Consider the following 55,281-nt stretch of genomic DNA (forward strand, 5'->3'; position numbering starts at 1 on the left):
TTTGCCGGCCCTGGTGCTGGGCGCGGCCGAGGATATGCTGATCTCGCCGCAGGACGTAGTGGTTACTGCCGAGCGGCTGGATGTCAACGCGGAAATCCTACCCCACATGGGCCATATGATGATGCTGGACACGCACTGGGAACGCACGGCAGAGCGTTTGCTACAGTGGCTGGAGCATTTGCCGCCAGAAGTGCTGGTGCCTGTCGCCAGCCACGCTAAAGCCTGAATGCAGCCAAGGCGATAAGAAAAGCCGCTCCTTGGAGCGGCTTTGTTGACTCCAGCCAGGCTAGCATCATTCCCTGCGATGCGGCTGCCACAACACATCGGGCTGCCCCAGCGCCTTGTTCAGATGCCGTGCCAGAATGAACAGGGCGTCCGACAAGCGATTCAGATACTGCCGGGCGGCCTGGGAAACTTCCCCCTCATGCGCGGCCGCTACCAGCGCCCGCTCCGCCCGGCGACATACAGAACGGGCCTGATGCGCCAGCCCGGCCGGCCGAGAACCGCCCGGCAGAATAAACTCCTTGAGCATGGGCAAACCGGCATTCATCTGGCTTACCCACTGCTCTAGCGTCACCACGTGCTCTGGCTTAATCGCCGCATAACCAGGCACCGCCAACTCCGAACCCAGATCAAACAGGTCGTGCTGCACCGCCAGCAAGTGCCGGGAGACGTCCTCAGGCAAATCCTCAGCCAGCAGCACGCCAAGTACCGAGTTGAGTTCGTCCACCTCGCCCAGCGCGTGTACCCGCGTGCAATCCTTGGCCACCCGGCTGCCATCACCCAGGCCGGTCGTACCATCATCCCCGGTACGGGTGACGATGCGGGATAGACGGTGTCCCATCAGTCTTCTCCTCCAGAAGGACCATGCTGGCCCTGCTGCTCGCGCCCGAGGGCCAGAATGGCCTGCCGCAGGCTTTCCTTGAGGGTTTCGCCAAACAGCATGTCGTAGTCTTCCTTCAGCTGCTGCATCACCCCGGACAGCATGTTCTTGGCCTGCAGTTCCAGAGCATCCTGCAACCACAGCGACAGTTCCACCTTCATGCGTGGCAGCAGCTTTTCATACATGGCTTCCACCAGCGCACGCTCGTCCACCACCGCCACGGTTTCGTCCTTGTGACTGGCCGGATTCATCAGCGCCGCCGCTGCCGACGCCGTGGTAACCGCAGCAACGCTAAGCACCTCCACTGCCTTGCCGCTATCGGGCAGTGCAGGTTGAGAACCTGTCTGCGGCATGGCGGCAGCAAAGCTGGCACCGGTCAGTGTCTTCAGTGCGGCAGGGTGGACTGCCTGCGGATTGTCGACAGCCGGTGGCTCCGCCGTGGTGACAGCTGACTCCGGCTCGATGTCGGTCAGTACCGGCAGGTCTGGCACAGCGGCGGGCGCACCATCTGGCACTGCAGGCGACGGTGACGGCAAGGCATGCTCGGCGACAAGCGGCGTGATCTCTGGCTCACGCTCACTGGCAAACGGCGACTCTGCAAACAATGCCGCTACCGGCGTTGTCACCGGCAGGGAAGCAAACGGTGCCGCTTCGCTGGCGCTGGCAATCATCTCTTCTGCATCATCTGCAGGAATGAAGTGTGCTTCCTCATCCAGCACTGGCAAATCCTGCGGCAGCGCATGTGGATGGCTCGCCACAGGCGGGGTGATTTCCGTTTCCTCCGGCAGGCTTAGCTCGGTTTCATTGGCACGATCAACATCGCCCAGGCCCGGCCAGCTCTCTTCCATTTCAACCGACAGTGTGTCATCCGTCGTCTGCACTGGCAGCTCTGCTGCCGGCAGCGTCGCCACCTTGTCGTATTCACCCGCCCATTCATCCTGCAGCAAGGGTGAGGCAGCCAGAACGTCCGCCTCATCCTGCTCTGCCGATACCGCAGCCTCAGGCAGCATGGCTTCGCCCAGTCCCGGCCAGTCCTGCTCCATCAGTCCAGCGGGCTGCATGCTGGGCAAGGTCGCCATGGCTTCCAGCAACTCGGCTTCGCTCAGGGAGGTGAATGACTTTGCCTCCGGTGCCACAGGGGCAACCAGGGGTGGCAGCAATGCATCCTGCTCAGCAACAGTCTGCTCTGCCAGTGTCTGTTCGGCTGCGCGCAAGACTTCATCAAGCGAGCCCGGCGTGGCTGCAACCAGCGCCTGTGCCCGTGCCAGCAACTCGCTGGCCGAAGGCGTTTCCTCCTCCAGCCGTCCGATACCGCCTCCCAGCACTCCGGCCGGCAGGCTATCCAGGGAAATGGACAGGCCGCCAGGCAAGGCCGGCGGAATATCCGCCGGTAAAGACGGCTGCGCTTCGTCAGAACCCGCAGCAGCAGCTTCCTTGATTTCTTCACCCAGGATGGGTTGATGATGCACGCCTTCGGCCTGCGGTACAGATTCCGCGACAACCGCTGGTTCGGCCATGCTGTCCCAGTCAATGTCCAGTTCATCGGACAGATCAGGAATCTGCAGCTCTTCCACCACCGGAACTGCCGCAGACGCTGCCACTGGCTCCGCTACCGCGACAGCCGGCATGGCAAGTGTTTCTGCAGCCGGCAGCGGGAGGGGCTGCAACTCTGGCTCAATGGCTGGTGCTGGTGCTGGTGCTGGTGCTGGTGCTGGTGCTGGTGCTGGTGCTGGTGCTGGTGCTGGTGCTGGTTCATCCAGCATGAATTCAAAACCATCCACTGCCAACAAGGGCGCTTCCGGTCTTGCCATTGCTTGCGACTCCGGCGTAGCGGCTACTGCACGCCCCTGATCACCATGCAGTACCTGTGCAAGATCAAGCTCACCTGCGGGCTCGGTCAGATCCAGCGAAGGCAGGCTGGCCAGATCCAGTGCCGCAGCCCCTGCCGTCGACGGAGCAACATCCAGATCTTCCAGTGTCAGTTCTGGTATTTCCAGTTCCGCCACTCCCTCTGCCGGCATGGGCAAACCGCCCTTTACGGCCTCCATCTCACTGGAAAAATCAAAATCCGGGACGTCCAGCACTTCCTCTGCCAATACAGGAATGGCGGATTCATCCACCACTTCGTCCAGCACTGGCAGGTCCAGCTCGTCCCAAGAGGGCAGATCAGGCGTTGGCGACTGGTTCATGGTCACTTGTGGCTCATGTCATGATGTTGGATGGCGTAACCCAGAGCGCGATAAGCCTTGAAGCGGTGGCGGGCGGTATCCAGCGCGGCCTCATCGGTTCCGACAATCTCCAGAATACGGGAAAACTGCGCCGGCGCGGGCGGTAATTCCGGTCCCAGATTCAACAACACCGGGTGCTGCAAGTCTGCCGGCAGTGTGGCGGTAAGCCAGATCGGAGTTTCCGCCGCCTCGGCAGCATCCAGCCGGCAGTGGGCAATGAACTGGATGTCACTGATGCACCACAGCCGGTTGCTGAAGGTATCGAGCGCCCGCTCGTCCTCCAGCCACACCAGCAGGCGCTCCTGTTTGCGAAATACCGTTGCGGCCAGCTTGCAGGCAAACTCCTGCGGCTGAGCCACATTGGTATAAAAATCAATCCGCGTCATCTTCTACAACTTCTGGCGATTCGCGACGCGGACGGCCACGGCGCACGACATTGCCCAGGGCGATGTCGGCGCGGTCTTGCAGGAATTGCACCAGCAGCGGCACTGGGCGACCGGTTGCGCCCTTGTCCTTGCCGCTCTTCCATGCGGTACCGGCGATGTCCAGATGCGCCCAGTCGTAAGCCTTGGCAAAGCGCGACAGGAAGCAGGCGGCAGTAATGCTGCCACCCGGACGGCCACCAATATTGGCCATGTCGGCAAACGGGCTCTTGAGCTGTTCCTGGTACTCATCCCACAGCGGCATGTGCCAGGCACGGTCGGCCACTTCCTCGCCTGCGGCCAGCAGCTCGCGCGCCAGGCTGTCCTGGTTGCTGTACAGGCCGGTGGCAACATGGCCCAGGGCGATGATGCAGGCACCGGTCAGGGTGGCGACATCAATCACGGTTTCCGGATTGAAGCGCTCGGCAAAGGTCAGCGCATCGCACAGGATCAGGCGGCCTTCGGCATCGGTATTGAGCACTTCGATGGTTTGGCCGGACAGGCTGGTGATGATGTCACCGGGCTTGACAGCATTGCCGGCCGGCATGTTTTCGCAGGCCGGTACAATGGTGACCAGATTGATCGGCAACTTCATTTCCACGGCAGCGCGGAAGGCACCCAGTACCGAGGCTGCGCCGCACATATCGTATTTCATCTCGTCCATGCCTTCACCGGGCTTGAGCGAGATACCGCCGGAATCAAAGGTGATGCCCTTGCCCACCAGTGCCAGCGGGCGGTCGTTCTTGTCCTTGGCACCCTGGTAGTGCAGCACGATCAGCCTGGGTTCCACCACGCTGCCACGGGCGACCGACAGGAAGGAGTTGAGCCCAAGCTCTTCCAGCTGGCTCTGGCCGTAGATTTCCACACCTGTGCCGAATTCGGTGGCAATGCGCTCCGCTTCTTCGGCCAGGTAAGCAGGCGTGCAGACATTGGGCGGCAGGTTGCCCAGATCCTTGGCCAGCTTCATGCCGTTACCAATGGCCAAGCCGCGCAGCAGGCCTTTCTCACCATCGGCCAGATCGCTGCGGCGCGGCACGGCCAGGGTAAGCTTGCGCGGCTCACGCACGCTGTCATCCTGCTTGCTCTTGAAGCGGTCGAAGCGGTAGAGCACGTCCAGCGTCACCACGGTGGCCTGCTCGATCATCCATTCGACATCGTGTTTCTTCACGGTCAGCTCGGTCAGGTAGCTGACGGCTTCAGTCGCGGATGTCTGGGTCAGGCTGCGCACCGAGCTGCGCACGGCCTCGCGGTACTCCTTGGCGCGGAAGTCGCGCTCCTTGCCCAGACCGACCAGCATCACCCGGTCGCACAGGGTATGCGGCACAGAGTGCAGCAACAGCGTGCTGCCCAGCTTGCCTTCCATGTCGCCACGACGAATCACGTCGCTGATAAAGCCGTTGGAGATGCGATCAAGCAAATCGGCGGCAAAGGTTAGCTTGCGCGATTCATAGACACCTACTATCACGCAGGCAACGCGCTGTTTTTCCGGGCTGCCGCTTTTTATGTTAAATTCCATCTTGTACTCCCGTGTAATGCGAGTGTCAGTTATTCCACTTCCTTGCAGGCTGCCAGCAGTGCCTGGCGTGCCGGAAAGCCCTGCCTGTAGCAGGCGAAGACAGAAGCTGCGTCCATCCCGAAATTTGCCGGAAACGGCGTTTCAGAGTTATCAAATCAAATTATCACTACGCAAGTCATAAAAAGTCAAAAAGGCACTGATAAATGGTTTTTCGTAAAAGCCTGACCCGAGAATTGACTTTTACCGCCCTGGGCGTTTTTGTCGTCCTGCTGGCCATCATTCTCTCTACCCAGGCCATCAACCTGCTAGGCCGTGCGGCCGAAGGCCAGATTGCAAACGAAGCGGTTACCGCACTGATCGGTTTCTGGGCGCTGGGCCTGTTTCCCCTGCTGATGATTCTTACCGTATTCGTCACCGTACTGGTGGTGATGACCCGCATCTGGCGTGATCACGAAATGGCGGTATGGTTGTCATCCGGCCTGTCGCTGCGCGACTGGATATGGCCGGTAATGCGTTTTACCATTCCACTGGCCCTGCTGGTGGGCATTGTGTCGCTGTTCATTGCCCCCTGGGCGGAAGAGCGCAGCCAGGTGTATGCCGAAATCCTCAAGCGGCGCGAGGAAATCAGCGCCATCGCTCCCGGCGTATTCAAGGAAACCGGCTCGGGCAGCAAGGTTTATTTCATCGAAAGTTATGGCGGTCAGCATGGTGCCGCCACGCGCATATTCATGCAGGACGTAAGCGAAGGCAAGGTTTCCAGCATCTTCGCCCAACGCGGCTACATCACGGTGAATGCTGACAACGAACGCGTGCTGGTATTGGAGGATGGCCGCCGCTATGTGGGTGAGCCAGGCCAGTCGAATTACGAAGTGGGCAGTTTCAAGCGCTACAGCGTGCTGATCGGAACCAACCAGAAGCTGGCGGCTGCGCCCAACAATCGCCAGGCGCAAAGCACCAGCACGCTGATAGGCAGTAGCGACCCGGCCTTCCGCTCGGAGCTGGTATGGCGGCTGTCCATGCCGCTGAGCTGCCTGGTGCTGGCGCTGCTTGCAATCCCACTGTCGTACTACAACCCGCGCAGCGGCCACGCCTACAACCTGGTAGTAGCCTTGCTGGGCTTCTTCCTGTATCAGAACAGCCTGACCCTGGTACGCAACTGGATCACCCAGGGCAAGGTGGGCATGGCCAGCATTCTGGTGGTACATGTCATTGTGCTGATCATTGCCGTTCTGCTACTGAAATATCGTGATCGCCCAGCGAGTTCCGTGAGCCAGACCCTGAAATACTTCCTGCACAAGCACTGAATCCGATGAAACTGATTTATCGCTACATCATCAGCGCGCTGACCCAGTCCACGCTGTTTACCCTGGCAGCCTTGCTGGGCCTGTATGGTTTCTTCGATATCATTCATGAAGTGCCAGATCTGAACCACGGCAATTACAGCATCACCAAGATGCTGGGCTACATCGCACTGCAGGCGCCGGGCCATGCCTACGAACTGATGCCGCTGGCCGTGCTGATTGGCGGCATGGTGGCAATGACCCAGCTGGCCAGCTCCAGCGAATACACGGTGATACGCACCTGTGGCATCACCCTGGGGCAGATTGCCCGCACGCTGCTGCTGTTCGGACTGGGCTTTGCCATTCTCACCACGGCGCTGGGCGAGTTCATCAGCCCCTATGCCCTGCAGCAGGCCGAGCGCATGAAGCTGTCGGCCATGCGCTCCATGGTGGCGCAGGAGTTCCGCTCCGGTATCTGGGTGAAGGACAACAACAACTTCATCAATGTGCATGAAATGTTGCCTGACACCACCTTGCTGGGCGTGCGCATCTACACCTATGACGACAACTACCAGCTGATGACCACCCGCTATGCCGAACGCGGCAACTACCAGCGCGCTGCCCACGTATGGCAATTGCACAATGTGGTAGAAACCCGTCTGTTCCCGGACCATGTGGAAAGCAAGTCGGTGCCGCTGGCGCAGTGGACCTCGATTGTGGAGCCGGACATCCTGAATGTGCTGCTGGTGGTGCCGGAACAGATGTCGGCGATGAACCTGATCAAGTACATCGAACACCTGAGTGCCAACAAGCAGCAGACGCAGCGTTACGATATTGCGCTGTGGAGCAAGCTGTTCTACCCACTGGCCTGCGTATCCATGGCGCTGGTGGCACTGGCGTTCACCCCGCAGCAGCGCCGTCACGGCCAGTTGGGCGTGCGCTTGTTTTCCGGTATTTGCCTGGGGGTGGGCTTTCACTTCATCAACCGCCTGTTCGGCCACCTGGGCTTGCTGTACAGCTGGAATCCGATCATTTCCGCTACGGTACCGACATTGATGTTCCTGTTTGCCGGCATCGCCATCATCCTGAAACAGGAAAGACGCTGACATGGACCAACACGCTAGCGACCCGACTCAAGACCTACGCAAACAGCTGGCCAGCCAGCGCCAGCAACTGCTTGAACAATATCGGGTCGGGCGTGACCCGCAGCACTACCTGAGCCAGCACAGTCTGTTGGTGGACAACGTACTGCAGCAATTGTGGCAGCAGGCCGGCATGGACGAGACTGCCACCCTGATTGCAGTTGGTGGCTATGGCCGTGGCCAGCTGTTTCCCAGTTCCGACATCGATGTGCTGGTGCTGTTGCCCAGCCCCACTCCGGCAGATTTGCCGGAACGCGTTGCCGCACTCATCGGCCGCATGTGGGATATCGGCCTGGAAGTGGGTCACAGTGTACGTACCACAGACGAGTGCCTGCAGGAGGCGGCAGGTGACATCACCATTGAAACCAACCTGCTGGAAAACCGTCTGGTAGCCGGTGCTGCCGCACCCTACCACCAACTGATCAGCCAGCTGGATTGCCAGCGCGATCCGCTCGCCTTCTTTGAAGGCAAGACGCTGGAACAACAGCAACGCCACAACCGACATTTTGGGGTTACCAACAATCTGGAACCCAATATCAAGGAAAGCCCCGGCGGCCTGCGCGATCTGCACACCATTTTGTGGATCAGCAAGGCCATTGGCCTGGGGGAAAACTGGAGTGATCTGGTACGGCGCGGCATCCTCACCCCGGCGGAAGCCAGGCTGATTCACCACAGCGACCGTCAGTTGCAGCGCCTGCGCATCGACCTGCACATCCTGGCACGCCGCCGCGAAGACCGGCTGATCTTCGATCTGCAGCAAAGCATGGGACTGGCCTTCGGCCTGCAGGACACCCCGGCCAAACGCGCCAGCGAGCAGGTAATGCAGCTGTATTTCCGCGCGGCCAAAACTGTCAGCCAGCTCAATGGCATCCTGCTGCCCAATCTACGCGCCCGGCTGTACTCGCAAGTGCCGCGCATCACGCAAAACCTGAACGAGCGCTTTTACTCGGTCAACGGCATGCTCGGCATTCGCCGCCCCGATGTATTTGAAAAAGAGCCTTCCGCCATTCTGGAAGCCTTCCTGATGCTGCAGCGCAATCCGGAACTCACCGGCTTTGCCCCGCGTATGCTGCGCGCCCTGTGGCATGGCCGCAGCCATATCAACGACCGCTTCCGCAAGAACCCGGAAAACCGCCGCCTGTTCATGCAGATGCTGCGCGAACCCGGCCTCACCCGCTGCCTGCGCCGCATGAACCTGTACGGCGTGCTGGGCCGTTATCTGCCGGGCTTTGGCCGCATCGTCGGCCAGATGCAGCACGACCTGTTCCATGTCTACACCGTGGACGAACACATCCTGATGGTGGTACGCAACCTGCGCCGCTTTGCCATCAGCGCCTTCAATCACGAATACCCCTTCCTGTCCCGCCTGATCAATGATTTCGAACGGCCGGAAGTGCTGTATGTGGCCGGCCTGTTTCATGACATTGCCAAGGGCCGTGGCGGTGACCACTCCACGCTGGGTATGGTGGACGCACGTGAATTCTGCGAACAGCACGAGCTGTCCGCCGAGGACACCGAACTGGTGGTCTGGCTGGTGGGCCAGCATCTCACCATGTCCAGCATCGCGCAGAAGCAGGACATTTACGATCCGGACGTGATCCAGCGCTTTGCCGAGCTGACGCAAACCCCGCGCCGGCTGGCGGCGCTATACCTGCTGTCGGTGGCCGACATTCGCGGCACCAGCCCCAAGGTATGGAATGCCTGGAAAGCCAAGCTACTGGAAGACCTGTACAACGCCACGCTGCGGGTATTGTTGCGCGGCGGCGAGGTGGACCTGAACTCGGAACTGGAAGAACGCAAGACCCAGGCCCTCAGCCTGCTGCGCCTGTATGCCGTACCTGCAGGGGTGGAACAGAAACTGTGGTCGCAGCTGGACATGCTGTACTTCCTGCGCCACGAGGCCAAGGAAATTGCCTGGCACGCCCGCATCCTCAACCGTTTCGTCAATATTGAAACCCCGATGGTGCGCGCCCGCCTGTCGGACGACCACGAGGGCATCCAGGTACTGGTGTACACCCCGGACAAGCCGGAACTGTTTGCCCGCACCTGTGCCTTTTTTGGCCGCACCAATTACAGCATTGCCGACGCCAAGGTCTATACCACGCGCCACGGCTATGCGCTGGATACCTTCCATGTCTTCATTCCCGAGCATCACGACGGGGATTATCGCGACATGATCAATTTCATCGAATTTGAACTGGCTGAATGCCTGCGGCTGGAAACCCCGCCGCCGCCGCCGGCCAATGGCCGCATCAGCCGTCACCTGAAGCACTTCCCGATTGCGCCGCAAGTACTGATCCGTCCGGATGACAAGGAAAACTTCTACGTGCTGTCCATCGTGACCGGTGACCGACCCGGCCTGCTGGCACGCATTGCCAAGGTGCTGGCCGATTACCGCCTGAGCGTGCAATCGGCCAAGATCATGACGCTGGGTAGCCGCGCCGAGGACTCCTTCCTGATCAGCGGCCCCGGCCTGAAGGATGACAAGATGGTACTGGCCCTGGAAAGCGACCTGATCGCCGCCCTGCGCATCTGAGTGCCACCCTTGCCCGACCGGGCAAGGGCTTTGACCTGCCGGGCGGGGCATCGTATGCTGGACAGCCCAACTTACGTTTACGTCAGCCATGCTCTACTACGAAGACCTGACCACCGGCCGCCGCTTTCAAACCGCCAGCCATACCCTGAGCGAAGACGAAATCATTGCCTTTGCCAGCCAGTTTGACCCGCAGCCCTTCCATACCGACCCGCAGGCAGCCAAGACCAGTGTCTTTGACGGTCTGGCGGCTTCCGGCTGGCACACCAGCAGCCTCACCATGCGCCTGATCACAGCCAGCGAGCTGAAGGACGTGGCCAATGGGCTGATCGGCATGGGCATCCGTGACATGCGCTGGCCACGCCCCACCCGTGCTGGCGATACCCTGCGTGCGGAAGTCGAAGTGCTGGGACAAAAGCCTTCCACCAGCCAGCCCGGTTTTGGCGTGGTGCAGTTGCGCTGGACGACCTTGAATCAGCATGACGACATTGCCATGCAACTGGAGACTTCCATCTGGGTAGCCCGTCGCCCGGTGACCACAACAGAGCCAGCATGAAAAAAGCCTGCCCCGAGTGACCGTGGGCAGGCTGTTGCATGGGTAATGCTCAGTACGTCAGCGCTTCTGCCATTTGCTGAAATCTTCGGTCAGCTGTGCCAGATCCACCGAAGTTTCGGCCAGACGACCAGCACTCTCGCCGATGGAATGCGTGGTGTTAAGATCCTGCTCGGACAAGGCATTCAGCTGCTCAAGTGCAGCAGCCATCACATTGATGGAGTCGGATTTGCTGCTCATTTCCCGCGCCAGTTGCTGTGCCTGCTGGCTGGACTGCTCGGCGGCCTCGATCAGCCCCTGCAAATTGCCGGACGACAGGCGAATCTGGCCATTGACCTCACCAACCTCTTCCACCGTAGCATCCATGCTGCTGACAGCGGAGTGAGTGATCTTGCCGATCTCCTCGACAATCTCGCCAATCGAATCCGTGGTTTTGGTGGTGCGCTCGGCCAGCTTGCGTACCTCATCGGCCACTACGGCGAAACCACGCCCCATCTCACCGGCACGCGCGGCTTCGATTGCAGCATTCAGGGCCAGCAGATTGGTCTGGTCGGCAATCTCGCGGATCAGGCTGGTCATGCTGCGGATGCGGATCATCGCCTCATCCAGCTCCACCATGGCGCCTCGCGATTGTGATACCACGCCCACCGCACGCTCGGCGGCAGAGGTAGCTGCGTCCATGGTCTGGCGGCCTTCGCGCGCTACTTGCTGGGTATGACGCGAATCCTGCTGGTTATGCTCGGCCAACCGCACCACATCCTGTACCGCCAGGCTGAGCGACTCCATATTGTGGCTGATCTGGTTCAGGCCCTGGCGCTGCTGTACCGATCGCGCAGCCAGTACATGCATATCATCCAGCAAGCCATGAGCCTGTTCCTTGGTATGAAAACTGGCCCGCATCACATCGGCAATGGTGGCGCGGTAATGAATACGCAAGGCCTCCAGCGAAGATAGCACCTTACCCAGCAGGCCACCTTCATGTGCCATGGTGGCATGATCCAGCCGCCCTTCCTGCAAGTCCTGGAAGCGCCCATCCAGCACCATGAGTGCCGATCTTACCCGCAGCCACGCCCAGGTGCCGGCCCCCAGGGCCAGCAGACAGCCGGCCATGCCGCCGACCACGCGCAGCCATTGCAATGAATCCGGCAAAAAGAACGACACCATGGTCACCAGCAGCCCCAGTACAAACAGGAGGGGTGCCACTTTCAGTACATCGGACTGCCGCGCATAACGCTGCAGGGTGGATGGCAGGCTGGCCTGCTTGTCCATCACTTGCCGGTACAAGGCGGCAGCGGCTTCCACATCCTGCCGCTTGGGTTGGGAACGTACCGACATATAGCCCACAATGCGCCCATGTTCGGTAATAGGGGTAACGTAAGCCTCCACCCAATAGAAATCGCCATTCTTGGCCCGGTTCTTGACAATGCCCCGCCAGGGTTTGCCGGTTTTTACCGTGTCCCACAAGTCGGCAAAGGCAGATGGCGGCATGTCGGGGTGACGCACGACATTGTGGTTCTTGCCCAGCAGTTCGGCCTCACTAAAGCCGCTGATTTCAATGAAAGCGCGATTGGCATAGGTAATGCTGCCTTTCACATCGGTCTTGGTAACGATGGGATTGACAGGGTCGACAATCAACTCGTTGGCGGTAACAGGCAGATTGATCTTCATTTGATGTGAGTTCTTTTGTTAGTTTTAATTATTTAAAACAATTTATTTAATATTAACATTCTAACAATAAAGTCCATGACTCAGAATAAGAAAACTGCACCTCATTACCAGCCTGATACGTAAAAAAACCCGCACAAGGCGGGCTGTTTGCTGTACTGCAGGCGAATGAACCGGTTTCAGCGGGACACCTGGATCATCTCCACCGATTTCAGTGCAGCCAGATCTCGACCACCGGCATAGCTGACCGAGGACTGCAGGTCTTCCTTCAGTTCACGCAGCAGTTTGCCGATGCTGCCCTTGTATTCCACCAGGATTTTCTTGCCTTCCACATTGACATAAGCCCCCTTGTTGAACTGCGAGGCACTGCCAAAGTATTCCTTGTAATGCTTGCCGCTGATCTCGACAATTTCGCCGGCAGATTCGTCATAACCGGCAAACAGCGAACCGGCCATGATCATGCTGGCACCACAGGCCAGCGCCTTGGCCATGTCGCCATGCTCCACGATGCCGCCATCCGCAATCACCGGCACGCTGACTGCCGACACACAATCGCGCACGGTGGAAATCATCGGACGATGAAAACCGGTCTTGTTCTTGGTAATGCACACCCGGCCACCGGCAATACCGGCCTTGATGGCGTCACACCCCCAACTTTCCAGATCACGGGCGGCCTCGGCGGTGGCAATATTGCCGCCAATCAGGAAGCTGCCCGGAAAGGTAGCCTTGATATGTTTGATCATGCGCTCAGCCTTGACACACCAGGCATTGGCCACGTCCAGCGTGATGTACTCTGGCGTCAGCCCGGCAGCTTTCAGCTCGGCCAGCTGTTGCAGGGTGTCGTCATTGACGCCGACACTGATGGAGGCAAACAGACCCTTTTCCTGCATGGCCGCGGTAAAGCGGCAGGCATCCACATTGAAACGATGCATGGTGTAAAACCAGCCCAGACGGGCAAAGGCTTCGCAAGTTTCTTCATCCACCACCGACTTCATATTGGAGGGATAGATGGGCATGTCAAAACAGCGTGGCCCGAATTGAACCGAGGTATCGCATTCCTTGCGGCTGTCGACAATGGTTTTTCTCGGGACGAGGTACACGTCGCCATAGTTCAGTTCGGTAGTCATCATGCAAGTATTCCCTTCAGGCTGTAGACGATAAAAATGCAGGGGCCCCAATAAAAAGCGGGAGCCACATGGGCTCCCGCTTACGGATTCTCCTGCGCCGCCATCCTTTGGCTCGCACGCAATTACCGGTCGAATCTACGCCCGCAATATCTTCACGTCAAGCATTTATTTATTCACATGAAGATTATTTATCAAACCAGCACGCATCATCCGCCTCGCCCAACCAGCGCAAAATGGGCTTCCAGGCAGCTCTGTCTTTCTGGGTGCGGGATTCGGGCAGATCAAACAGCGTCATGCCGGATGCTGCCGCCTGCACGTACAGCTGGGTATCACGCAGCCAGCTGAGCACCGGTACATCGTGATCGGCCAAAAAGCGCTCCAACTCTTTGGCCGAGCGGGTGCGCGGATCGACCCGCATCCCCACCACCGCCATGAACACCTTGTTCTTGCGAATGGCTTTTTCCGCCAGCAACTGCTCGAAAAACTCGCCGCTGGCCCACATATCGAAAGGGGAAGGTTGAATCGGTATCAGAATGCGCTCGACACGGGAAACCAGCGTCGCCATTTTCTTGCCATGCAGGCCAGCACCGCTGTCCAGGATCACCATTTCGGTACCCTTGGGCGGTTTAGCCGGCTCACCGACAGCCACTTCCCATCCCTGGATAGCAGGCAGACTGGAGGAACGCTCTTGCAACCAGCGCAGTGAAGACTGCTGGCGATCCACGTCGCCCAGCATGACCTTGCGGCCGGAACTGGCAAAGTAGCCAGCCAGATTGGTGGCTAGAGTGGATTTTCCACTCCCGCCCTTGGGATTCGCTACCAGCACAGACTGCACACAGACCCCCGATTGCTTGGTGATCGGACCACTATACCAGAGTCATTACCCTTGCAGGCAGCCGCCTGCCGCATTAGGCTGACACGCCGGAGGAAAGCAAACCAATGAAACCAAGCATGCAAGCCATCCTGTTCGACATGGATGGGCTGATGATAGACACCGAGAGCATCAGCGGCCAATCCTGGCTGCGCGCCGCAGCCGAGGTGGGCGTGGAGATTCCCGAAGCGGTGATCCTGGGCATGGTGGGCCTGTCGGTCACCAAAAGCCTGGACTATGTTGCCCAGCACTTTCAGGACCGCACCCTGGCGGAAACACTCAGCCAGCATTGCCGTCGTCATTATCGCGAACTGCTGACCCATGGCGAGCTGAAGCTCAAGGACGGCATTATCGAAGTGCTGGACTGGGTAGAAAGCCGGGAGCTGCCGCGCGCCGTGGCCACCTCCACCCAGCGCCAGATGTGTGACCTGAAACTCAATCGTACCGGCCTTGGACGTTACTTCCAGCACACGGTGGCCGGGGATGAAGTGGCCAATACCAAGCCGGCACCGGACGTCTACCTGGCCGCCGCAGCCCGGCTAGACATCCAGCCTGCAGATTGCATCGTGCTGGAGGATTCGCTGACCGGCATGCAGGCCGGGCTGGCCGCCGGCATGCGGGTGATCCTGGTTCCCGACATGGTGAAACCACAAGCCCATCAGACCACAGAGGCGCTGGCGGTATGTGACGATCTGCACCAAGCACTGCTATTACTCAAGACGCTGTAACACCGGTATTGCCAGCGGGCAGACAGTAAAAAAGCCGCCAGTCTGGCGGCCTTTTTCATGGCATCACCATCACGCCTGTGCCCGTATGCGCGAAATCAGCTCGTCGCGAATGTCTTCGTACTGATCGACGCTTACCTGGCAAGTACCAGCCGCCTCATGGCCACCACCACCGTATTGCAGCATCAGCGCCCCCACATTGGTGCGGCAGCCGCGATCGATAATGGACTTGCCGGTGGCAAACACGATGTTCTGCTTGTTCAGGCCCCACATCATGTGGATAGAGATATTGCACTCCGGGTACATCGCATACACCAGGAAGCGGTTTGCCGGATAGATGGTTTCTTCCAGCAGCAGGTTGAGTAATACCAGATTGCCATGCACCTTGGCACAGCGTTCGATCTGCTCGCGTGCCTGATCCTGATACTGCATGTACAGGTCCACCCGCTCTTTCACATCGGGCAAGGCCAGGATTTCTTCGATGCTGTGATCCCGGCAATAGCCGATCAGGTCCATCATCAACTGGTAATTGCTGACGGTGAAATTGCGGAATCGCCCCAGCCCGGTACGGGCATCCATCAGGTAATTGAGCAGCACCCAGCCACTGGGGTTGAGGATTTCATCGCGGCTGAACTGGGCGGAGTCGGCCTTGTCGACCGCCTCCATCATCTCGTCGCTGATGCGGGGAAAAGCCTGTTTGCCACCAAAGTGGTCATATACCACGCGGGCAGCAGATGGTGCGGCCGGATCGATGATGTGGTTGGCGTGCTGGCCGTTGCGCAGGGTTTCAGACAGATGGTGGTCGAACGCCAGGTAGGCACCCGGCACATACGGCAGGTTGGTGGTGATATCACGCTCGGTAATTTCGATCTTACCGTCCTGCATGTCCTTGGGGTGAACGAACTTGATGTCGTTTACCATGCCAAGCTCGTTCAACAGGACAGCACACACCAGGCCATCAAAATCACTACGCGTCACCAGACGGTATTGCTGCTGCGACATTCATTTCTCCCCGTAAACAAGATTCCGTTCCGCCAGATCCTGCGATTATCCGCCACATCCTGCACCAGGACGGCAGGCTTAATTCTCATGCGTCATGAAATATACCTCACCGGCCAGCAGATCATGCAAGCGCATTTGCAAGGCCTTGCACTCTAAGGCAGGCAGACTCAAGGTCAACTCCACCTGCTCGGCATAACTGGCCTCACTCACCGCAATCTGCAAAGCATCACAGTGTCGACGAAAACGTGACTCGTCGGCAAAGGCAATACGGGCGCGGCACTGCGTCATCACAACCACCGGCACCAACTGCGCCAGCAGCAGTGCCTCGTTCAGCGCCTGGGTGTAGGCCCGCACCAGCCCGCCAGCACCCAGTTTTATCCCGCCAAAATAGCGCACCACCACCGCCAGCACATTGTGCAATTCCTTGTGCATCAGCACGTTATACATGGGGCGGGCGGCTGTACCAGAGGGCTCGCCATCGTCGTCCAGCATGGAGTCGCCGCTAACTAGCAGCACCGCGCAGTAATGGCGGGCGTCCGGGTAGCGGGCGCGCAGATCGGCCAGGTGCTGCATGGCCTGTTCGCGCCGCTCAACGGGGTAGACGTAGGCTAGAAAACGGCTCTTTTTGATGTCGATTTCTGCAGCAACAGGGGCTGCCAATTGAAACATTTATACCTGCCCTGAAGTCTTAGTTAACAGTATTGCCTGCATGGTAACGCGCTTTGCTGCCGGCGTACGCCGTGATCCTGATTTCTGGCCAGGAGACTACATCATGACCCTGTTGCTGATTTCCCTGACATTGCTGGCAGAAGCGCTGTGGCTGGCATTGGACAAGTTCTGGCTTGATCCAGCGCAAGCTGCTGTACTGCTGACTACACTTCCCGACCGGGATCACTGCTAAAAGCAGTTGTCAGCGGTCGGTTTCGGCATGAGAATGCCTAATCTTTCGTCATGAAAGCTGTTTAACCTTGACTCATACCATGTGGTTGATCGCTGCCTTGCTGGCGCTGGTGACTGAATTCATGACCGGCACTTTTTACCTGCTGATGCTGGCATTGGCACTGGCAGTAGGTGGTGTTGCCAGCTTGCTGGGGGCAGACGAAGCCACCAGCTGGTGGCTGGCCAGCCTGAGCGGCATTGCCGGAGTAACCGGTGTTGCCCGCTGGCGTAGCCGCCGGGCCGCCGGCAACGGTGACACCGCCCGCAATGATAACGATCCGGACATCGGCCAGCCGGTGCGCATCATCGCCTTGCAGGACGAGGGCATGGCCCGTGTCCACTATCGCGGTACCGAGTGGCAGGCCCGTCTTGCCGGCCACGGTCCCTGGCATGTCGGGGAAACAGCCCATATCACTGGCCGCGACGGAAACGTGCTACTACTTTCTTCCACCCATACGGAAACAAGATAACCATGGAATTCGTCATCGTCCTGTTCATTGCCGTGATGGTGTTCATCATCAAGGCGGTCAAGGTGGTTCCGCAGCAGCATGCCTACATTGTCGAGCGCTTGGGCCGCTATCACGCCACGCTGACGCCGGGCCTGAACATCCTGATTCCCTTTGTCGACCGCCTCGCATACAAGCACAGCCTGAAGGAAGTACCGCTGGATGTACCCAGCCAGATCTGCATCACCCGCGACAACACCCAGCTGAAGGTGGACGGCATTCTGTACTTCCAGGTAACCGACCCGCAGCGTGCTTCCTATGGCACCAGCGACTACCTGCTGGCCATCACCCAGCTGTCGCAAACCACCCTGCGCTCGGTCATCGGCAAGATGGAGCTGGACAAGACCTTCGAAGAGCGTGATGAAATCAACCAGATCGTGGTGGCCTCGCTGGATGAAGCCGCCATCAACTGGGGCGTGAAGGTGCTGCGCTATGAAATCAAGGACCTGGTTCCACCACAGGACATCTTGCATTCCATGCAGGCGCAGATTACCGCCGAGCGCGAAAAGCGTGCCCGCATCGCCCAGTCCGAAGGGGTGAAGATGGAACAGATCAATCTGGCCAACGGTGCGCGTGAAGCGGCCATCCAGAAATCGCAGGGCGAAATGCAGGCCACCATCAACAACTCGGAAGGTAACAAACAGGCTGCCATCAACAAGGCCCAGGGCGAAGCCGAGGCGCTGCGCCTGGTGGCTGATGCCACCGCCGATGCCGTGCGCCGTGTGGCCGAGGCAGTAAAAGTGGATGGCGGTATCGAGGCAGTTAACCTGAAAGTGGCCGAGCAATACGTCGCTGCCTTTGCCCAGTTAGCCAAGCAGAACAATACCGTCATCCTGCCGGCCAATGTAGCCGATGTCAGTTCCCTGGTTGCCACCGCGCTCAGCGTGGTCAAGCAAAGCAATCGTTAACACTTACGTCATGACAGCAGCCTTGTCCTGTCTTGTATAACAGGCAGGCTGCCCCCATAATCAGCCGCATGAAATTCTTATCCGACTTCCTTCCGGTAGCCCTGTTCTTCGGCAGTTACCTGATCACCCACGACATGTTCCTGGCCACCAAGGTTCTGGTGGCGGCTACTGCCCTGCTGTTTGCCTGGACCTGGTTCAAGCACCGCAAGGTGGACGCCATGCAATGGATCAACCTGGTCCTCAGCGTGGTACTGGGTGCGGCTACCGTGATTTCGCACAATGACCTGTTCATCATCTGGAAATTCACTGTGCTGTACTGGTTGATGGCCATTGCGCTGCTGGTCAGCGACCTGATGGGCAAGAACGGCCTGAAACTGCTGATGGGAGAGCAAATCCAGCTGCCACTCCTCATCTGGCGCAAGCTGGCCTATGCCTGGGCACTGTTCTTTGCCTGCATGGGGGCACTCAACCTGTATGTGGCCTTCAATTTCAGTCGCGAAATCTGGCTGAGCTTCAAACTGTTTGGCAGTCTGGGCCTGATGCTGGTATTCGTGGTGGCACAGAGCCTGTTCCTGTCCAAGTACATCGAGGAAAAGAAATAATGCTGTATATCATCAGTGGCCAGGACCACCCCGGCTCCCTGGACAAACGTCTTGCCGCCCGTCCGGAACATCTGGCCCGCCTTTCTGCCCTGCAGGAGCAGGGCCGTCTGCTGCTGGCCGGCCCCTGCCCGGCCATCGACAGCGTGGACCCGGGTAGTGCCGGTTTTACCGGCAGCCTTATCGTGGCCGAATTTGCCAGCCTGGAAGAAGCCCGCAACTGGGCAGATGCCGACCCCTATGTCGCTGCTGGCGTTTACGCAGCGGTGGAGGTGAAGCCCTTCCGCAAGGTATTCCCGGCATGAGCGATACCGTCGCCCTGCTGCAGGCTGCCCTGCAGGCACTGGCACCGGAGCATCTGGAAATCCATGATGACAGTGACGCACATGCCGGCCATGCCGGTGCGCGTTCTGGTGGCGGCCATTTCGATGTCCTGATTGTCTCCAGCCGCTTTGCCGGCCTGAACAGCGTGGCGCGCCACCGTCTGGTGTATGCCACGTTGGGCGATCTGATGAAAACCAGGGTGCATGCGCTGGCCATCCGCGCACTGACACCCGAAGAACTTTGACCCGAGGAAGAATCGCCAATGAAAAAGACCAATATTGCCGCCCTGCTGCTGGCTGCCTCCATCAGCATCCCGGCCATGGCCGAATCCATTGCCATGGTCAATGGCAAGTCCATTGACAAGACCGACCTGGACAATGCAGTTGCCATCGTCGTGCAAAACGGCAACGGCAATGTGCAGGACTCCCCGGCGCTGCGCCAGCAGGTCAAGGACACCCTGATCAACCGTGAAGTCATCCTGCAGGAAGCCCAGAGCCGCAAGCTGGATCAGCAGCCGGCCTTCGTCAAACGCATGGAAGAAGTGCGTCAGGACATGCTGCGCGAAGCGCTGTTTGCCGATCTGCTGAAAAACATGCCGATCAGCGATGCCCAGCTGCAAGAGCGTTACAGCCAGACCCAAAGCAAATTTGCCGGCACCAAAGACGTGCACGCCCGCCAGATTACCGTTGGCAGCGAAGCTGATGCTCTCAAGATCATCGACAGCCTGAAAAAAGGTGCCAAGTTTGAAGACCTGGCCAAGGCGCGCTCGCTGGACCCGGTCGCCAAGCAAAATGGTGGCGACATGGGCTGGGGCAACCTGGCACGCATGGAACCACAACTGGCCGAGCTGCTGAAAGATCTGAAAAAAGGGCAGTACAGCAGCAAGCCAATGCAGACCCGCGTGGGCTGGATCGTGTTCAAGGTAGAAGATATCCGCGATGCCAAACTGCCACCGCTGGCTGAAGTGAAACCGCAAATCGAGCGCCAGCTGCAGGAAGAAGCCATTGCCAAGGCAGTGGACGATCTGCGCAGCAAGGCGAAAATCCAGTAACTCCACACCACAGTAACAACAGGAACCAACATCATGCGCAAGACTTTGCTGGCAAGCGCCCTGCTGGCCGCTCTGAGTACCGCCGCCGTTTTTGCTGCAGGCCCGTCCGTGAATGGCACTGAAATTTCCCCGGCCCGTATTGACGCCGTGGTACAGATGATGGCCGCACAGGGGCAGCCTGCCGATGACAAGACCAAGGACATGGTCAAGGATCAACTGATCACTGCCGAAGTCCTGCGTCAGGAAGCCATCAAGAAAGGCATCGACAAGACTGCCGATTTCAAGGCCGAACTGCAGAACATGGAAGCCATGGCGCTGGCCAACCGTGTGATCAAGGATTTCCAGAAAACCAATCCGGTGACCGACGATCAGCTGAAGGCTGAATACGACAAGCTGGTGGCCTCCGTACCGGAAACCAAGCAATACCACGCCCGCCACATTCTGGTTGGCAGCGAAGCCGAAGCCAAGGCCGTGATCGAAGCACTGCGCAAGGGCAAGGCCTTTGACTTGCTGGCCAAGGAAAAGTCCAAGGACCCGGGCAGCAAGGGCAACGGTGGCGATCTGGGCTGGCAGGAAGCTGGTACTTTCGTACCTGAATTCTCCGACGCCATGGCCAAGCTGAACAAGGGCCAGGTTACCGCCAAGCCGGTAAAAACCCAGTTTGGCTGGCACGTGATCAAGCTGGACGATGTCCGCACCGAGCGCAATGTACCGTCGCTGGATGATGCCCGTCCGCAACTGACCCAGCGCATCATGGGTGGCCGCATCGAGAAATATGTCGGCGACCTGAAAGCCCAGGCTAAGATTCAACAGTAATCACGGCTGCCATTCAGGCACAACAAGGGATGCTGCGGCATCCCTTTTTCTTTGTCTGCGCGCCGGATGATTTGGCACCATGCCCGCCAGCACGCAGGCAACCCACTCCCGCTTCCTGCCCCGCGTCCGTGCAATAACACCAGTGGCGATCTCACCGGGCAAGCTGGCCCGGTGTGCCAATACATTCCCTGCCCTTGCCTTGCCGCCTCACGCCGTCGGGCCTAAGTAAAAACCGCAAAATACCGCGACCATTTGCCCCTGCTGGCTGCGACTGTCAAAATCTGTTTGTCATCATTTCTTCATTTTGCTGCGCGCCGGGCAGCTTGCTGCTTCGGCCAACCTTCCATGCCAAGTATTTACGATCTCAAATCCCGCTTTCAAAACTTGCTGCGTCCGCTGTTGAAATCCCTGGTCCGTAGCGGCATCACTGCCAATCAGGTCACACTGACCGCCATGCTGGGCTCCATCGCTTACGGCCTCTGGCTATGGCTGGATTCCTCCCGGCCACTGGCCTGGCTGCTGCTGCCCTTGTTTCTGTTCCTACGCATGGCACTGAACGCCATCGACGGCATGCTGGCGCGTGAATTTGGCCAGCAATCACGTCTTGGCGGCATTCTCAATGAAGTAGGCGATGTGGTGTCCGACGCCGCGCTCTATCTCCCCTTTGCCGCGCTGAGCACGCACCCCGTACTGGTCGTGCTGGCCGTACTGCTGGCGCTGCTGACCGAATTCGTCGGCGTGCTCGGGCCCGCACTTGGCGCACCGCGCCGTTACGACGGGCCGATGGGCAAGAGCGACCGCGCCTTCTGGTATGGCGCCTTCGCACTGCTGGTGGGCTTGATGCCCACCGCCGCCGCTTACGCTGACTGGTTGTTCGGCCTCACCGCACTCCTGATGTTGCTGACTGTATTCAACCGCGCCCGCGCCATTCTGAAAGAAAGCCGCCATGTTTAAGTTGCTATTGCCGCCACCGCTCCTGTGGGCGCTGGGCGGTGTATTTGTCCTGCTGGTGCTGGCCAGCGTTGCCATCCGCCTGCTGGAAGCGCGCAAGCCGGAAAAAAACTGGCTGGAACTGAAACTGCGGATCAAGACCTGGTGGTGGATTGTCGGCTGCTTCTCGCTCACCCTGCTGGGCAGCGTCCCGCTGGCGCTGGTGGTATTTGCGCTGATCAGCTTCCTGGCGCTCAAGGAATACCTGACGCTGTGCGCCACGCGCACCGCAGACCACGTGGTGCTGTTCTGGGCCTATCTGAGCATTCCGCTGCAGTACTACTGGCTGGGCATTCACTGGTACGGCATGTTCATCATTTTCATCCCGGTTTACATCTTCCTGTTTGTGCCCATGCGCATGGTGCTGATTGGCGAGACGCAGGGCTTTCTTAAAGCGGCGGCCTCGCTGCAATGGGGCCTGATGATCAGCGTGTTCTGTCTGAGCCATATGGCGGCGGTGCTGACCCTGCCGCAACTGACCGGCATCGGTGTACCGGCGCAGGGGGCGATGATGCTGTTTTACCTGGTGGCACTGACCCAGTTGAACGATGTGGCGCAGTACCTGTGGGGCAAGTCCTTTGGCAAACGCAAGATTGCCCCCAAGGTATCACCCAACAAGACTCTGGCAGGACTGCTTGGCGGGGTACTGACCACCGGCCTGCTCGGCTGGCTGCTCGGCCCCCTGCTCACACCGTTCAGTCCGCAGCATGCCGCACTGGCAGGTTTGCTGATCGGCTCCATGGGTTTTATCGGTGACATCGTGATTTCAGCGGTGAAGCGTGACATCGGCGTCAAGGATTCCGGTCGTCTACTGCCGGGCCACGGCGGCATTCTGGACCGCCTGGACTCGCTCACTTATACCGCACCGCTGTTTTTCCACTACGTACACTACCTGTACTTCTAAGCGCCTTATGAACAAGCTGCTGCGTATTCTCTTTGTCATGCTGCTGGCTCGCCCGGTGGTGCGCCTGTGGCTAGGGATGACAGTACGGCATCAGGAACGGCTGCCCACCGCCGGCCCTGCCATCGTCATTGCCAACCATAACAGCCACCTGGACATTCTGGCGCTCTACAGCCTGTTTCCCTTGGGGCTGATCCCGCGCGTGCGCCCCGCCGCCGCGGCGGATTACTTTCTGAAAAACCGCTGGATGGCCTGGTTCGCCACCAATGTGGTGGGCATCATCCCGGTGGTGCGCGGCGGCGTGGGCGCTGGCCGTGACCCGCTGGCCGGCTGCCGGCAGGCACTGGAAGCGGGCGAGATTCTGGTGCTGTTTCCCGAAGGCACGCGTGGTGAGCCAGAAGCGCTGTCTGAAATCAAATCCGGTATCTGGTACCTGCTACGTGATTTCCCCGACATCCCGGTCGCGCCGGTGTACCTGCACGGCCTGGGCCGGGCGATGGGCCGTGGTCAGTGGCTGCCGGTCCCCTTCTTTGTCGATGTCGCCATAGGACGCTCCCTGTGCTGGCAAGAGAACAAAGACAGCTTCCGGGCACACATTCGCGACACTTTTTTGCAGTTAAAACAAAAAACCCTGCCCGCCGAACCTGGCCCGGACAGCCACTGACAAGAAAACTGAAAGGTCTCTGCCATGCGACAAGCCCTGGAATCCCGCTTCACCAGTTTCGATGGACAAGCGCTGTTCTACCGCCACTGGCCGGCCATCACCACGCCGGCACAGCGCGCCATCCTGCTATTGCATCGCGGCCACGAGCACTCCGGTCGCTTACAGCATGTGGTGGACGAACTTGACCTAGCAGATACACCGGTATTCGCCTGGGATGCACGCGGCCACGGCCGCAACGACGGACCGCGCGGCTTCAGTCCCAGCATCGGTACCACGATTCGTGATCTGGAAGAGTTTGTCCGTCATCTGCAAGCGGAGCACGGCGTGCGGATTGACCAGTTGATCGTCATTGCGCAAAGCGTGGGCGCGGTACTGGCGGCAAGCTGGGTGCATGATTACGCGCCGCGCCTGCGCGCGCTGATCCTGGCTTCGCCGGCCTTCAAGGTAAAGCTGTACCTGCCTTTCGCTCGCCCCAGCCTGCGCCTGATGCACAAGCTGCGCGGCAATTTCTTCGTCAACTCCTATGTGAAGGCCAAGTTCCTGACCCACGATGCAGAGCGCATCGCCTCCTACAACAGCGACCCGCTGATCACCCGGCCCATCTCGGCCAACATCCTGCTGGCCCTTTACGACACCGCCGAGCGCATCATCGCCGACGCCGGTGCCATTACCGTGCCGACGCAGTTGCTGATCTCCGGCGCGGATTTCGTCGTACACAAGGCACCGCAGGAAACCTTTTTCCAGAATCTGGGCAGCCAGTGCAAGGAGCGCCACGAGCTGCCCGGTTTCTATCACGACACACTGGGCGAGTGCGACCGCGCACTGGCCTTCGACAAGATGCGCGCCTTCATCCAGCGCGTGGAAGCCGGCGTAGCCAGACCTTCGCTGCTGGCAGCCGACCAGCACGGCTACACCGCCCAGGAATTCAATCGCCTGCAACAGCCGCTGCCCGCCCTGTCGCCCAAGCGCTGGAACTTCGCCCTCACCCGCCTGACGCTGGCTACGCTGGGCCGGCTGTCCGACGGCATCCGGCTAGGCTGGCAAACCGGTTTCGATTCCGGCAGCACGCTGGACTACGTTTATCGCAACCAAGCCTCCGGCATCACGCCGCTAGGCCGGCTGGGCGACCGCGCCTATCTGGACAGCATTGGCTGGCGCGGCATTCGCCAGCGCAAACTGCACCTGCAGGAGCTGATCTCGCTGGCCGTCTCGCAATTGGAGCAAGCCGGCATGCCGGTGCGGCTGGTGGACATCGCCGCCGGCCATGGCCGCTACGTGCTGGATGCACTCTCTGGCGACGCCGACCGCGTCGAACACCTGCAACTGCGCGACTACAGCGACATCAACGTCACCGCCGGACGTAAGCTGATCGCGCAACGCGGCTTGCAAGGCAAAGCACGCTTCGATCAGGGCGATGCCTTCGACGGGGCCGATCTCGCCGCACTACAGCCACGCCCCACGCTGGCCATTGTCTCCGGCCTGTATGAACTGTTTCCCGGCAACGCCGGCATTCGCGACTCGCTGGCTGGTCTAGCCGCCGCCGTGCCGGCAGGCGGCTATCTCGTCTACACCAATCAACCCTGGCATCCCCAACTGGAGATGATTGCCCGCACGCTCACCAGCCATCGCGGCGGCAGCGACTGGGTGATGCGACGCCGCACCCAAGAAGAGATGGATCAACTGGTTGCCGCGGCGGGTTTCGAGAAAATCTGCCAGCGCATCGATGAATGGGGCATTTTCAGCGTGGCCATCGCGCGCCGCCTGCCCGCCACGCCGCACCAGAGGCAAACCGTGCAGGAACAAGCCACGGCATGAGCCCGCCCACCAACCGTCGCCTGTGGCCCGAAGCCCTGCAGTGGCTGGCGCTGCTTGGTCCGGCTTTCTTCTTGCTATACGGGGCGGCCAATCACTACGCCGCCAGTCTGCCGCCATCGGCAGTGGGCAATATCGCCATGGACTGGGAACGGCGCATCCCGCTGTGGCCGTGGACCATCCTGCCCTACTGGAGCATCGATCTCCTCTACGGCCTGTCGCTGTTCATTTGCACCAGCCGGGAGGAGTTGCGCCGACATGCGCTGCGGCTGCTGAGCGTCACCGTGCTCTCCTGCCTGCTGTTTGCGCTGTTTCCGCTGCGCTTTGGCTTTGAGCGCCCGCCGCTGGACGGATGGACGGGCCAGTTATTCACCCTGCTGGCTGGCTTTGACCAGCCCTTCAATCAGGCACCTTCGCTGCACATCAGCCTGCTGACGGTGTTGTGGCTACGCTATGCAGTACACACGCCGCAGCGTTGGCGCTGGCTGCTACATGGCTGGTTCGCGCTGATCGGCATATCGGTACTGACCACCTGGCAGCATCACTTTCTCGACATCCCCACCGGTTTCGCCCTGGGCATCGTCGTGTGTTATCTGCTCCCCATGCCACTGCCGCCTTATAGCCGGGTAGCTGATATCGAACAGACACGCCGCCGCCAGTTGAGCAGGCCTTATGCAGTGGGCGGGCTGGCGCTGACCCTGGCCGCCAGTTGGCTTGGCGGCTGGTACTGGCTGCTGCTTTGGCCGGCACTGAGCCTGATCCTGCTGGCAGTCGGCTATGGCTACCTTGGTGCCGGGGTATGGCAAAAAGTCGCAGGCCAGCACAGGCTGCCCGCACGCTGCCTGTTTCTGCCCTTGACGCTGTTCATGCGGCAGATACATGCCCGGTTGTTGCGTGGACATTCACATGCCAGTTTGATTGCAGACGATGTCTGGATAGGCCCGGCTATTGCTGCCCGTGAAACATGCTTTCACAGCGTGCTGGACCTGGCGGCGGAATACTGCCGTCAGGCACACCCGGCAGCGCACTATGTGGATTTGCCACTGCTGGATTTACTCCTGCCAGATCGCGCCGGAATGCACAATGCAGTCGCACAACTGGAAACCCTGCGGCATTCTCGCCCAGGCCCGATCCTGGTCCATTGCGCACTGGGCATGAGCCGCAGCGCGGCGGTGATCATGGCCTGGCTGGTGATGACGGGACGCTGTAGCGATCTGGCGCAGGCCAAACAAATCCTGCAGGCCCAGGGCCGCAAGATTGTGCTGTCACCGCAGCAATGGCACTGGATCCAGACCTGTTGCACCCCAGGAGCCGGTCATGATGCCTGAGACAGCAACCCTCCGCCTGCATGCCGCGGCCTTACGCAGCACCCGCTGGCTGCTCTGGCCGGGCCCCTGCCTGCTACTGCTGGCCAGTCTTCATGCTGGCGAATGGCGGCTACAGACCGCTTCCGCCATGGCCATGCTGTTGCAAAGCTGGTTCTGCTGGCGCTTGCAATTGGATGCTGCGCTACTGGCAGCACTCGAAAATGCCCCGTCACTGACAGTGCTGGATGACACGATTAATGGCTTGTTTGGCAAAGCCGCAGCAGGACGTGACTTTGGGCAGAGACAACAAGGCATGCGGCGCTTGTTAATCCGCTTCTTCATGACAACAGCCTTGTGCTGGATACTGGCCATCTGCGCCATCATGCTCCCCATGGCCTAGCAGAATGCCATCCTTCCCGCTCACCATCCCGGTCGTGGAGGGTGACAACGGACAAGCCCACCGTACAAATGGGTGATTTTGTTCAATACCGCCCAGGCCGGGCAGCCTATCTTCGAACACTCTTCCCATCCATCGAGGATAGACATGCAAGTTTTGCTCTCCATGGCCGCCTTTGCGCTGGCCGCTTCCATTTCTCCTGGCCCGGTGAATATCGTGGCATTCGGCTGCGGTGCCAGTCATGGTTTTCTGCCCAGTCTGCGTCATGTCAGTGGTGCCACCATCGGCTTTACCATTCTGTTTCTGCTGACCGGACTTGGCCTTGCCGAACTGCTCAACGGGTTGCCAGCAGCCGCCCGGCTGATCCAGTACGCCGGCGTCGCTTTTTTGCTGTACCTGGCCTGGAAGCTGGCCAGCGACCAAGGCGAACTGGGAGACGCAAGACAACGGCCATCATTCCGGCACGGTGCGCTGATGCAATGGCTGAATCCCAAGGCCTGGCTGGCCTCACTGGCCGGCATGGGCGCTTTTGCCAGCCATGGCGATGCCCTGCTGGTATGGCGTTTTGCCGCCATCTATTTTGTCATCTGCTACCTGTCGATTGCCTGCTGGGCCTGGGCCGGCGCACGCCTGCAACAGCATCTGCGCCAGCCGGCACGCATGCGCCTGTTCAACCGCCTGCTAGCCCTACTGCTGGCCGGCAGCGCGCTATACCTGCTGCTGGATTGATTCAGCCAGCACTGCGACAGTACTGACCGGGCGTGGCGGCCACCAGCCGCTTGAAGGTGCGCTGGAAATGCGCCTGATCGGCAAAGCCCAGGGTCTGGGCGACCTGGGCGATGGACTGGCCGCTGCGCAGCAGTGTCTTGCCACGCCGGATGCGCCTATCCAGCAGATATTCATGCGGCGTCATGTGGTAGCGCTGGCGGAAGGCGCGGATCAGATAGGAGGCGGATAAGGAGGACGCGGCGCAGATGTCCTCCAGCCGCAGGTCTGAGGCGTATTGATCGTCAATGAACTCAGCCACCCGTTGCAGCCGCCGGTGCTGCTCCGTGCTGCCGGGCGTCACGGTGTGCAGCCGGGTGTGCAACTGAGCGAAGAAGCTTGTGGCCGCTTCCTGCTTGCCAAGCGTGGCATAGTCCGCGCTCAGGCAGCGGGCCACCAGTTGCTGCAGGTCTCGGAACAGCGCGGCATCCTCGCTCAAACGCGGGGAAAAACAGTGAAAATCCTGATTGGCGCTCAGCCCAATCTCATGCTGCAGCTGCGCCAGCCAGGCGGTATCCACATACAGCATGTGGTAGGACCAGGCCTGATTGGCAATCGGGTTGCAGGCATGCACTTCACCGGGGTTCATCAACACCACGCTGCCATGCGCCACCTGATAGCGGTCTTGCAGACTCAGATAGCTGCTGACACCGCCGGTGATGGCACCAATGGAAAAATGCTCGTGGGAATGGCGGGCGTAACAGACCTGGCGCCCATCCTGCACGGTGCGGATTTCCAGGAAGGGCAAGGCAGGGTCGCGCCAGAACAAGGGAGTGTGCTGGGTGTTGGTAGCGGCGTGGTCAGCAGATAGACGGGGCATCCGCTCAGCATAACGTAGCGACCGTCTGGCCGCTACGTTAATCATGCCGTGTGCATCAAAGCTGCTGTGCGTGCAGCAGGCCCTCGAAGATATCGGCCGGAACCGGCTTGCTGAACAGATAGCCCTGGCCGCAATTGCAACCTTGCTCCACCAAAAACTGACGCTGTTCGTCCAGCTCCACTCCTTCGGCCACCAGGTCCAGCCCCAGGCTGCGGGCAATCGAGATGATGGCCTGGGTGATGGCGGCATCGTCACGATCCTGGTGCAGGTCCATGATGAAGCTCTGGTCGATTTTCAGGCCGCGCACCGGCAGGCGCTTGAGATAGGACAGGCTGGAATAACCAGTGCCGAAATCGTCAATGGAAAGATAGATGCCCAGCGCCTGCAGCCGGTGCAGCACTTCCACCATGCCACTGTCTTCATCCATGGCCACGCTTTCGGTGATTTCCAGCTCCAGCGCGCTGCTGGGCAGGTCATAGCGTTCCAGCATACTGGCTACGGTATCGACAATGCTGGAATATTTCAGCTGCCTGCCAGACACATTCACTGCAATGCGCCCTTGCAACAGCCCGGCATCACGCCAGCGGCGGATGGAGGCACAGCTGCTGTCCAGCACCCACTCGCCAATGCTGGTAATCAGCGAACTTTCTTCGGCAATCGGAATGAACTGGGCGGGTGAAATCAGCCCCATGTCCGGGTGCCGCCAGCGCAACAAGGCCTCGGCACCGATAATGCGGCCGGATGACAGCTCCACCTTGGGCTGATACCACACCTCCAGCTCGTCCTGCGCCAGTGCGCGGTGCAGGCTGTATTCCATTTTCAGCCGTTCTATCGCCCGGGCATTCATGTCCGCCGTGTAGAACTGGAAATTGTTCTTGCCGCGCTCCTTGGCCCGGTACATGGCGGTGTCGGCATTCACCAGCAGGGCATCGGCCATGGCACCGTCTTCCGGGAACATGCTGATGCCAATGCTGGCAGAAATGAACACCCCCTGCCCGGCCACGGTGGATTCGGCGGAAATGGCATCCAGAATGCTCTGCGCCCGGCTGGCCACTTGTTGTACGGTAACGATGTTTTCCAGCAGCACGGTGAATTCATCACCGGACAGCCTGGACACGGTGGACAGGCTGGGCGCAATGCGCTGCAGCTCGCTGGCAATACGCACCAGCAACTCATCCCCGGCATGGTGGCCCAGGGTGTCGTTTACCATCTTGAAGCGGTCAAGATCGATAAACAGCAAGGCAAAGCGGCGATCATACTGGCGCGCTTGCTCCACCGCCGACTGCAGTTTTTCGATGAACAGGGTGCGGTTGGGCAGACCGGTGAGCGCATCATGGTTGGCCAGAAAATGCAGCCGTTCCTCGGCCTGCTTACGCTGGGTGATATCGGAAAAAACCGCCACGTAATGCAGGCACTCACCAAGCTCGTCCCGGATGGCGGTAATGCTGAGGTGTTCGGTGTACAGCAGGCCGTTCTTGCGGCGGTTCACCACCTCGCCCTGCCAGGAGCCATCATTGCGCAGGCAACGCCACAGGTATTCGTAGAACTCAGGCGACTGTTTGCCGGATTTGAGCAGCGCCGGCGTCTTGCCGATGGCCTCTTCGCGGCTGTAACCGGTGATGCGGGTGAATGCCGGGTTGACCGACTGGATAAAGCCATTGCCATCCGTAATGACAATGCCTTCCATGGTGGCTTCAAACACCTTGTCCGCCAACAGCAGGCTTTGGCGCGACTGAATCAGCGCCTCATCACGCTCGCGCAGCGCACCGTGCAGTTCCAGCAGGAATTCGTGCTCTATGCTCTGGATGATTTCCCGGAAACCGACAATATGCACCAGCCGCTCTTCGGCATCAAAAACTGCCAGATGGCGGATTTGGTGCTGCAAGATCACGCGCCGGGCCTGCAACAGGCTGGTGCTGACCGAAACCCCGATCACCGGGCGGGTACAGATTTCGCCCAGTTCGGCATGACCACGGCCAGAAGCCACCAGCCCCACGACGTCGCGCTGGGTGAGAATGCCATAGCTGCCATCGGCAAACTGCACGCCAATAGCGGTCAGTTCCTGCTCACGCATGTTGGCCAGTGCTGCCGCCAGGCTATCACTGGACTGCAGCACCACGGCGGGGCGGGCCTGAATGCCATCCAGCCGTTTCAGGCCGAGAAAGGCCTCGGTCCCCTGACACAGCACGACATCGGACAACGATACCAGCCCGATAACTTCACCCTGTTTTTCCACCAGGGCGTGACGGATGCAATTACTGCGAAAGCGCCCCACCACATCGTGCACGCTCATGTGATGCGGCATGGTCACCACCGGGGTACTCATGACGTCTCGTATGGGCAGGCAGCGGGAAGCCTCGTCGGTCAGGTCGATCGACAGCGCATCGGTTTCGGTCCAGATACCAACGGCCTGTCCGGGAGCGGAGAACACCACGATGGAGCCGCAGCCGCTCTCCATCATCATGGCTGCCGCTTCGTGAACCAGGGTCTCCGGTGTGCAACTGAGAATATCAGTCGAGGCAATTTGCTCTATGGGCTGCATCAGCGGAGACATCATCGAACACCTGTAAGCGATTTACTGTTCATTACAGCAGCATTATACATTTTCTACTTAATACCCTATAGCTGACATCAGCATTTTATTCATGGCGCATGCCAGCGTTTTATTTTCCACTTTGCCGCAAAACTGCAAACAAAGTTTACAGCACATTTTCCAGGCTGCATGGCAAACCCCTGTTTTAACACTATTTTTCATGCCAATTACCCTGGCACGGAAATTGAAAACCAGGAACAGGTTGCAACACAGCCAGCCTGTCCGGACAGATCACTAAAAACGCAGATCCGGCACAACAAGAAAACACACATAATGCCATATGCATGGCATGGAGGAGCGTAAACACATGGAGACTTTCTATCAAGCCATGCGTCGCCAGGGCGTGACACGGCGCAGCTTTCTGAAGTTCTGCAGCCTGACCGCCACCTCGCTGGGCCTGGGCTCGGCTTTTGTCCCCCGCATTGCCTACGCACTGGAAACCAAACCGCGTGTGCCGGTGATCTGGCTGCACGGCCTGGAATGCACCTGTTGTACCGAGTCCTTCATCCGCTCAGCCCACCCGCTGGCTAAAGACGCCATCCTGTCGCTGATCTCGCTGGATTACGACGACACCATCATGGCCGCCGCCGGCCATCAGGCCGAAGCCATTCTTGACGACCTGATCAAGAACCACAAAGGCAATTACATCGTGGCCGTGGAAGGCAACCCGCCGCTCAATGAAGACGGCATGTACTGCTTCCCCGGTGGCGAACCCTTTGTGGAAAAACTCAAGCGCGTATCGGCCGATGCCAAGGCGCTGATCGCCTGGGGTTCCTGTGCCAGCTGGGGCTGTGTGCAGGCCGCCAAGCCCAACCCCACCCGCGCCACCCCGGTACACCAGGTGATTCTGGACAAGCCGGTAATAAAGGTGCCGGGCTGCCCGCCGATTCCGGAAGTCATGGCGGCCGTGATCACCTATATGGTCACCTTCGACAAGATTCCGGAGCTGGACCGCCAGGGCCGACCGAAGATGTTCTACGGCCAGCGCATCCATGATAAATGCTATCGCCGCCCGCACTTTGATGCCGGTCAGTTTGTCGAGAACTGGGACGACGATGGCGCACGCAAGGGCTACTGCCTGTACAAGATGGGCTGCAAAGGCCCCACCACCTACAACGCCTGCTCCACCGTACGCTGGAACGACGGCGTGTCCTTCCCCATCCAGTCCGGCCATGGCTGCATCGGCTGCTCGGAAGAAGGCTTCTGGGACAAGGGTTCCTTCTACGACCGCGTCACTTCCATTCCGCAGTTCGGCGTGGAAGCCAATGCCGACAAGATCGGCTTTGCCGTGGCCGGCACCGCCGGGGCTGCCATTGCCGCCCATGCCGCGGTCAGCGCCATCAAGAGCACCATGCTGAAAAAGCAGGACCTGCAGCCGCTGGATGCCGCCGCACCCACCGAGAATAAAGACAAGAACGAGGAGAAAGTCTGATGTCCTACCAGACCCAAGGTTTTACCCTGGACAATAGCGGCCGCCGCGTGGTGGTGGACCCGGTGACCCGTATCGAAGGCCATCTGCGCTGCGAAGTGAACATCGACAGCAACAACATCATCACCAATGCCGTGTCCACCGGCACCATGTGGCGCGGCCTGGAAGTGATTCTCAAGGGCCGCGACCCGCGTGACGCCTGGGCCTTTGTCGAGCGCATCTGCGGGGTATGTACCGGCACCCACGCACTGACCTCGGTGCGCGCGGTGGAAGACGCGCTGAAGATCAAGATTCCGGACAATGCCAACCTGATCCGCAACCTGATGCAGGCCACGCTGTATGTGCATGACCACCTGGTGCACTTTTACCATCTGCATGCGCTGGACTGGGTGGACGTGGTGTCCGCGCTCAAGGCCGACCCGAAAAAAACCAGCGAGCTGGCACAGAGCATTTCCGACTGGCCGCTGTCCAGCCCCGGTTATTTCCGTGACCTGCAATCGCGGCTGAAGCGCTTTGTCGAATCCGGCCAGCTTGGCCCCTTCCGCAATGGCTACTGGGGCCACCCGGCGATGAAACTGCCGCCGGAAGCCAACCTGATGGCCGTGGCCCACTATCTGGAAGCGCTGGATTTCCAGAAAGACATCGTCAAGATCCACACCATCTTCGGTGGCAAGAACCCTCACCCCAACTGGCTGGTGGGTGGCATGCCCTGCGCCATCAATATCGATGACGTGGGCGCGGTGGGTGCCATCAATATGGAGCGGCTGAATCTGGTGTCCAGCATCATCGACCGCACCATCACCTTCTGCGAGCAGGTTTACATTCCGGACGTGATCGCCATTGCCGGCTTCTACAAGGACTGGGCGTCCATCGGCGGCGGCCTGGCCAGCCAGAGCGTGATGTCCTACGGCGACTTCCCCGACCATGCCAACGACTACAGCGAAAGCAGCCTGCTGCTGCCGCGTGGCGCCATCATCAACGGCAAGTTCAACGAAATCCACCCGATCGACCTGTACGCCCCGGATGAAATCCAGGAATTCGTCACCCACAGCTGGTACAGCTATGGCGACGACAGCAAGGGCCTGCACCCCTTCGATGGCATTACCGCGCCCAAATTCGAGCTGGGTGCCAATCACAAGGGAACCAAGACCCGTATCGAGCAGCTAGACGAATCGGCCAAGTACTCGTGGATCAAGTCGCCGCGCTGGAAGGGCCACGCCATGGAAGTAGGCCCGCTGGCGCGCTACCTGATTGGCTACCACCAGAACAAGCCGGAGTTCAAGGAGCCGATCGACAAGCTGCTGCACACGCTGGGCGCACCCAAGGAAGCCCTGTTCTCCACCCTGGGTCGTACCGCCGCACGTGCGTTGGAGTCGTCCTGGGCGGCCAACAAAATGCGCTACTTCTTCGACCGCCTCATCACCAATATCAAGAATGGCGACACCGCGACTGCCAACGTGGAGAAATGGGACCCAGCCAGCTGGCCGGCAGCCGCCAAGGGCGTGGGCTTTACCGAAGCACCGCGTGGTGCCCTGGGTCACTGGCTGAAGATTGCCGACACCCGCATCGACAGCTACCAGTGCGTGGTTCCCACCACCTGGAATGCCGGTCCGCGTGACGCCAAAGGCCAGATCGGCGCTTACGAAGCCTCGCTGATGGGTACCAGGATGGCGGTGCCGGATCAGCCGCTGGAAATCCTGCGCACCCTGCACAGCTTCGATCCCTGCCTGGCCTGCTCCACCCATGTGATCGGCGAGGACGGCGGCGAGCTGGTAAGTGTGAAAGTACGTTGAGTTCGTCGCGTCCGTCCGCCCGGCGGCACCCCCTGCCAGGCAAACGGCACGACGATTGACCAGTCGGCATGGCCCTGCTCCCCCCGCAGGCCGTACCGGCGAACTTCCTGATCGTCCGCCACGCTGGCCGGAGTGCCCATCACTCCCGGGATGGCCGGCAGCGTGGCGGTACGGCGGGAAAACAGGAGATTCAACATGAAAAGCTACGGCTTCGACGGCAACGCCCCGCAGGGCATAGGCCGCAAGGTCACGTCGGTTTATGTATACGAGGCACCGGTACGCCTGTGGCACTGGGTCACCGTGCTATGCATCATCACCCTGTCGGTCACCGGCTACCTGATCGGCAAACCCTTGCCTTCGGTTCCGGGTGAGGCCACCTTCAACTTTGTCATGGGCTATATCCGCTTTGCCCATTTCACCGCTGGCTACATCCTGGCCATCGGCCTGATCGGCCGTCTGTACTGGGCGCTGGTGGGTAATCACCATGCCCGCGAGATCATTCTGGTGCCGGTATGGGACAAGAGCTGGTGGAAGGAATTTTTCTTCGAGGTGCGCTGGTATCTGTTTCTGGAGCGCTATCCGAAAAAGTACATCGGCCACAATCCCGTGGGACAAATCGCCATGGCCACTTTCCTGTGGGCGGCGGTGTTCATGTGCTTTACCGGCTTTGCCCTGTACGGCGAAGGCCTGGGCACCAAGAGCTGGGCCTACCAGGGCTTTGGCTGGGTGATCTCCGCCTTTGGCGGCAACAGCCTCACCGTGCATAACTGGCACCGGCTGGGCATGTGGTCCATCCTCCTGTTCGTAATGATTCACGTGTATGCCGCCATCCGCGAGGACATCATGTCCAAGCAGAGCATGGTGTCGACCATGATCAGCGGTTTCCGCATGTTCAAGGACTAGCCCAGGAAAACGTCAGGCCTGCTTGCCGGACTCAGGCTACTGTCTGCATCGGCGCGCCTTGTCACTGACGTTTTCATTTTCCTGACAAGACCGCGGGATTCGTTGAACTGCCGCCAGCACACGCTGGCGGCAAAGCAACGCAGCCCAACATTCCATCCCGACCAACACCATGTCCACTCCGCTCGTCAGTGCCCGCACCCCGCTGCATCCTGGCCGTTTTCTGGATAGCCGCTTTCTTGCGCCCTCCGGCATGAGCCAGACCGATGCCGCACGGCGGCTGGGCATCTCGCGGCGCAGGCTCAACGAACTGATTGGCGGCAAGCGCGGCATCAGCCCGGATACTGCCATCCGGCTGGCCTGCGTGTTCGGCCAGGACGCACAGTTCTGGATGGTGCTGCAAAGCGCCTGGGACCTGGCGCAGGCCCGCCGCCAGCTAAGGCAAGCACGTCGCGTTTAAGCCTTGCGTCGCAGCTGATGCAAGCTTGCACAGCGTTGCCATCCACGACCCGCGCTCCGTACACCATGCCCCGCCTTGCCCCCGCTCGCCTTACCCCCATGTTTCTTGCCTTCCCACCCGCAGCACTAGATAATCCCCACCGTGCCGTTCAATAGCGGCACCGGGATTGGCGTCCCGAGCTTCCCGGACTGCTACGCGCTTGCGTACCAGTCCGCACACCATTGCTTTGCCTTTTTTATGGCGGGCCATGGTGGGAGCCTCTTTTGAGGCGCCGGGAAGGAAGCCGGTAACGCCAATCCCGCCATGCGCCTGCCACCCGCGATTGGCGTCGTAGGGAGCAGATTCCAGCTGCTTTCTGGAGCCTTCTGATGCGTATCTTCCTGCTCTCTATTCAAGCACTTGCTGCTTTAAGCCGTTCCTGCGCCACCCCGCCGTTGCTATGCATATTCTTGCAGGAGCAACGAACATGATGACAAGCAACCCACCCCCACCCGCCTTAGCCCTGATGCGCCAACACATCGTGCTGCTGCAAGCCATGTTGCAGCAGGACCGCTTTGCCGCGCTGCGCAGCCCGGTGCAGGAGTTGGCACATAGCTTTGCCCAGTTGGAATCGGCATTACGGGAGCAGGCCCAGACGCTGGAGGCTGTATTGGCCTTGCTTGCCCTGCACCCGTCTGATGCCTATCGCAGCCACTTGATGCAGGGCTTGCTGGGTTTGCAGCAGCAACAACAGCAATTGCTGGCTTGAACCCGCGTAGTCACCCATGCAGAACAGCCCGGCTATTTAATGGATAGGCGGGCTGTTGGCTTAAGGCTTTTTATTCAATAGCGGTATGCCTTGCATCTGGTCCCGAAAACGTCCGTATCATCATCGATCTGATCGGCCGGAGTACCACCATCAAACTGGTGGAAGCCTACGGCGGCACCCACTTCCCGGAGACCAAGACCGTGCGCCAGGAAGGGCAATATTTTGCGGCGCTATCGGAGGCCGTGGGTGTTAGAGCCTGCTGCCATGCTGGTGAAGCATTACGGCAATACCCGCCTTTACGTAGCCAAGTGCGTCAGAGCCATCCGCGCCCTGCGCGATGCCAGCATCCGGGCCGACTACGACAGCCACTGCCTGGAACTGGGCAATAACGCCACCGTCAACAACGTGCTGGTGCCGAAATACCTACTGTGTGACCTCAGGATTGAAGAAATTCTGGATAAAGAAGATGATTTAGACCCACAAATAGCTAAGCAACACGCTCTCTTCTAAAACAATGGCCCTATACGGGCCATTTTTACATTTGAAAACTTGACTATGATGTTCTCGCAAAAAATTAGACATGCCTAAATTTATCAAAATGCATCTATAAAAAAAGATTAATCGGATGCTGTGCTATATCCTTGGAAGCTATAAATGCCTTTTTCAAATTGCTTACGTGCTACATATTCTGGAATGATAAGCGATGCCCTTACGCCACCAGACGAACTTGTCTCATCCCAATACTGACTTAGCCCCTCATTTTCATTTGGACAGTGGCGATCAAAAATATAGAAAAGAAAATCTGATTTTTTACTCTTTGGGTTTTTTATCAAAATATTAAATGCTTTTGAAAAATCCCAGTGTGACTGAATGTTGTTTTTGCTAGAGACTTGATGGTGGCGATGATAAAGATTACTAAGCACAACAAGATCTACATTTTCGTACTCATCAGATGGTGAAAATGAATTATCTACAAAAAGTCCGCATGGACCATTTAGATATCCATACCATTGGCTCATGTCCATTTGATCATCAACACAAACAACAAGAACGTTCAAATGATCAGCATTTGGAGAAGGGCTAAACTTGGAATTGGCATCTAGCAGGTATTGCTTAAGCTTTAGGTCCATGTGATGCGACTCTCCTAGTATTTTCGGATCACTCCCAGAATTAAAAATTGAAGCCAATTGAGAGTAAACCTCGCGGTAGTTGCCTAGTCTGCCCTGGCCATACATAACGAAATCCGAGCTACTTTGAATGCTATGCTGCTTTTCATAGTTGGGGCATTTCACTTCTATGTTGAATTGCATTTTCCCAATACGAAAAGCACAGTCTACGTCTTTGGGCGGGTTTATTTTTTCTTCATATAAGAAAGATTTATGGCCAGCACGGGAGAACCAGGCGCAAACAGTCAACTCCACTGCCGATTGAATGTATGTACTTTCATTGGCATCTTTATTCTCAAGCATTAATTTCTTTTTTAATAAATCATTCCACTGTCGCTTATTGAGGTGCAATCCTATGCGATTAATCTCTTTCAGCAATTCATCACGGTAAGGCCCTGTCGGAATGAATGGATTGCAAATTTTAACTGTTGTGATTTGATTTTTTTGAGATGTCAAGCCTAACTTTTTTTGCATAAACTTGCCTTTGATTTCGCCGTGAGAACTAAAATTAAAGCAGCCTAAAATATAACACGTGGCACGCTCCTAACATTCACAATACCTGCTAAAGAAACGCGAAGTGGCATGCCCAGCGTGGTTTTCACTGACAGCCGGCCGCTATTGCCGCCTATAACTCCGACCTAAAGGCCATCGGCTACCACTTTGTCCTGGACGTCGATGGCAGCAAGTCCACCGGCCGCGCCCTGGATAAAATCGGCGCGCATATGGCTGGCCACAATGCAAACTCCATTGGTATCTGCATGGTGGGCACGGATCAGTACTGCACCGTGCAATGGGGTGCACTGGCCAGCCTGGTGAAGGTATTGCTGGCCAGATATCCGGGGGTACCGGTGGTTGGTAACCACGATCTGTCCACGGACCTGAATGGTGACTGCACGGTGGAACCCAGCGAGTGGACCAAGACCTGCCCCGGCTTCACCGTCGCTAACTGGCTGGCTACTGGCATGAAGCCGCAGCCCCAAAACGTCCTGGCCAGCTGATGCACCGGCCGCTCATTTATCTGTTGCTGTATGCACTGCACCATCCGCCACTTCCCGCATCGGCCTTGTCAATTTCCGGGAACGCTTCCATTCACGACAGCTACCTGATCGACACTGGTTAGATGGTTTGCACTTTCACTTTCCATTTGTCAGGGCTATGTCCTTGCATTGCGTATGGAATAAGCGCCAAACCTCTGATCCAGCACACATTCCCTGCAAGTCCGGCACTGGCATGAATCTTGATCTGTAACCCACTCCGTTACAGCAGTATCGAGACCATGCACACCGCACACATCACCATCATGGGGCTGGGCAACCTGCTCTGGGCAGACGAAGGCTTTGGCGTTCGCGCCGCCGAGCAGTTGTTTGCCCGCTACCAGCTACCCGCCAACGTCGACGTGGTGGACGGTGGCACCCAAGGCCTGTTGCTGCTGCCCTATGTGGAAGAAGCGGACCGGCTGATCCTGCTGGACGCCATCGACTTTGGCCTCACGCCGGGCACGCTCAAGGTGTACCGCGACGATGCCGTACCGGCTTATCTCACCGCCAAGAAAATGAGCCTGCACCAGACCGGCTTTTCCGAGGTGCTGGCGCTGGCCGACCTCAAGGGCAATCTGCCCGGCCAGATCGTGCTGATCGGCGTGCAGCCGGTGCAGCTGGAAGACTATGGCGGCAGCCTGACCGAGGCGGTGCGTGCGCAGCTGGAACCGGCCATTGCACTGGCCGTGCAGCAGTTGCAGGACTGGGGCGTCAGCCTGACACCGCGCGAGGACGATGACCGGCTGAACCACGCCAGTCTGGACATGCAGCGCTATGAAGACGAGCGCCCGTCGGCCGAACTGGCCTGTCGCATCGGCGACGACCGCGTGCTGCAAGGAGAAGGCTGATGTGTCTGGGCATTCCCATGCAAGTGGAACGCTGCCACCAACTGGTGGCTGACTGTCAGCACGCCGGGCAATGGCAAACAGTGGACCTGTCGCTGGTGGGCGCAGTACAGCCCGGTGACTGGCTGCTGGTATTCATGGGTGCGGCACGCGAGGTGCTAAGCGCCGAACGTGCTTCCGACATCCTGGATGCGCTGGCCGCACTGGATGCCGCCATGAACGGCCGCTTCGACCCGGCCATCCATCTGGCCGACCTCAATCAGCGCGAGCCGCAACTGCCACCGCATCTGCAAGCCCAATTCGACGCACAAAGGAAAACCTCCTGATGAGCAACCCGCAAGACAACCTGCTGCAACGGCTGGCTGACACCAGCTACATGCAAACTGATGCCGCCAGCCTCGACAGCCTGGCAAGCGCAACGCCAAACCTGATCGTGATGCTGAATGCCGACCCGGTGAAATACCCGGAAGTGCTGGACAATGTGGTGATCGTGCCGGAAGTGCTGCGCGAATTCCCCGCCGATACCTTCCGTGTGGCCTATGCCGACCTGCCGGCCAGCCAGGCCATTGCCAAACGCTTTGGCATCCTGAAATTCCCGGCCCTGCTGTTTCTGCGCCAGGGCGACTACGTGGGCATCATCGCCGGTCTGCAGGACTGGCCGGACATCGTGCACAGCTTTGCCGACAAGCTCACCGCCCCCACCCGCCGCCCGCCTTCAGTCGGCATTCCGGTCACCAGTGCCAACAGCGAGAAAGGTTGCGCATGAACATCAAACCCTTCCCCGTCGCCGTGGTGGGCCTTGGTCCCGGTTCGCAACCGGAAGACCCGGACTTGGCCTACATGCCGCTGCCGCGTGAAATCGACAGCTTCGACCAGCCCACCCTACCCACCTCGGAAGAAGTGGAACACCTGCATGCCGCCAAACAGGTGATTGCCGAGCTGATTACCCAGTTGCAAGGCTACAAGGGCGATGCCGAGGTTTACCCGGTGCAGGACATCAGCCAGCTTGACGCCGCCAACCGTCAGCTGATCAACCAGCTGCTGGGCGAAGGCGAGGTGTCCTGTCGGGTGAAGCTGCTGGACGGGCGCGAGCTGGACATGCAGGAATCGGTATTCGCCGGCATCTGGCGTGTGCTGGAAAGCAGTGCCGATGGCCAGCTGCTGGCCGACCGCATTGAAGCCTGCCCGATTCCCGCCGCCGTATGGCAGGCCGCCCGCGCGTTTGGCAAGGCTGAGCTGGACATCCCCTCCCTGCCCGACCAGTTGATGAATGCCGGGCCGGTGCTGACCGAAATTGCCGCCACCATGCAAAACCCCGGCGACGCGGCCCACATCATCAACTTTTCCTTGCTGCCGATGAGTCCGGCCGACATGGATTGCCTGGATGCCATCCTGGGGCCGGGCAATAGCGGGGTGTTTTCCCGTGGCTATGGCAAATGCCGCATCATGGCCACCTCGCTACGCAATGTCTGGCGCGTGCAGTACTTCAACGGCATGAACAGCATTTTGCTGGATACGCTGGAAATCACCCGCATTCCGGAAGTGGCGCTGGCCTCGGAGGATGATCTGGCCGACTCGCTGGACCGCCTGCAAGAAGCATGGCAGTGGTTGCAAGGGGAATACTGATGGACGGGCGCTTCGAAGGCTCCTATCTGGGGCGCGATGCCAGCCTGGCGGACGATGCACGCATGGAGTGCAAGATCTGCTGGTGGGTGTACGACCCGGCACAAGGCGACGATGTGTGGCAGATTCCGCCCGGCACGCCGTTTTCCGCGCTGCCGGACCACTGGCGCTGCCCGGTGTGCGATGGCGCACGTGACCAGTTCATGGTGCTGGACACACCGGCATGAACCCTGCCCAGAACCCTGGCACCCAGCTGGAAAGCGTGTTCCGCCAGATTGCCGACACACGCATGCAGGGCATTCCCATCCTCAACCCGGCCTTGCAGGTACAGGCCATCGGCTTTCAGCAGTGGGACGGCCCGCATGGCCAGCTATGGGTGGGCGTGCTGCTCACCCCCTGGTTCATGAACCTGCTGCTACTGCCCGCCGCAGCCGACAGCCTGCCGCCAGTGCCACCGGGTGGCGAGGTGGTGGTGCCGCTGCCGGGTGACGCCCTGCCCTTCATGGCTGGGTATGAAGCCGCACTGGGCGACTACCGGCTGTGCTCGCTGTTTTCGCCGGTGCTGCAATTTGCCGATCAGGCCAGCGCCTGCAGCACGGCAGAAGAAGTGCTCAAGCTATTGTTTCCACCGGCACAGCCCGCCGCACCGGACCTGTCGCGCCGCCGCCTGTTTGGACTGGGCCGATGAAAGCCGATCAGATCCGTATTCATCTGAGCCAGAACAAGGACAGGAGCGCTGCCGTCAGCGTAAGCTGGCCACGCAGTGAAGCCGAGCGGCTGTTCATTGGCCAGCCAGTTGCGCAAGCCATTGCCATGACCCCGCTGCTGTTTTCCCTGTGCGCCCAGGCCCAAAGCCTGGCCGCCAGACTGGTACTGCAGCAGGCAGGCGGGCAACACGCCACGGCAAGTGATGAACAGCGTGCCACGCTGACACTGGAAGCCGCGCGCGAAACCCTGCGCAAGCTGCTGCTGGACTGGTCGCAGGCTTTTGACGGCGCACCGGCGGCGGCAGAGTGGACCGCTCAATGGCGAACCGCACAGGACTTGCCTGCGCTGCGCAAGCTGGCCGAAGCCTTTGTCTACGGCGAAGACTGCCAGCACTGGCTGCAACGCGGGGAAGACGGCTGGCAAGCCTGGTTGAAACAAGGTGCAAGCGCACCGGCACGCTGGCTGGGCATGCTGGGTCAGGCCCAGCCCGGCTGCGCCCTGCTGCCACCGCTTGGCGCAGGCATGCTGGCCGACAATCTGGCCGACTGGCTGCGCCCCGGCGGGCCGGTGTGGCAGGGACAAGCGCGCGAGGTGAGCGCACTGGCGCGCGAGGCGGAGCAACTGCCCGGCTTGCTGCAACAAGGTCTGTACCCGCGCGCACGGCTGCTGGCCCGGCTGCTGCAACTGGCGCGCTGGCTGACCGGCACACAGCTGCAAGCCAGCGCCGCCAGACTGCCCGATGGCGCACTGGCGCTGGTGGACACCGCACGCGGGCCGCTGCTGCATCTGGCGGCACTGGATGAAAATGGCCGTATCAGCCGTTACCGGGTGGTGCCGCCCACGCTGTGGCATGCGCACCCGGAAGGGGTATTGCGGGTAAGCCTGGGTTTTCTGGCGGCAGCGTCTGACGCAGAATGGCAGCGCCAGATCAGCCTGATCGACCCCTGTGTGGCATACAGTGTGAGCAAGGAAACCGAATATGCATGAAATGTCACTGGCCGAGGGCATCATCCAGTTGCTGGAAGGCCAGGCCAAGGCCCAGGACTTCCAGCGGGTAAAACAGGTATGGCTGAGCATAGGCGAGCTGGCCGGGGTGGAAGTGGAAGCACTGGATTTTTGCCTGGAAGTGGTCAGCCGCGACACGCTGGCCGATGGCGCGCGCTTTCACTTTGTGCGCCAGCCCGGTGAAGGCTGGTGCCTGGCTTGCAGCCAGCAGGTGGCCATCCACGCCCGCTTCGATGCCTGTCCGCTATGCGGCAAGCATCAGGTGCAAGTGACCGGTGGCGATGAAATGCGCGTCAGCGAGCTGGAAGTGGAATAAGCCACCACCGGCGCAAAGAGTACAGGCAGATGGCCTGGCGGCCACTGCCATCAGAACGAAAATACAAGGAGAGGCAGCAATGTGTACCGTTTGCGGCTGCAGCAAAGGCAATGTCAAGATTGAAGGCCGGGCTCCCGGCGGCGTGAAGTTTCCCTATCGTCCGCACCATGCGCACTCTCATGATCATGGCCATTCCCACGACCACGACCACGACCACGACCACGACCAGCATCATCATGCCCAGCCCGTGCCAGCCGCAACGGCGCACGCTGGGCAGGAATACCAGCCCACGCTCAGTCAGCAGGCGGGCGGTGCGGCGCTGCATTACGGTCAGGGTGCCGCCCATGCCCATGCGCCGGGCCTGAGCCAGGCGCGCATGGTGAAGATAGAACAGGACATCCTGTCCAAGAACGATGGCTATGCCGCGCAAAACCGCCAGTGGCTGCGCGACCGTGGCATTTTTGCGCTCAATCTGGTATCCAGCCCCGGCTCGGGCAAAACCACCCTGCTGGCCGAAACCATCCGCCAACTGGGCAGCGACACCCTGGTATACGTGGTGGAAGGCGACCAGCAAACCAGCAACGATGCCGAGCGCATCCGCGCCGCCGGCGCGCCCGCCATCCAGATCAACACCGGCAAGGGCTGCCATCTGGACGCCCACATGGTGGGCCAGGCGCTGGAACAGCTGAACCCGGCCGATGACAGCCTGTTGCTGATCGAAAACGTGGGCAATCTGGTATGCCCGGCGGCTTTTGATCTGGGCGAGGCGCACAAGGTGGCCATCCTGTCCGTTACCGAGGGTGAGGACAAACCGCTGAAGTACCCGGACATGTTTGCCGCCGCCGACATCATGCTGCTGACCAAGATCGACCTGCTGCGTCATCTGGATTTCGATGTCGACGTATGCATTGCCAACGCCCGTCGCATCAACCCGAAAATCAAGGTAATGCAGCTGTCCAGCAAGAGCGGCGACGGCATGGACGTATGGGTGGACTGGCTGCTGCTGGAAATGAACGATGCCCAGTTGGTAAAACAGCGCGAAGTGGCCCGCCTGCGCCAGCAGATTGCCGCACTGGAACAACAGCTGCAGGAGCGCCGCTGAATCATGCCGACACAACGCTTGCGACTGGCCATCCGCGGCCGGGTTCAGGGAGTGGGCTTCCGCCCCTTCATCTGGCGTACCGCCCAGGCGGAAGGCCTGTCCGGCTTTGTACTCAACACCGGAGAAGGCGTCACCATCGAACTGCAGGGCAGCAGCAGCCAGCTGGATGCCTTCCAACTGCATCTGCAACAGGATTTGCCGCCGCTGGCCCAGATCGACAGCATGCAGCAAAGCCTGCTTGACCCGTTGCCGGATGAAGACGACTTTGAAATCCGCAGCAGCAGTGGCAGCACCACCCAGGCCCGTCTGCCGGCAGACAGCGCCACCTGTCCGGCCTGCCTCGCCGAGTTGTTCGACCCGGCCAATCGCCGCTATCGCTACGCCTTCATCAACTGTACCGATTGCGGCCCGCGCTACACCGTTACTCACCGCCTGCCCTACGACCGCGCCAACACCAGCATGCTGCCCTTTTTGCTGTGTCCGTCCTGTCGCAGCGAATACCAAAGCCCGCACAGCCGCCGCTTTCATGCCGAGCCCACCGCCTGTCCGGACTGCGGCCCGCAGATGCAACTGACCGACCGCTTTGGCATCTCTCTCAATGGTGATCCGCTGCATGGTGCCTGGCAAATCCTGCGCATGGGCCGCAGCATTGCCATGAAAGGGCTGGGTGGTTTTCATCTGGTATGCGATGCCACCAATCCGGAAGCAGTAGCGCGGCTGCGCCAGCTCAAGCATCGCCCCGGCAAACCGCTGGCGGTAATGGCACTGAATGTGGAATCGGTGCGGGCATTTTGTGAAGTCAGCCCGCAGGAAGCCGCCTGGCTGCAACGTCCGGAACGGCCCATCGTGCTGCTGCAAAAAAAACCGGAAGCCGACCAACTGATGCCGGACATCGCACCCGGCATTGCCGCCATCGGCGTGATGCTGCCCTATACCCCGCTGCAATGGCTGCTGTTTCACGAAGCGCTGGGCCGACCGCAAGGTGAGCAATGGCGCGAGCAAGCCTGTGAGCGCATCTGGGTGATGACCAGTGCCAATCTGTCCGGCGAACCGATTGTCACCAGCAATCAGGAAGCGCGCGAACGGCTGAACAAGGTGGCCGACGTGTTCCTGCTGCACAACCGCAGCATCGTCACCCGCTGCGACGACAGCGTACTGGCATTGCAGGACGATCAGCCGCTGTTCTACCGCCGGGCGCGCGGCTTCGTGCCAGACCCGCTGCCACTGGCCGATAGCGGGCCGGACGTGCTGGCGCTGGGCGCTTACCTCAAGACCACCGCCACCGTGCTGCGCGGCGACGAAGCCTTTGTGTCGCAACATGTGGGCGACCTGGACCACCCGCTTAGCTGCGAAGCACTGGAACAGACCGCCCAGCACCTGCTGGACCTCACCGGCGTCAGCCCGCAGGCCATTGCCTGTGATTTGCAGCCGGACAGCTTTTCCAGCCAGTTGGCGCAGCAATGGTCGCAACAGCTGGGCATTCCCTTGCTACCGGTACAACACCACCATGCCCATCTGGCCGCTGTCATGGCCGAACAGGGCCTGCAAGGCCCGTTGCTGGGGCTGGCGCTGGACGGTTACGGCCTGGGCAAGAACGGCGGTGCCTGGGGCGGCGAGCTGATGATGCTGGAAGGTGCCAGTTGCGAGCGCATCGGCCACATCACCCCCTTGCCGCTGCCCGGTGGCGACAAGGCCGCCCGTGAACCATGGCGCATGGCCGTGGGCTTGTGGCACAGGCTGGCCGGCGAGCTGCCCTTGCCGCAGCACCTGAGCGAGCGCCCCGGCCTGCCCATGCTGTTGCGCCAGCTGGAAACCGGGCTCAACTGTCCAGACACCACCAGTATGGGGCGCTGGTTTGACGCCATTGCCGGCCTGGCCGGCATCTGTCCGGAGCAAAGCTTCGAGAGCGAGGCCGCGCAAAAGCTGGAGGCGCTGACTGCACCCTGCGCACCGCTGGCCAGCGGCTGGCAGGTGTCTGCCGCCAATTTGCTGGACCTCACCCCGCTGGCACGCCAGCTGCTGCAACTGACCGACCCGCTTGCCATTGCCAGCCTGTGGCATGCCACGCTGGCCCATGCACTGGCAGACTGGGCCAGCCAGGCTGCCAGCACTACCGGCATGCGCCAGCTGGTACTGGCCGGTGGCTGCTGTGCCAATCGCCAGCTGTTGCAACAGCTGCTGCCGCTGCTGGCCGCTGCCGGCCTGCAGGTCTACACCGCCCGCAAACTGCCGCCCAATGACGGCGGCCTGAGTCTGGGTCAGGCCTGGGTGGCGCGGCAACGCCTGCTGCAGAGCAATGCACCGGACACCTTGTCCTGAAACCCGCACCTGCGCAAACACAATAACAAGGAGAAACAACCATGTGCCTGGCCATGCCGGTAAGAATCAGCCAGCTGCTGCCCGAGGAGATGGCAGTAGTGGACGTGGACGGCGTCAGCCGTGAAGTATCAGTCGCCCTGATCGACGCCCCGCAGGAGGGCGACTACGTCATCCTGCATGTGGGTTATGCCATCGGCAAGCTGGACCCGGAAGAAGCGGCCCGCACCCTGGCCTTGATGGATCAATTGGCTGCGGGGGAGCAGGCATGAAGTATGTAGACGAATTCCGCCGCGGCGACATTGCCCGCGGCATGGCAGCACACATCTGCAAGCTGGTCGACCCGGCCCGTGAATACCGGCTGATGGAGTTTTGCGGCGGCCACACCCACGCCATTGCCCGCTACGGCCTCACCGGCTTGCTGCCGGACAATATCAGGCTGATCCACGGCCCCGGCTGTCCGGTATGCGTGCTGCCAATCGGCCGGGTGGATTCCGCCATCGAGCTGGCCTTGCGTCCGGATGTCATCCTGTGCAGCTATGGCGACACCCTGCGCGTGCCTGCCTCCAACAAGATGAGCCTGTATCAGGCGCGCGCCAAGGGCGCGGACGTGCGCATGGTGTACTCCACCAATGACGCGCTGCAGATCGCCCGTGACAACCCGCACAAGCAGGTGGTGTTCTTTGCCATCGGCTTTGAAACCACCACCCCGCCCACCGCACTGGCGCTGTTGCAGGCACGGCAAGAACAGCTGGCCAATTTCAGCGTGTTCTGCAACCACGTGCTCACCCCGCCGGCCATGCGCCATCTGCTGGCAGCGGGTGACGCGGTGCAGCTGGACGGCTTTATCGGCCCCTCCCACGTCAGCACCGTCATTGGCAGCGCGCCCTATGCTGCCGTGGCCAAGGAGTTTGCCAAGCCGGTGGTGATTGCCGGTTTCGAACCGCTGGACGTGCTGCAGGCGGTCGCCATGCTGGTGGAGCAGATCAATCAGGGCCGCACCGAGGTGGAAACCCAGTTCAGCCGCGCCGTAACCCACGAAGGCAATCAGAAAGCCCGCGAGCGGGTGGCGCAAACCATGGTGCTGCGCGACAGCTTTGAATGGCGCGGCCTGGGCCAGGTGCCGCACTCCGCGCTGGCCATTCACCCGGACTTTGCCGAATTTGACGCCGAGCTGCGCTTTGCCCTGCCGTATCGCCATGTGCCGGACCACAAGGCCTGTGAGTGCGGTGCCATCCTGCGCGGCCAGAAGCAACCGCAGGACTGCAAGGTATTCGGCATTGTCTGCACGCCGGACAACCCGCTGGGCTCCTGCATGGTGTCCAGCGAAGGGGCCTGTGCCGCGCATTACCACTATGGCCGTTTCGTACAGGGAGCCACGGCATGAGCAAGCCCTACACCCGTCCGCTCGACCTCAAGCACGGCCTGGTCAACCTCACCCACGGCAGCGGTGGCCGCGCCATGGCCCAGCTGGTGAGCGAGCTGTTTGCCGCCGAATTTGCCAACGACTGGCTGGCGCAGGGTAATGATCAGGCCATCCTGCCGCCACCGGGCGGACGCATTGCCATTGCCACTGACAGCCACGTCATCTCACCCTTGTTTTTCCCCGGTGGCGACATCGGCAGCTTGGCGGTGCATGGCACGGTGAATGACCTGGCCATGGGCGGTGCCACGCCCCTGTATCTGTCGGCTGGTTTCATTCTGGAAGAAGGCTTGCCGCTGGCTGACCTGGCGCGCATCGTGCGCTCCATGGCTGCCGCTGCGCGCGCGGCCGGGGTGGCCATTGTCACCGGCGACACCAAGGTGGTGGAACGCGGCAAGGGCGATGGCGTGTTCATTTCCACCACCGGCGTGGGCGTGGTGGCCGACGAGGTGAAGCTGTCCGGCGATCAGGCCCGTCCCGGCGATGTGATCCTGCTGTCCGGCACGCTGGGTGATCATGGCATGGCGGTGATGTCACAGCGCGAAGGGCTGGGCTTTGCCAGCCCCATCCTGTCCGACAGCGCGGCCCTGCATACCCTGGCCGCCGCACTGCTGGCCGCCAGCCCCGGCCTGCGCCTGATGCGCGACCCCACCCGTGGCGGCCTGGCCACCACGCTCAACGAAATCGCCCAGCAGTCCGGCGTGGGCATGCGCCTGCAGGAAAGCGCCATTCCGGTACAGGCCAGCGTGCGCGCCGCCTGCGAATTTCTGGGATTGGACCCGCTCTACATTGCCAATGAAGGTAAACTGGTGGCCATCTGCCCGGCAGCAGAGGCGGCAGCGGCACTGGCCGCCCTGCAAGCCCACCCGCTGGGACAGCAGGCTGCCATCATTGGTGAAGTGGTAGCCGATGCCCACCAGTTTGTGCGGGTACAGACCGATTTTGGCGGCGAACGCCTGCTGGACTGGCTGAGCGGCGAGATGCTGCCACGCATTTGCTAAGCCCGTATCCGCTAGCGCAAACAACAATAATTCGCCGGGCTTGCCGGCCCGCACCGTACCGAACACACCGCATAGAACACATTTTGGGGAATAACAACAATGCGCGCCAAACCCGCCATCTTGCTGGTGGATGATGAAATCCGTTCACTGGAAGCCCTGGAACGCACGCTGGAAGACGACTTCACCCTGTTCACTGCCAGCGGTGGAGCCGAAGCGCTGGCCATTCTGGATTCGGAATTCATCCAGGTGGTTGTCAGCGACCAGCGCATGCCGGACATGAGCGGCGTGGAGTTTCTCCAGCAGGTGCGTGAGCGCTGCCCGCAAGTCATCCGCATCATCCTGTCCGGTTACACCGACAACGCCGACATCATTGCCGCCGTCAACGATGCCGGCATCTACCAGTACTTGCTCAAGCCGTGGCGGCCGGAATCACTGCTGCTGACGGTACAGGGCGCAGCGGAACTGTTCCGCCTGCAGCAGGAAAACGAACTGCTGAACGTGGAGCTGAAATCGTCCGAACCCTGGCTCAAGGTGCGGGTGGACAGCAAGCGCGAGCAGATGCGCGAGCGCTCGGCCATGGACAATATCATCCGGGCTGCAGACAGCAGCATGAGCAAGATCTGCGCGCTGCTGTCGCGGGTGGCGCCGTTTGACATCTCCGTACTGATTGAAGGCGAATCCGGCGTAGGCAAGGAATTGCTGGCGCGCGCGCTGCACTATGCCAGCCACCGCCGTGACCGCCCCTTCGTGGTGGAAAACTGCGCCGCCATGCCGGAACAACTACTGGAAAGCGAGTTGTTCGGCCACAAGCGCGGTGCCTTCACCGGGGCCTATCAGGACCGCATCGGCCTGTTCCAGCAAGCCGATGGCGGCACCATTTTCCTGGATGAAATCGGCGAAACCTCGCCCGCCTTTCAGGCCAAGCTGCTACGCGTGCTGCAGGAAGGCGAAATCCGCCCGGTGGGCAGCCCGCGTCCATTGAAAGTGAATGTGCGCGTGGTATCCGCCACCAACAAGCTGTTGCCCGAACTGGTGCGCGCCGGCCAGTTTCGCGAAGACCTGTACTACCGGCTGTCCGCCTTCACCGTCAGCGTGCCGCCGCTGCGCGAACGGCCACAGGATATCCCGCTGATTGCCCGCGCCCTGCTGGAAGACGCGCGCCATCACTATCAACGCCCCACCGCCCGCTTTGGCGAGGACACCCTGCAGGCACTGCAGGACTACCGCTGGCCCGGCAATGTGCGGCAGTTGCGCAATGAAATCAACCGCATGCTGGTATTGAGCGACGACGAGTTGCTGGGGGCCGACCTGCTGTCTGCCGAAGTACTGCAAGCCGCGGCCGAAGAACAGGTGGCCGAGCTGGCGTTTTTGTCCGGCCTGCCGGGCGATCTGAAAACCCGCATGGACGAGCTGGAAAAACAGATCCTGCGCGAAACCCTCACCCGGCTGCGCTGGAACAAAACCCGCGCCGCCGCCGAACTGGGACTGTCCCGCGTTGGCCTGCGTAACAAGCTGACCCGCTATGGCCTCGAAAAATAAACGCCTGCTGTGGCTGCAATCCGGCGGCTGCGGCGGCTGTACCCTGTCGCTGCTGAATGCCGAATCGCCCAGCCTGTTCACCACGCTGGAAGACATCGGCATCGAGCTGATCTGGCACCCGAGCTTTGCCGAACAAAGCCTGGATGAAGCCATGCACTTGCTACAAGCACTGGCCAATGGCGATGAGCCACTGGACATGCTGTGTCTGGAAGGTGCGGTGATGACCGGTGCTGCCGGGCGCTTTCACCTGCTGCCGGACGGCCAGGCCATGAGCACGCTGATCGAACAACTGGCCCGCCGCGCCAGCCAGGTTATCGCCGTGGGTACTTGCGCGGCCTATGGTGGCATCAGTGCAGCGGGCGACAACCTGACCGGCGCTACCGGACTGAACCACAGCGGCAATCATCCCGGCGGGCTGCTGGGCGGCGATTTCCATGCTGCCGGCGGCCTGCCGGTGGTGAATATCTCCGGCTGCCCCACCCATCCGGGCTGGGTCCTGGAAACCCTGGCCTTGCTGGCCAGTGACAGCCTCAAGGCCAGCGACCTCGACCCCTTGGGCCGCCCGCGCTTTTACGCCGACAAGCTGGTACACCACGGCTGCGACAAGAACGAATTTTACGAATTCAAGGCCAGTGCCACGGCACCGGGCCAGATGGGCTGCCTGATGGAACACGTGGGCTGCAAGGGCACCCAGGCCCATGCCGACTGCAATAGCCGTGGCTGGAACGGCGAAGGCTCCTGCCTCACCGGTGGCTACCCCTGCATCAACTGCACCGCGCCGGATTTTGCCGACCCCAGCCATGGTTTCTTCAGCACACCACAGGTGGCCGGCTTCCCGGTGGGCCTGCCCACCGACATGCCCAAGGCCTGGTTTGTGGCGCTGGCCACGCTGTCCAAATCCGCCACGCCGGCCCGGGTACGGCAGAATGCCACCCGCGACCGCATCACCGTGCCACCTTCCCTGCCGAAAAAGAACAAAGCATGAGCCGCCGCATTCTTGGCCCCTTCAACCGTGTCGAGGGCGATCTGAACATCACACTGGATTTTGCCGACGGCAAGGTCAGTGCCGCCCGCGTCACCGCCCCGCTGTTTCGCGGTTTCGAACGGATATTGCTGGGCCGCGAGCCACTGGACGCGCTGGCCATCGTGCCGCGCATCTGCGGCATCTGTTCGGTTTCGCAATCGGTGGCCGCGGCCAATGCGCTGTCCGCCCTGTATGGCATCAGCCCGCCCCCCAATGGCCTGCATGTGCGCAATCTGGTCCACGCAGTGGAAAACATTGCCGACCATCTCAGCCATTTCTATTTGTTCTTCATGCCGGATTTTGCCCGTGCCGACTACCAGTCCCGGCCCTGGCATGCAGACACCCTCGCCCGCTTCCAGGCCCAGCGCGGCAGCAGCGTCGCCCCCATGCTGGAGGCACGCGCCATCCTGATGCGCTTCATGGGCAGCCTGGCCGGCCACTGGCCGCACACGCTGTGCCTGCAACCGGGTGGCGTCACCAAGGTGGTCAGTGCGGCAGAACGGGTACGCTTGCAGCAATGGTTGCGCACCTTCCGCCGTTATCTGGAACAGCACACCTTCGGCCTGCCACTGGAAGCCATTAGCGCACTGGACACGCCTGAGGCACTGGCAAATTACCGCCAGCAAGCCCCCAAGGCGGACTTCGCCTGCTTCCTCGACATTGCCGACCAGCTGCACTTGCACACCCTGGGCCGCAGCTACGACCGCTTTATTGCCGCCGACGCCTATGCCGCGCCGGATGGCTGCTGGAGCCCGGCCGGAGTATGGCAGGACGGCAGTCGCCTGCCGCTGGCGCTGGACGACATCAGCGAGGACAACCACAGCAGCTGGCTGGCTGGCGAGGGTTCGGCAGCTCCCTTACACAATGACACGGTGCCGCTGCCGGACAAGGCCGAAGGCTATAGCTGGAGCAAGGCCCCTCGCATTGCCGGTGCTGCCGCCGAAACCGGCGCGCTGGCCCGCGGCCTGCTGCGTGGCGAGCCGCTGCTGCTTGCCCTGGTGGCAGAACATGGTGGCAATGTACTGAACCGGGTGGTGGCACGCCTTACCGAAGTGGCACGCATCGTGCCGCAGATGGAACAATGGCTGGCGGCACTACAACTGGACGACGCCTTCCAGCTGGCTGCCCCTACCCAGCCGCAGCACAGCCAGGCCATCGGCCTGACCGAAGCGGCGCGCGGCATGCTGGGGCATTGGGTGGCACTGGATGCCGGGCGTATCAGCCGTTACCAGATCATCGCGCCGACGACATGGAATTTCTCGCCGCGCGACAGCCAGGGCCTGCCCGGCCCGCTGGAAAAAGCACTGGAAGGGGTGGAGGCCAGCGACCCGCAAGCCCTGCAGGTGCAGCATATCGTGCGCAGCTTCGATCCCTGCCAAGTGTGTACTACCCACTAGACGGGCTCAGCGCAGGCGGCGCTGTGGTTCGGCGGCATGAATATAAAGCGTATAGGTATCAGCCGGGCGCGGTGCGCCGGCCCTCTCCAGGGCATGGCCGATGGCACCGCGATGATAAGTGCCGTGATTGATGATGTGGAACAGGATTTCCAGCCGGCTCATGCTGCCAGCCTGCCCATCGGCAAAATCAAAGCGGATGATTTGTTCACGACTGGCAGGCGCAAGACCAGTTATATGGTCAGCAAACCAGATGTCCGACGCCATAAGGCGGTTTTCCAGTTCGTCCAGCGCTGGCAATTGCGCGGTATTGGTGGCGGCATGCGGTGCGGCCAAGCCCAGCAACCGGGCGCGAAACAGCTCTTCCACGATAAGCATGTGATTGAATTGCTGACAGACAAAGGCAAACGCCTGTGGCTGGGCGACCGCATCCAGCGTGCGAGCGGCCAGCAGCGTGCGCTGATCGGCCCATAACTTGTAATCAAAAGCCTGGTTAAGCATGGTGTCGCATCCGGTAATCGTAGGTGCTACATCATGCCATGGCTCAAGATGCAATTCGCAAAAAAGCCCGGCATACCGGGCTTGAGGTGCGGAAAGGGCGAGGCGAGGTTTACAGCCGGTAACGCCCTACTGCACTGGTCATCACCGCCACGGAGGCATCCAGCTGGTTGGCGGTTTCTGCCGTTTCGGCGGCGGCATCACTGGAACGCTCCGCCATCTGGGCAATCTGTTCGATCTGGGCGGCAATGCTGTTGCTGGCGCTGGCCTGTTCGCGGATGGCATCAGCAATTTCCACGGCCATCTGACGCGCATCTCCCGATGCCTTGCCGATACGGCTGATGGCTTGCAAGGCCTCATCTGCGCCATGCACACCGTCTTCCACCTTGACTTGGGTCTGGCTCATGGCTTCGGCACTCTGGCGCGAGATATTGGTGATGCCCTTGATCACCTCGTCAATTTCACGTGTCAGCACCGAGGTGCGCTCGGCCAGCTTACGCACTTCATCTGCCACCACGGCAAAGCCGCGGCCCTGCTCGCCGGCACGGGCAGCCTCAATGGCGGCATTGAGCGCCAGCAGATTGGTCTGTTCGGCGATGTCCTTGATGTCGCCAACCGAGGCCGCCACCTTGCTGTTTTGCTGCTCCAGCTCGTCGATGCATTGCGCCGCATGGCCCACGGTGTGGTGAATGGACTGGATGTCGGTCACGGTACGGCCAATCACGGTATGGCCGGAATCCGCCAGGTCACTGGCCTCGATGCTTTTTTCGCTGGTGCTGCCGGCACGGCTGCCAACGTGGTTGATGCTGACCGTCAGCTGTTCCATGGTGGCGGCAATGCTGGCCGAGGCTTCGTTCTGCTTGCTGGCGGCATCGGACACATGTCTGGCAGCCGTGGCCAGGCTGGTGGTGTAGCTGGTGACCTGGCGGCAGCTGTCGCTGATTTCGCGCAGGCTTTGGTTGACCCGGCCGATCAGTCGGTTGAAGGCAGTGGCCGTGCTGCCGATTTCATCATGCGGATGGTGCACTTTCACCTGGAGGGTGAAATCCAGCTTGTCCTCGATATCGTGCATGGTGCTTTTAAGCTCATTCAGCGGCCGGGTGACAGCGGCAAACGTGCGCAAACCGCTGATAATCAAGATGATAATGGCCATCACCAGCACCGATATGGCCAATATCAGCGAAGTGCGCACTTCCTGATGCGTCACTTCTATTTCCTTCTGCACGTAGTCCTTGTTGTACTTGATATGGTCATCAATACCCTTGGACAACACTTTGCCGGATGGCGTCAACGTAGCATTGCGGATTTTCTTGACCAGCTCCATGTCTCCTTGGTCAAACGCCTGCATAACCGGTTGCAGCTTGGTATAGTAATCATCCAGGTTTTTCTTTTCCGCCTCATAAAGCCGACGGTCGTCATCGTCATTGATCAGCTTTTCATAGGCGGCAATATTCTGTTTTGCCTTACGATAACCATTCTCAATACGGCTTCTGAATTGCTCTTTTTCACTGGGGGTATAGGCCGTGACATATTGCAGTCCTCCCAGACGCATTTCGGTTGCTGCCGAGTTGAACTCATCCAGCGTGATGATGCTTGGATAATCGTTTTCGGCAAA

At 60.2% G+C, this 55,281-nt stretch carries 58 protein-coding genes (2 of these 58 only partly in view); 44 read left to right on the forward strand and 14 right to left on the reverse strand.

Annotated features, from left to right (window positions below; translation table 11 throughout):
- Positions 1 to 226, forward strand: the end of a protein-coding gene (locus QVF59_RS03090) for an alpha/beta hydrolase (RefSeq protein ID WP_287877315.1). 608 nt of this gene lie to the left of the window's left edge; only the last 226 of its 834 coding nucleotides appear in the window; its start codon lies off the left edge, out of view; its stop codon occupies positions 224 to 226.
- A gap of 66 nt (positions 227 to 292) precedes the next feature.
- Here QVF59_RS03090 and QVF59_RS03095 read toward each other — a convergent pair whose 3' ends face one another.
- Genes QVF59_RS03095 through QVF59_RS03110 form a run of 4 tightly spaced genes read right to left on the reverse strand, consistent with a single transcriptional unit; the run spans position 293 to position 5,049 of the window.
- Positions 293 to 844 carry a cob(I)yrinic acid a,c-diamide adenosyltransferase gene (locus QVF59_RS03095; RefSeq protein ID WP_159875899.1) on the reverse strand — a complete coding sequence of 184 codons (552 nt, stop codon included), beginning with the start codon at positions 842 to 844 and terminating at the stop codon, positions 293 to 295.
- On the reverse strand, positions 844 to 3,072 hold the full coding sequence (locus QVF59_RS03100; protein ID WP_287877316.1) for a hypothetical protein: 2,229 nt from the start codon (positions 3,070 to 3,072) through the stop codon (positions 844 to 846). The genes QVF59_RS03095 and QVF59_RS03100 overlap by 1 nt, the downstream gene beginning before the upstream one ends.
- A 2-nt stretch (positions 3,073 to 3,074) precedes the next feature.
- A complete protein-coding gene (locus tag QVF59_RS03105; RefSeq protein WP_159875895.1) occupies positions 3,075 to 3,497 on the reverse strand; it encodes a DNA polymerase III subunit chi in 423 nt (140 codons plus the stop codon).
- On the reverse strand, positions 3,484 to 5,049 hold the full coding sequence (locus tag QVF59_RS03110) for a leucyl aminopeptidase (protein WP_159875893.1): 1,566 nt from the start codon (positions 5,047 to 5,049) through the stop codon (positions 3,484 to 3,486). Before QVF59_RS03110 ends, QVF59_RS03105 begins: the two co-directional genes overlap by 14 nt.
- A 203-nt stretch (positions 5,050 to 5,252) precedes the next feature.
- Here QVF59_RS03110 and lptF point away from each other — a divergent pair, with 203 nt between their 5' ends.
- From lptF to QVF59_RS03130, 4 genes are all read left to right on the forward strand, one after another.
- Positions 5,253 to 6,353, forward strand: a complete 1,101-nt coding sequence (gene lptF / locus QVF59_RS03115; protein ID WP_287877319.1) for an LPS export ABC transporter permease LptF — start codon at positions 5,253 to 5,255, stop codon at positions 6,351 to 6,353.
- Positions 6,354 to 6,358: 5 nt separating this feature from the next.
- Positions 6,359 to 7,435 (forward strand): LPS export ABC transporter permease LptG, encoded by a 1,077-nt coding sequence (gene lptG, locus QVF59_RS03120; RefSeq protein WP_287877321.1) that lies wholly within the window; start codon positions 6,359 to 6,361, stop codon positions 7,433 to 7,435.
- 1 nt (position 7,436) lies between these two features.
- Positions 7,437 to 10,007, forward strand: a complete 2,571-nt coding sequence (locus tag QVF59_RS03125) for a [protein-PII] uridylyltransferase (RefSeq protein ID WP_287877323.1) — start codon at positions 7,437 to 7,439, stop codon at positions 10,005 to 10,007.
- Between the two features lie 88 nt (positions 10,008 to 10,095).
- Complete coding sequence (locus QVF59_RS03130) at positions 10,096 to 10,560, forward strand: MaoC family dehydratase (RefSeq protein ID WP_287877325.1); 465 nt, start codon at positions 10,096 to 10,098, stop codon at positions 10,558 to 10,560.
- A gap of 57 nt (positions 10,561 to 10,617) precedes the next feature.
- Here QVF59_RS03130 and QVF59_RS03135 read toward each other — a convergent pair whose 3' ends face one another.
- The 3 genes from QVF59_RS03135 to QVF59_RS03145 all read right to left on the reverse strand — a co-directional run bounded on the left by QVF59_RS03135 (position 10,618) and on the right by QVF59_RS03145 (position 14,184).
- A complete protein-coding gene (locus tag QVF59_RS03135; RefSeq protein ID WP_159875884.1) occupies positions 10,618 to 12,225 on the reverse strand; it encodes a methyl-accepting chemotaxis protein in 1,608 nt (535 codons plus the stop codon).
- A gap of 176 nt (positions 12,226 to 12,401) precedes the next feature.
- Positions 12,402 to 13,352 (reverse strand): GMP reductase, encoded by a 951-nt coding sequence (locus QVF59_RS03140; protein WP_287877326.1) that lies wholly within the window; start codon positions 13,350 to 13,352, stop codon positions 12,402 to 12,404.
- Between the two features lie 181 nt (positions 13,353 to 13,533).
- Positions 13,534 to 14,184, reverse strand: a complete 651-nt coding sequence (locus QVF59_RS03145) for a nucleotide-binding protein (protein WP_159875880.1) — start codon at positions 14,182 to 14,184, stop codon at positions 13,534 to 13,536.
- 104 nt (positions 14,185 to 14,288) lie between these two features.
- Between QVF59_RS03145 and QVF59_RS03150 the strand changes: the two genes are divergently transcribed.
- Entirely contained in the window at positions 14,289 to 14,948 is a 660-nt protein-coding gene (locus QVF59_RS03150; protein WP_287877329.1) for an HAD family hydrolase, read from the forward strand.
- 69 nt (positions 14,949 to 15,017) lie between these two features.
- Here the strand turns inward: QVF59_RS03150 and QVF59_RS03155 are convergent, their stop codons facing one another.
- Together QVF59_RS03155 and QVF59_RS03160 are read right to left on the reverse strand one after the other, a co-directional pair.
- On the reverse strand, positions 15,018 to 15,947 hold the full coding sequence (locus QVF59_RS03155; protein WP_159875876.1) for an exopolyphosphatase: 930 nt from the start codon (positions 15,945 to 15,947) through the stop codon (positions 15,018 to 15,020).
- 78 nt (positions 15,948 to 16,025) lie between these two features.
- Entirely contained in the window at positions 16,026 to 16,616 is a 591-nt protein-coding gene (locus tag QVF59_RS03160; protein WP_287877330.1) for an IMPACT family protein, read from the reverse strand.
- A 40-nt stretch (positions 16,617 to 16,656) separates the two neighbouring features.
- Here QVF59_RS03160 and QVF59_RS03165 point away from each other — a divergent pair, with 40 nt between their 5' ends.
- The 15 genes from QVF59_RS03165 to QVF59_RS03235 all read left to right on the forward strand — a co-directional run bounded on the left by QVF59_RS03165 (position 16,657) and on the right by QVF59_RS03235 (position 27,890).
- The gene (locus QVF59_RS03165) at positions 16,657 to 16,848 is read left to right on the forward strand and encodes a hypothetical protein (protein ID WP_287877331.1); all 192 of its coding nucleotides are present in this window, start codon (positions 16,657 to 16,659) and stop codon (positions 16,846 to 16,848) included.
- A gap of 79 nt (positions 16,849 to 16,927) precedes the next feature.
- Positions 16,928 to 17,356 carry an NfeD family protein gene (locus tag QVF59_RS03170; protein ID WP_159875872.1) on the forward strand — a complete coding sequence of 143 codons (429 nt, stop codon included), beginning with the start codon at positions 16,928 to 16,930 and terminating at the stop codon, positions 17,354 to 17,356.
- Positions 17,357 to 17,358: 2 nt separating this feature from the next.
- Complete coding sequence (locus QVF59_RS03175; protein ID WP_287877333.1) at positions 17,359 to 18,300, forward strand: SPFH domain-containing protein; 942 nt, start codon at positions 17,359 to 17,361, stop codon at positions 18,298 to 18,300.
- 68 nt (positions 18,301 to 18,368) lie between these two features.
- Positions 18,369 to 18,902: a septation protein A gene (locus QVF59_RS03180; RefSeq protein ID WP_159875868.1), complete on the forward strand. Its 534-nt coding sequence runs from the start codon at positions 18,369 to 18,371 to the stop codon at positions 18,900 to 18,902.
- Positions 18,902 to 19,204 (forward strand): YciI family protein, encoded by a 303-nt coding sequence (locus tag QVF59_RS03185; protein WP_159875866.1) that lies wholly within the window; start codon positions 18,902 to 18,904, stop codon positions 19,202 to 19,204. The genes QVF59_RS03180 and QVF59_RS03185 overlap by 1 nt, the downstream gene beginning before the upstream one ends.
- Positions 19,201 to 19,467: a BolA family protein gene (locus tag QVF59_RS03190; protein ID WP_159875864.1), complete on the forward strand. Its 267-nt coding sequence runs from the start codon at positions 19,201 to 19,203 to the stop codon at positions 19,465 to 19,467. Before QVF59_RS03185 ends, QVF59_RS03190 begins: the two co-directional genes overlap by 4 nt.
- Before the next feature lie 18 nt (positions 19,468 to 19,485).
- Positions 19,486 to 20,274: a peptidylprolyl isomerase gene (locus tag QVF59_RS03195; protein WP_159875862.1), complete on the forward strand. Its 789-nt coding sequence runs from the start codon at positions 19,486 to 19,488 to the stop codon at positions 20,272 to 20,274.
- Between the two features lie 33 nt (positions 20,275 to 20,307).
- Positions 20,308 to 21,090 carry a peptidylprolyl isomerase gene (locus tag QVF59_RS03200; protein ID WP_159875860.1) on the forward strand — a complete coding sequence of 261 codons (783 nt, stop codon included), beginning with the start codon at positions 20,308 to 20,310 and terminating at the stop codon, positions 21,088 to 21,090.
- 345 nt (positions 21,091 to 21,435) lie between these two features.
- Entirely contained in the window at positions 21,436 to 22,044 is a 609-nt protein-coding gene (locus QVF59_RS03205; protein WP_287877338.1) for a CDP-alcohol phosphatidyltransferase family protein, read from the forward strand.
- On the forward strand, positions 22,037 to 22,984 hold the full coding sequence (locus QVF59_RS03210) for a phosphatidate cytidylyltransferase (protein WP_159875855.1): 948 nt from the start codon (positions 22,037 to 22,039) through the stop codon (positions 22,982 to 22,984). The genes QVF59_RS03205 and QVF59_RS03210 overlap by 8 nt, the downstream gene beginning before the upstream one ends.
- Before the next feature lie 7 nt (positions 22,985 to 22,991).
- Positions 22,992 to 23,645, forward strand: a complete 654-nt coding sequence (locus QVF59_RS03215; protein ID WP_159875853.1) for a lysophospholipid acyltransferase family protein — start codon at positions 22,992 to 22,994, stop codon at positions 23,643 to 23,645.
- A gap of 24 nt (positions 23,646 to 23,669) precedes the next feature.
- Complete coding sequence (locus QVF59_RS03220; protein WP_287877340.1) at positions 23,670 to 25,460, forward strand: bifunctional alpha/beta hydrolase/class I SAM-dependent methyltransferase; 1,791 nt, start codon at positions 23,670 to 23,672, stop codon at positions 25,458 to 25,460.
- Positions 25,457 to 26,785, forward strand: coding sequence for a phosphatase PAP2/dual specificity phosphatase family protein (locus QVF59_RS03225; RefSeq protein ID WP_287877341.1), 1,329 nt, complete (start codon positions 25,457 to 25,459; stop codon positions 26,783 to 26,785). The genes QVF59_RS03220 and QVF59_RS03225 overlap by 4 nt, the downstream gene beginning before the upstream one ends.
- Positions 26,775 to 27,164, forward strand: coding sequence for a hypothetical protein (locus QVF59_RS03230; protein WP_287877343.1), 390 nt, complete (start codon positions 26,775 to 26,777; stop codon positions 27,162 to 27,164). Before QVF59_RS03225 ends, QVF59_RS03230 begins: the two co-directional genes overlap by 11 nt.
- 144 nt (positions 27,165 to 27,308) lie before the next feature.
- Positions 27,309 to 27,890 carry a LysE family translocator gene (locus QVF59_RS03235; RefSeq protein WP_159875846.1) on the forward strand — a complete coding sequence of 194 codons (582 nt, stop codon included), beginning with the start codon at positions 27,309 to 27,311 and terminating at the stop codon, positions 27,888 to 27,890.
- Position 27,891: 1 nt separating this feature from the next.
- Here QVF59_RS03235 and QVF59_RS03240 read toward each other — a convergent pair whose 3' ends face one another.
- Positions 27,892 to 28,746: a helix-turn-helix transcriptional regulator gene (locus QVF59_RS03240; protein ID WP_287877344.1), complete on the reverse strand. Its 855-nt coding sequence runs from the start codon at positions 28,744 to 28,746 to the stop codon at positions 27,892 to 27,894.
- Positions 28,747 to 28,801: 55 nt separating this feature from the next.
- On the reverse strand, positions 28,802 to 31,303 hold the full coding sequence (locus QVF59_RS03245) for an EAL domain-containing protein (protein ID WP_287877346.1): 2,502 nt from the start codon (positions 31,301 to 31,303) through the stop codon (positions 28,802 to 28,804).
- A gap of 343 nt (positions 31,304 to 31,646) precedes the next feature.
- Here QVF59_RS03245 and QVF59_RS03250 point away from each other — a divergent pair, with 343 nt between their 5' ends.
- The 6 genes from QVF59_RS03250 to QVF59_RS03275 all read left to right on the forward strand — a co-directional run bounded on the left by QVF59_RS03250 (position 31,647) and on the right by QVF59_RS03275 (position 37,179).
- A complete protein-coding gene (locus QVF59_RS03250) occupies positions 31,647 to 32,771 on the forward strand; it encodes a hydrogenase small subunit (RefSeq protein WP_287877348.1) in 1,125 nt (374 codons plus the stop codon).
- Positions 32,771 to 34,561 carry a nickel-dependent hydrogenase large subunit gene (locus tag QVF59_RS03255; protein ID WP_159875840.1) on the forward strand — a complete coding sequence of 597 codons (1,791 nt, stop codon included), beginning with the start codon at positions 32,771 to 32,773 and terminating at the stop codon, positions 34,559 to 34,561. Before QVF59_RS03250 ends, QVF59_RS03255 begins: the two co-directional genes overlap by 1 nt.
- A 195-nt stretch (positions 34,562 to 34,756) precedes the next feature.
- On the forward strand, positions 34,757 to 35,464 hold the full coding sequence (cybH, locus tag QVF59_RS03260; protein ID WP_159875838.1) for a Ni/Fe-hydrogenase, b-type cytochrome subunit: 708 nt from the start codon (positions 34,757 to 34,759) through the stop codon (positions 35,462 to 35,464).
- Between the two features lie 169 nt (positions 35,465 to 35,633).
- Positions 35,634 to 35,921 (forward strand): HigA family addiction module antitoxin, encoded by a 288-nt coding sequence (locus tag QVF59_RS03265; RefSeq protein WP_287877350.1) that lies wholly within the window; start codon positions 35,634 to 35,636, stop codon positions 35,919 to 35,921.
- A gap of 466 nt (positions 35,922 to 36,387) precedes the next feature.
- On the forward strand, positions 36,388 to 36,669 hold the full coding sequence (locus QVF59_RS03270) for a hypothetical protein (protein WP_287877351.1): 282 nt from the start codon (positions 36,388 to 36,390) through the stop codon (positions 36,667 to 36,669).
- Between the two features lie 246 nt (positions 36,670 to 36,915).
- The gene (locus QVF59_RS03275; RefSeq protein ID WP_287877352.1) at positions 36,916 to 37,179 is read left to right on the forward strand and encodes a hypothetical protein; all 264 of its coding nucleotides are present in this window, start codon (positions 36,916 to 36,918) and stop codon (positions 37,177 to 37,179) included.
- 107 nt (positions 37,180 to 37,286) lie between these two features.
- Here the strand turns inward: QVF59_RS03275 and QVF59_RS03280 are convergent, their stop codons facing one another.
- A complete protein-coding gene (locus QVF59_RS03280; protein WP_287877354.1) occupies positions 37,287 to 38,309 on the reverse strand; it encodes a hypothetical protein in 1,023 nt (340 codons plus the stop codon).
- A 173-nt stretch (positions 38,310 to 38,482) separates the two neighbouring features.
- On the opposite strand from QVF59_RS03280, the gene QVF59_RS03285 reads away from it, so the two are divergent.
- The 17 genes from QVF59_RS03285 to QVF59_RS03365 all read left to right on the forward strand — a co-directional run bounded on the left by QVF59_RS03285 (position 38,483) and on the right by QVF59_RS03365 (position 53,171).
- Positions 38,483 to 38,833, forward strand: a complete 351-nt coding sequence (locus tag QVF59_RS03285) for an N-acetylmuramoyl-L-alanine amidase (RefSeq protein ID WP_287877395.1) — start codon at positions 38,483 to 38,485, stop codon at positions 38,831 to 38,833.
- A gap of 278 nt (positions 38,834 to 39,111) precedes the next feature.
- A complete protein-coding gene (hybD, locus tag QVF59_RS03290; RefSeq protein WP_287877355.1) occupies positions 39,112 to 39,720 on the forward strand; it encodes a HyaD/HybD family hydrogenase maturation endopeptidase in 609 nt (202 codons plus the stop codon).
- The gene (locus QVF59_RS03295; protein ID WP_287877356.1) at positions 39,720 to 40,043 is read left to right on the forward strand and encodes a HypC/HybG/HupF family hydrogenase formation chaperone; all 324 of its coding nucleotides are present in this window, start codon (positions 39,720 to 39,722) and stop codon (positions 40,041 to 40,043) included. The genes hybD and QVF59_RS03295 overlap by 1 nt, the downstream gene beginning before the upstream one ends.
- Positions 40,043 to 40,483, forward strand: coding sequence for a thioredoxin domain-containing protein (locus QVF59_RS03300; RefSeq protein ID WP_287877357.1), 441 nt, complete (start codon positions 40,043 to 40,045; stop codon positions 40,481 to 40,483). Before QVF59_RS03295 ends, QVF59_RS03300 begins: the two co-directional genes overlap by 1 nt.
- A complete protein-coding gene (locus tag QVF59_RS03305; RefSeq protein ID WP_287877358.1) occupies positions 40,480 to 41,343 on the forward strand; it encodes a hydrogenase expression/formation protein in 864 nt (287 codons plus the stop codon). Before QVF59_RS03300 ends, QVF59_RS03305 begins: the two co-directional genes overlap by 4 nt.
- On the forward strand, positions 41,343 to 41,567 hold the full coding sequence (locus QVF59_RS03310) for a rubredoxin (protein ID WP_159875820.1): 225 nt from the start codon (positions 41,343 to 41,345) through the stop codon (positions 41,565 to 41,567). The genes QVF59_RS03305 and QVF59_RS03310 overlap by 1 nt, the downstream gene beginning before the upstream one ends.
- Positions 41,564 to 42,028, forward strand: a complete 465-nt coding sequence (hybE, locus tag QVF59_RS03315; RefSeq protein WP_287877359.1) for a [NiFe]-hydrogenase assembly chaperone HybE — start codon at positions 41,564 to 41,566, stop codon at positions 42,026 to 42,028. Before QVF59_RS03310 ends, hybE begins: the two co-directional genes overlap by 4 nt.
- The gene (locus QVF59_RS03320) at positions 42,025 to 43,035 is read left to right on the forward strand and encodes a hypothetical protein (RefSeq protein WP_287877361.1); all 1,011 of its coding nucleotides are present in this window, start codon (positions 42,025 to 42,027) and stop codon (positions 43,033 to 43,035) included. Before hybE ends, QVF59_RS03320 begins: the two co-directional genes overlap by 4 nt.
- A complete protein-coding gene (hypA, locus tag QVF59_RS03325; RefSeq protein ID WP_205677513.1) occupies positions 43,028 to 43,369 on the forward strand; it encodes a hydrogenase maturation nickel metallochaperone HypA in 342 nt (113 codons plus the stop codon). The genes QVF59_RS03320 and hypA overlap by 8 nt, the downstream gene beginning before the upstream one ends.
- 79 nt (positions 43,370 to 43,448) lie before the next feature.
- Positions 43,449 to 44,471, forward strand: coding sequence for a hydrogenase nickel incorporation protein HypB (gene hypB, locus QVF59_RS03330; protein WP_287877362.1), 1,023 nt, complete (start codon positions 43,449 to 43,451; stop codon positions 44,469 to 44,471).
- 3 nt (positions 44,472 to 44,474) lie between these two features.
- The gene (gene hypF / locus QVF59_RS03335) at positions 44,475 to 46,790 is read left to right on the forward strand and encodes a carbamoyltransferase HypF (protein ID WP_287877363.1); all 2,316 of its coding nucleotides are present in this window, start codon (positions 44,475 to 44,477) and stop codon (positions 46,788 to 46,790) included.
- Between the two features lie 41 nt (positions 46,791 to 46,831).
- Entirely contained in the window at positions 46,832 to 47,059 is a 228-nt protein-coding gene (locus QVF59_RS03340) for a HypC/HybG/HupF family hydrogenase formation chaperone (RefSeq protein WP_287877365.1), read from the forward strand.
- The gene (gene hypD, locus QVF59_RS03345; RefSeq protein ID WP_287877367.1) at positions 47,056 to 48,174 is read left to right on the forward strand and encodes a hydrogenase formation protein HypD; all 1,119 of its coding nucleotides are present in this window, start codon (positions 47,056 to 47,058) and stop codon (positions 48,172 to 48,174) included. The genes QVF59_RS03340 and hypD overlap by 4 nt, the downstream gene beginning before the upstream one ends.
- Positions 48,171 to 49,211 (forward strand): hydrogenase expression/formation protein HypE, encoded by a 1,041-nt coding sequence (hypE, locus tag QVF59_RS03350; protein ID WP_287877369.1) that lies wholly within the window; start codon positions 48,171 to 48,173, stop codon positions 49,209 to 49,211. The genes hypD and hypE overlap by 4 nt, the downstream gene beginning before the upstream one ends.
- Positions 49,212 to 49,310: 99 nt before the next feature.
- Positions 49,311 to 50,750 (forward strand): sigma-54-dependent transcriptional regulator, encoded by a 1,440-nt coding sequence (locus tag QVF59_RS03355; protein ID WP_159875804.1) that lies wholly within the window; start codon positions 49,311 to 49,313, stop codon positions 50,748 to 50,750.
- Positions 50,734 to 51,735 carry an NADH-quinone oxidoreductase subunit B family protein gene (locus tag QVF59_RS03360; RefSeq protein ID WP_287877370.1) on the forward strand — a complete coding sequence of 334 codons (1,002 nt, stop codon included), beginning with the start codon at positions 50,734 to 50,736 and terminating at the stop codon, positions 51,733 to 51,735. Before QVF59_RS03355 ends, QVF59_RS03360 begins: the two co-directional genes overlap by 17 nt.
- Positions 51,732 to 53,171, forward strand: coding sequence for a nickel-dependent hydrogenase large subunit (locus QVF59_RS03365; RefSeq protein WP_287877372.1), 1,440 nt, complete (start codon positions 51,732 to 51,734; stop codon positions 53,169 to 53,171). Before QVF59_RS03360 ends, QVF59_RS03365 begins: the two co-directional genes overlap by 4 nt.
- A gap of 6 nt (positions 53,172 to 53,177) precedes the next feature.
- Here the strand turns inward: QVF59_RS03365 and QVF59_RS03370 are convergent, their stop codons facing one another.
- Positions 53,178 to 53,669, reverse strand: coding sequence for a DinB family protein (locus QVF59_RS03370; protein ID WP_159875798.1), 492 nt, complete (start codon positions 53,667 to 53,669; stop codon positions 53,178 to 53,180).
- A 109-nt stretch (positions 53,670 to 53,778) separates the two neighbouring features.
- A protein-coding gene (locus tag QVF59_RS03375; protein ID WP_287877374.1) for a methyl-accepting chemotaxis protein crosses the window boundary here: on the reverse strand, positions 53,779 to 55,281 show its 3' portion. Its footprint extends 114 nt past the window's final position; the window shows 1,503 of its 1,617 coding nt (coding positions 115-1,617); its start codon lies off the right edge, out of view — the gene reads right to left on this strand; it ends in the stop codon at positions 53,779 to 53,781.

Origin of the sequence: Aquitalea sp., assembly GCF_030150775.1 — a bacterium.
Lineage (GTDB): Bacteria > Pseudomonadota > Gammaproteobacteria > Burkholderiales > Chromobacteriaceae > Aquitalea > Aquitalea denitrificans.

What these genes read in the sequence shown, in the direction of transcription:
- QVF59_RS03195 (WP_159875862.1), top strand. Translation starts at nt 19,486, where the DNA reads ATGAAAAAGACCAATATTGCCGCCCTGCTGCTGGCTGCCTCCATCAGC.
- QVF59_RS03235 (WP_159875846.1), top strand. Translation starts at nt 27,309, where the DNA reads ATGCAAGTTTTGCTCTCCATGGCCGCCTTTGCGCTGGCCGCTTCCATT.
- QVF59_RS03295 (WP_287877356.1), top strand. Translation starts at nt 39,720, where the DNA reads ATGTGTCTGGGCATTCCCATGCAAGTGGAACGCTGCCACCAACTGGTG.
- QVF59_RS03245 (WP_287877346.1), bottom strand. Translation starts at nt 31,303, where the DNA reads ATGATGTCTCCGCTGATGCAGCCCATAGAGCAAATTGCCTCGACTGAT.
- QVF59_RS03210 (WP_159875855.1), top strand. Translation starts at nt 22,037, where the DNA reads ATGTTTAAGTTGCTATTGCCGCCACCGCTCCTGTGGGCGCTGGGCGGT.
- QVF59_RS03305 (WP_287877358.1), top strand. Translation starts at nt 40,480, where the DNA reads ATGAACATCAAACCCTTCCCCGTCGCCGTGGTGGGCCTTGGTCCCGGT.
- hypF (WP_287877363.1), top strand. Translation starts at nt 44,475, where the DNA reads ATGCCGACACAACGCTTGCGACTGGCCATCCGCGGCCGGGTTCAGGGA.
- QVF59_RS03135 (WP_159875884.1), bottom strand. Translation starts at nt 12,225, where the DNA reads ATGAAGATCAATCTGCCTGTTACCGCCAACGAGTTGATTGTCGACCCT.
- QVF59_RS03265 (WP_287877350.1), top strand. Translation starts at nt 35,634, where the DNA reads ATGTCCACTCCGCTCGTCAGTGCCCGCACCCCGCTGCATCCTGGCCGT.
- hybE (WP_287877359.1), top strand. Translation starts at nt 41,564, where the DNA reads ATGAACCCTGCCCAGAACCCTGGCACCCAGCTGGAAAGCGTGTTCCGC.
- QVF59_RS03125 (WP_287877323.1), top strand. Translation starts at nt 7,437, where the DNA reads ATGGACCAACACGCTAGCGACCCGACTCAAGACCTACGCAAACAGCTG.
- QVF59_RS03300 (WP_287877357.1), top strand. Translation starts at nt 40,043, where the DNA reads ATGAGCAACCCGCAAGACAACCTGCTGCAACGGCTGGCTGACACCAGC.
- QVF59_RS03270 (WP_287877351.1), top strand. Translation starts at nt 36,388, where the DNA reads ATGATGACAAGCAACCCACCCCCACCCGCCTTAGCCCTGATGCGCCAA.
- QVF59_RS03110 (WP_159875893.1), bottom strand. Translation starts at nt 5,049, where the DNA reads ATGGAATTTAACATAAAAAGCGGCAGCCCGGAAAAACAGCGCGTTGCC.
- QVF59_RS03365 (WP_287877372.1), top strand. Translation starts at nt 51,732, where the DNA reads ATGAGCCGCCGCATTCTTGGCCCCTTCAACCGTGTCGAGGGCGATCTG.
- QVF59_RS03190 (WP_159875864.1), top strand. Translation starts at nt 19,201, where the DNA reads ATGAGCGATACCGTCGCCCTGCTGCAGGCTGCCCTGCAGGCACTGGCA.
- QVF59_RS03185 (WP_159875866.1), top strand. Translation starts at nt 18,902, where the DNA reads ATGCTGTATATCATCAGTGGCCAGGACCACCCCGGCTCCCTGGACAAA.
- QVF59_RS03360 (WP_287877370.1), top strand. Translation starts at nt 50,734, where the DNA reads ATGGCCTCGAAAAATAAACGCCTGCTGTGGCTGCAATCCGGCGGCTGC.
- QVF59_RS03100 (WP_287877316.1), bottom strand. Translation starts at nt 3,072, where the DNA reads ATGAACCAGTCGCCAACGCCTGATCTGCCCTCTTGGGACGAGCTGGAC.
- QVF59_RS03280 (WP_287877354.1), bottom strand. Translation starts at nt 38,309, where the DNA reads ATGCAAAAAAAGTTAGGCTTGACATCTCAAAAAAATCAAATCACAACA.
- QVF59_RS03320 (WP_287877361.1), top strand. Translation starts at nt 42,025, where the DNA reads ATGAAAGCCGATCAGATCCGTATTCATCTGAGCCAGAACAAGGACAGG.
- QVF59_RS03220 (WP_287877340.1), top strand. Translation starts at nt 23,670, where the DNA reads ATGCGACAAGCCCTGGAATCCCGCTTCACCAGTTTCGATGGACAAGCG.
- QVF59_RS03340 (WP_287877365.1), top strand. Translation starts at nt 46,832, where the DNA reads ATGTGCCTGGCCATGCCGGTAAGAATCAGCCAGCTGCTGCCCGAGGAG.
- QVF59_RS03180 (WP_159875868.1), top strand. Translation starts at nt 18,369, where the DNA reads ATGAAATTCTTATCCGACTTCCTTCCGGTAGCCCTGTTCTTCGGCAGT.
- QVF59_RS03200 (WP_159875860.1), top strand. Translation starts at nt 20,308, where the DNA reads ATGCGCAAGACTTTGCTGGCAAGCGCCCTGCTGGCCGCTCTGAGTACC.
- hypE (WP_287877369.1), top strand. Translation starts at nt 48,171, where the DNA reads ATGAGCAAGCCCTACACCCGTCCGCTCGACCTCAAGCACGGCCTGGTC.
- hypD (WP_287877367.1), top strand. Translation starts at nt 47,056, where the DNA reads ATGAAGTATGTAGACGAATTCCGCCGCGGCGACATTGCCCGCGGCATG.
- QVF59_RS03225 (WP_287877341.1), top strand. Translation starts at nt 25,457, where the DNA reads ATGAGCCCGCCCACCAACCGTCGCCTGTGGCCCGAAGCCCTGCAGTGG.
- QVF59_RS03095 (WP_159875899.1), bottom strand. Translation starts at nt 844, where the DNA reads ATGGGACACCGTCTATCCCGCATCGTCACCCGTACCGGGGATGATGGT.
- QVF59_RS03370 (WP_159875798.1), bottom strand. Translation starts at nt 53,669, where the DNA reads ATGCTTAACCAGGCTTTTGATTACAAGTTATGGGCCGATCAGCGCACG.
- QVF59_RS03175 (WP_287877333.1), top strand. Translation starts at nt 17,359, where the DNA reads ATGGAATTCGTCATCGTCCTGTTCATTGCCGTGATGGTGTTCATCATC.
- QVF59_RS03170 (WP_159875872.1), top strand. Translation starts at nt 16,928, where the DNA reads ATGTGGTTGATCGCTGCCTTGCTGGCGCTGGTGACTGAATTCATGACC.
- QVF59_RS03310 (WP_159875820.1), top strand. Translation starts at nt 41,343, where the DNA reads ATGGACGGGCGCTTCGAAGGCTCCTATCTGGGGCGCGATGCCAGCCTG.
- QVF59_RS03215 (WP_159875853.1), top strand. Translation starts at nt 22,992, where the DNA reads ATGAACAAGCTGCTGCGTATTCTCTTTGTCATGCTGCTGGCTCGCCCG.
- QVF59_RS03150 (WP_287877329.1), top strand. Translation starts at nt 14,289, where the DNA reads ATGAAACCAAGCATGCAAGCCATCCTGTTCGACATGGATGGGCTGATG.
- QVF59_RS03155 (WP_159875876.1), bottom strand. Translation starts at nt 15,947, where the DNA reads ATGTCGCAGCAGCAATACCGTCTGGTGACGCGTAGTGATTTTGATGGC.
- QVF59_RS03230 (WP_287877343.1), top strand. Translation starts at nt 26,775, where the DNA reads ATGATGCCTGAGACAGCAACCCTCCGCCTGCATGCCGCGGCCTTACGC.
- hypB (WP_287877362.1), top strand. Translation starts at nt 43,449, where the DNA reads ATGTGTACCGTTTGCGGCTGCAGCAAAGGCAATGTCAAGATTGAAGGC.
- lptG (WP_287877321.1), top strand. Translation starts at nt 6,359, where the DNA reads ATGAAACTGATTTATCGCTACATCATCAGCGCGCTGACCCAGTCCACG.
- QVF59_RS03130 (WP_287877325.1), top strand. Translation starts at nt 10,096, where the DNA reads ATGCTCTACTACGAAGACCTGACCACCGGCCGCCGCTTTCAAACCGCC.
- QVF59_RS03255 (WP_159875840.1), top strand. Translation starts at nt 32,771, where the DNA reads ATGTCCTACCAGACCCAAGGTTTTACCCTGGACAATAGCGGCCGCCGC.
- QVF59_RS03355 (WP_159875804.1), top strand. Translation starts at nt 49,311, where the DNA reads ATGCGCGCCAAACCCGCCATCTTGCTGGTGGATGATGAAATCCGTTCA.
- cybH (WP_159875838.1), top strand. Translation starts at nt 34,757, where the DNA reads ATGAAAAGCTACGGCTTCGACGGCAACGCCCCGCAGGGCATAGGCCGC.
- QVF59_RS03140 (WP_287877326.1), bottom strand. Translation starts at nt 13,352, where the DNA reads ATGATGACTACCGAACTGAACTATGGCGACGTGTACCTCGTCCCGAGA.
- QVF59_RS03165 (WP_287877331.1), top strand. Translation starts at nt 16,657, where the DNA reads ATGGTAACGCGCTTTGCTGCCGGCGTACGCCGTGATCCTGATTTCTGG.
- QVF59_RS03205 (WP_287877338.1), top strand. Translation starts at nt 21,436, where the DNA reads ATGCCAAGTATTTACGATCTCAAATCCCGCTTTCAAAACTTGCTGCGT.
- lptF (WP_287877319.1), top strand. Translation starts at nt 5,253, where the DNA reads ATGGTTTTTCGTAAAAGCCTGACCCGAGAATTGACTTTTACCGCCCTG.
- QVF59_RS03160 (WP_287877330.1), bottom strand. Translation starts at nt 16,616, where the DNA reads ATGTTTCAATTGGCAGCCCCTGTTGCTGCAGAAATCGACATCAAAAAG.
- QVF59_RS03250 (WP_287877348.1), top strand. Translation starts at nt 31,647, where the DNA reads ATGGAGACTTTCTATCAAGCCATGCGTCGCCAGGGCGTGACACGGCGC.
- QVF59_RS03240 (WP_287877344.1), bottom strand. Translation starts at nt 28,746, where the DNA reads ATGCCCCGTCTATCTGCTGACCACGCCGCTACCAACACCCAGCACACT.
- hypA (WP_205677513.1), top strand. Translation starts at nt 43,028, where the DNA reads ATGCATGAAATGTCACTGGCCGAGGGCATCATCCAGTTGCTGGAAGGC.
- hybD (WP_287877355.1), top strand. Translation starts at nt 39,112, where the DNA reads ATGCACACCGCACACATCACCATCATGGGGCTGGGCAACCTGCTCTGG.
- QVF59_RS03105 (WP_159875895.1), bottom strand. Translation starts at nt 3,497, where the DNA reads ATGACGCGGATTGATTTTTATACCAATGTGGCTCAGCCGCAGGAGTTT.